This window comes from Photobacterium sp. DNB23_23_1, assembly GCF_052873815.1.
In genome coordinates this window covers 1-54,421 of sequence record NZ_JBNNXT010000035.1, presented here as the reverse complement: position 1 = coordinate 54,421, position 54,421 = coordinate 1, and the positions used below count along the sequence as shown (strand labels likewise).

Genomic DNA, 54,421 nt, shown 5'->3' with positions numbered 1-54,421 from the left:
AAAAATCGCGATCGCGGCCTACGGCCGCTCTCTAAAAAAGAACCCCACTTAAAAAGTGGGGTTCGTCAGCAATCTGACGCGCCCTTGGGCGCGTTTTTTGATGGTGCACTGGTGGCGCTGCTGTGAATTAGGCGTCTTGCTGCTCGCGCTCAATGGCACGGTAGCCGATGTCATTGCGGTGGAACATACCGTTCCAGCTAACTTGTTTCGTCAGTGCGTAAGCACGCTCCTGAGCTTCAGAAACTGTATTGCCAAGTGCTGTTGCACAAAGAACACGGCCACCGTTAGTGACCACATCGCCGGCTTCGTTATTTGCCGTCCCAGCGTGGAAGATCTTCTGACCCTCAACTTCGCTCGTTGGTAGCGAAATAACATCACCTTTTGCGTAGTCAGCAGGGTACCCGCCAGCGGCTAGAACAACACCGATAGAAGCGCGCGGATCCCACTTAGATTCTGCTTCATCTAGCTTCTCGTCGATAGCCATCAGGCAAAGCTCAACAAGATCCGATTCCATACGCATCATGATAGGTTGCGTTTCTGGATCGCCAAAACGGCAGTTGTATTCGATAACCTTCGGCGTACCGTCTGCATCGATCATTAGGCCAGCGTAAAGGAAACCTGTGTACGGTGCGCCTTCGGCATCCATACCACGTACCGTTGGGTAAATCACTTCTTCAAGGATACGGTTGTGGATCTCAGGGGTAACCACAGGGGCTGGTGAGTAAGCTCCCATACCACCGGTATTAGGGCCAGTGTCTTTGTCGCCAACACGTTTGTGGTCTTGGCTGGTGGCCATAGGCAGCACGCTAGAACCGTCAACCATCACGATGAAGCTTGCTTCTTCGCCTTCAAGGAACTCTTCAATAACCACGCGGCTGCCGGCTTCGCCAAATGCGTTACCCGCTAGCATGTCTTTGATGGCGTCTTCGGCTTCTTCAAGGGTCATCGCAACAATAACGCCTTTACCGGCAGCTAGGCCGTCAGCCTTAACGACAATTGGCGCGCCTTGTTCACGTACGTAAGCCAGTGCTGGCTCGATGTCAGTGAAGTTAGCGTAAGAGCCTGTTGGGATCTGGTGACGAGCCAAGAAGTCTTTAGTGAATGCTTTAGAGCCTTCAAGCTGTGCCGCTGCTTGAGTTGGACCAAAGATAGGAAGACCCACTTCGCGGAATGCGTCAACCACACCAATAACCAATGGTGCTTCAGGGCCAACGATGGTTAGCTCGATTTTTTTCTCTTGAGCAAACGCCACTAAGCCAGCGATGTCTTCAACGCCGATGTTTACGTTCTCAAGTTTAGGCTCAAGTGCGGTACCGGCGTTACCCGGAGCGACGAAAACGGTTTCAACGTTTGGGTTTTGTGCCGCTTTCCAGCCCAGTGCGTGTTCACGGCCGCCGGCACCAATAATCAATACATTCATCTTTAATCCCTTATTGCTGCGCCATTTTTCAGGTCTCTGTGTCAAGCATGCTCATTTATACCTATATGAGCTCCTATAAAATAGGGCGTGCTTTCCTTGACCTCTGAAAAATAGCTTTGCATTAAAATTATTAAAGCCTCTAGTCATATAGTGTGATGAATAAAGGCTAAATCTAAATATGATTAAGCCTAGAGTTGCCCCTAGGCTTATGTGATTAGTGGCGGAAGTGGCGCATGCCAGTAAAGATCATCGCCATGCCGTGCTCGTCGGCAGCGTCAATCACTTCCTGGTCGCGCATCGAGCCGCCTGGCTGGATAACACATTTAATGCCGGCTTCAGCGGCAGCATCAATGCCATCGCGGAACGGGAAGAAGGCATCCGATGCCATGACACAACCTTCAACCTGAAGGCCTTCGTCAGCGGCTTTAATGCCGGCGATTTTCGCTGAGTAAACGCGGCTCATCTGGCCGGCGCCCACGCCGATAGTCATGTCACCTTTCGAGTAAACAATCGCATTTGATTTTACGTACTTAGCGACTTTCCAGCAGAACAGTGCATCTTTCAGTTCTTCTTCTGTTGGTTGGCGCTTAGAAACGACTTTCAGGTCATCAGCAGAAACCATGCCTTGGTCGCGGTCTTGAACCAGCAGGCCGCCGTTAACACGCTTAACGTCAAAACCCGTAGTCTTGCTGCTCCACTCGCCACATTCCAGCAGGCGAAGGTTTTTCTTAGCCGCAACAATTTCTACCGCTTCAGCAGAAACAGACGGTGCAATGATAACTTCAACGAATTGACGTTCAGTAATCGCTGTTGCTGTTGCTGCGTCTAGTTCGCGGTTGAATGCGATGATGCCACCGAAGGCCGATGTTGGGTCTGTTTTGAAAGCGCGGTCGTAGGCCTCTAGGATGTCTGCACCTAGTGCAACACCACATGGGTTAGCATGTTTAACGATCACACACGCTGGCTGGTCGAACTCTTTCACACACTCAAGTGCTGCGTCTGTATCTGCGATGTTGTTGTAAGACAGGGCTTTGCCTTGGATTTGGCGAGCCGTAGAAACTGACGCTTCTTCAGGGGTAGCTTCAACGTAGAAAGCGGCGGCTTGGTGGCTGTTTTCACCGTAGCGCATGTCCTGCTTCTTCTCGAACTGCTGGTTGAAGGTGCGTGGGAATTTGCTCTTGTTTTCAGGAGAAGGCTCATCGCCTTCTTTATTGTCGCCGTAAGATGGCACCATAGTACCGAAGTAGTTGGCGATCATGCCGTCGTAGGCAGCAGTGTGTTCGAAGGCTGCGATAGCCAGATCGAAACGGGTGGCATGGCTCAGTGAACCGTCGTTGGTCGCCATTTCGGTCAGCACGCGGTCGTAGTCGTGGGCATTAACGATAATGGTCACGTCTTTGTGGTTCTTCGCTGCAGAACGGACCATTGTCGGGCCACCGATATCGATGTTCTCAACAGCATCTTCCAATGTGCAGTCTGGGTTAGCCACTGTTGCTGCGAATGGGTATAGGTTTACCACCACCATATCGATAGGGGCAATGCCATGGTCGTTCATCACAGCATCGTCAGTGCCGCGACGACCCAGTACACCACCATGAATTTTTGGGTGTAGGGTCTTAACGCGACCGTCCATCATTTCAGGGAAGCCTGTGTGATCGGATACTTCAGTGACCTTGATACCCTGCTCGGCAAGAAGGCGGGCAGTGCCACCTGTGGAGAGGATGTCGACGCCACGATCGGCAAGCGCCTGGGCGAACTCAACAATACCAGTTTTGTCTGACACGCTAATTAGCGCACGGCGGATAGGACGAGCGTTTTCCATTGCTACCATCTCTTTATAAACATGGAGGACTATTTGCCAAAAGCCAGTGGGCTGGATTTTGGTAAATACCCTCGGCTAGAATCGAAGATACAAACTGTGCTGTCGTTGTTGTGATCAACGTGGCATATTTTACATTAAATCCACCACTACGCAAACGTTTGCTTTTCGTTGTTTGTGGATCACTGAAGGTAGGGCGGTATGTACTTGATTGGCCAGCTGGCTAAACATTGTGGTGTCAGCAGCGACACGTTGCGATTTTACGAAAAAAATGGCTTGCTGCTACCTGCCGGCCGTAGCAAGAGTGGTTACCGGCTTTATAGCGAAGGTGATTTGTCACGGATCCATTTTATTCTCCGCGCCAAGGCTATCGGCCTTAGCTTGGATGAAATTAGGGAGCTGCTGGATATCCGGCTGGAAGCCAGCCAACATAGCTGTGCTGAAGTAAAAGCAATCACTCAGGCCAAGTTGGATGACGTCGATCGCAAGATGGCTGAGTTGGCAAGGATCCGTAATGCTCTTCAGAAAATCAATGATGCTTGCTGTGGTCATGCGGATGATGATGCCAGCCACTGTTCGATCCTTGAAGCGCTGAGCGATGACGGTGTTGAAAATGCGCAATCCAGTGAAGGGCGCTGCTGTAGCGGGCGTGATGCTTGCACTGGCCGCTAGTTTTAAATCAACAGTGAATCGATCAATTATATTGGGTAGGCCGTCAAGTTGTGGTAGCGTCGAAACATCGCCTTGTTATTGATAAGGAAAATCATGTTGAAAGTAAGTGAGTATTTTGATGGCCAGGTTAAGTCCCTGGGGTTTGAAACTTCTGGCGAGCGCGCCAGCGTGGGCGTGATGGCGCCAGGGGAATATACCTTCGGTACGGCAGCGCCTGAGAAGATGACCGTGGTCAAGGGAGCCCTGACGGTCAAGCTGCCTGGCCATATTGAATGGGAAACCTATTATGCCGGTGACGACTTTGAAGTCCCTGGTGATTCCTCGTTTGAGGTAAAGGTGTCTGAGCCTACCGCTTACCTGTGTGATTATCTCTAGCTGACAGCGCTTCACCAGTGGTGAAGCGCTGTGCTTTTTAGCTGGCATTGTTAGCCGTTAATTATTCTTCTGCCTTCTCTGTTGGGATCAGCACCGTGTCGATGACATGGATCACCCCATTGCTGGCTGGCACATCTGCCAAAATGACGTTTGCACCGTTGATGGTTACCTTGCCATCGTCATCGGTTTCAATGGCAACCGTGCCGCCCTGAACCGTTTCTGGCAGCTTAAGTTTCATGACTTCCTCTGAAGAAAGCGCTCCGGGCAATACATGGTAAGTCAGTATCGCTTGTAATTTTTCTTTGTTCTCCGGTTTCAGCAGTTCGGCAAGTGCGCCTTCGGGAAGCTTGGCAAACGCATCATCTGTGGGCGCCAGCACGGTAAACGGCCCTTTCCCTTCCAGTGTCTCGACCAAATCAGCGGCTTTAATTGCCATGACCAAGGTTTGAAAATCATCGTTATTGGCGGCGACCTGGACAAGATTCTTTTCCATTTCGCTTTTTTCGTGGTGGCCAGCTAAGGCAAGACCTGAAAAGAACAACGCAATTACGACCAAAGAGCGGTTAAATGTACGGAGTATGTGATTCATTGCTGCAGCCTCGTTGTGGTTATATCCAAGCGTTTAACGTACGAACAAGCAGTATGGTTCACCCTATATAGTGGTAGGTCTTATTATTGAGAAGACAAATAATGTTAAGCGCGAGTGGATGCCTTTTTCCATGTGATTGATAAAGAAAAAGCCCAAACCAGTTGCTTGGTTTGGGCTTTCAATAATCAGTATTAACTGAGAATGGCTTAGTTCATGCCGTATTTTTTCAGCTTCTTACGAAGAGTACCGCGGTTGATACCCATCATGGTTGCCGCGCGGGTTTGGTTACCACGGGTGTACTGCATGATAGTGTCTAGTAGTGGCTGCTCAACTTCAGCAAGCACTAGCTCGTACAGATCATCGACTTCCTGACCGTTTAGTTGAGCCAGGTAGTTTTTCAGCGACGCCTTAACAGAGTCACGAAGTGGCTTCTGTGTGATTTGGTCCTGTGAAGTAACAGTAGTTACTGTCAATGCTTCGGAAGTCAGATTTTGTTCGAACATATTCTGTAAGCTCTTCTCGTATTTATGCAACGTTGTCGAAGTAGCCTTGCAGCGCATCGAGTTGCTGTTGGGCATCCTCGAGTACGTTGAAGGTCCGGCGGAAATCACCTGCTGGGGCATGCTCTTTCAAATACCAGCCCACATGCTTGCGTGCGATACGCAAGCCCAGGTACTCGCCGTAAAAACGGTGAAGTTCCTGAACGTGGCCTAGCATGATGCTACCAACTTCATCAAATGATGGAGCCGGCAGGTGTTCGCCAGTTGTTAAGTAATGGTGGATTTCCTGGAAAATCCACGGTCGACCCTGTGCAGGGCGACCAATCATCAAGCCATCGGCACCGGTGTAATCCAGTACAAAGCGTGCCTTTTCCGGTGAGTCGATATCACCGTTCGCAATCACCGGAATCGAGATCGCTTCTTTCACTGTCTTGATGTAATCGTATTCTGCCTCGCCTTTGTACATACAGGTTTTGGTCCGGCCATGTAGGGCCAGGGCCTGAATGCCACATTGTTCGGCACGTTTGGCAATATCGACACAGTTTCGGTTATCAAGATCCCAACCGGTACGGGTTTTCAGCGTAACCGGGACATCAACTGCATTAACCACTGTTCGAAGGATATCTTCGATCAGCTCGGGATACTGCAGCAGGGCAGAGCCTGCCAGGCGCTTGTTGACCTTCTTGGCTGGACAGCCCATGTTGATATCGATGATTTGCGCACCGTTTTCAACGCTGAACTGAGCTGCCTCGGCCATCAGTTTAGGATCTGCCCCGGCGATTTGCACCGAGCGGATCCCTGACTCGCCTTCATGTACCATGCGGTTCTGGGATTTGGCTGTTTTCCACAGGTCTGGGTTAGACGACATCATTTCGCTCACAGCCATACCTGCCCCGTAGCGCAGGCATAATTCGCGAAATGGCCGATCGGTCACACCTGCCATTGGGGCGACTATCAGCTGGTTGTTAAGTTGATAAGGACCGATCTTCAAACGTCTATTCCTGACTATGCCAGTAAGGGCGCGCATTTTACGCATTTTTTACCCATCTGAAAAGGCCAATAATTGAGCATTTAGGTTTTGATTTTCAAAACTGTACGATTTTCAATCAATTGGCGCAGTTTAGAAGAGGAAAAAGTCGATTACGCTTTGTGCCCAGAGATGCGACACCACTCTTCTCGGGCCGCAATTGGGTCAAGTGTAAGCTCGTCGCCGTAGTAGGTCGCGACGTCTTCCGCTTGGCTTTCCAGTACACCTGAAATTGCCAGCAGGCCACCGTCTTTGACCAGGCTTTTGATCACCGGCGATAGCTCGCGCAGTGGGCCAGCCAAAATGTTGGCAACCACGACATCAGCCAAGAGACCTTCCGGTTGGTCTTGCGGCAGATATAGTTCAAGGTTTTCGGACACGCCATTACGCTCTGCATTGTCACGGGAAGCTTGGATCGCCTGTGGGTCGATATCAATACCGATCACCTTCTTGGCACCCAGTTTCAGGGCGGCAATTGCCAAGATGCCCGAACCACAACCGAAGTCGATGATGGTTTTGCCAGCCAGATCCTGACCGTCTAGCCACTCAAGACAAAGCGAGGTGGTTGGGTGGGTACCGGTACCGAATGCCAGACCTGGATCCAGCATCACGTTTACCGCGTCTGGCTCTGGTACTTCTCGCCAGCTTGGGCAAATCCACAGTCGGCGGCCAAAGCGCATCGGGTGGAAGTTATCCATCCATTCACGTTCCCAGTCCTTGTCTTCTAACTGCTCGATTTTGTGGGCAAAATCATCGGCAATCAGCGGGCTGTTTTTTAGCATTTCCAGGACAAAATTCATGTCCGTCTCTGCATCGTACAGGCCGATCACATCCGTATCACCCCACAGGCGGGTTTCACCTGGCAGGGGTTCGAATACCGGAGTGTCCTGGGCATCAAGGAAGGTAACCGAGACTGCGCCCGTCTCTTCCATCAGCATATCGCCGATAGCTTCAGCATTCTCAGCCGTCGCGTTCAGTTTGATTTGAATCCAAGGCATGGTTAATTCGCTTTTTGGTTTGCTAAATTCAAGGATGCGGAGTCTAGCATGATTTTTAGACAGTTTAAAAAAAGATAGCACCCGAAGGTGCTATCTGAAGGCGCTTTAAACCTGTTGGAGGGTCTGCTGTGGAACCGGCCGAGCAAGGCTCCCCAAGACGAAGGTGACAAGACCTATGACCAAGGTTGGTACGATGGCATGGATACCGCCTAAATCGGGCTTGAGTAGCGATAAGGCGATATAACAGGCCAGTCCGCTGACCATAGAGGCAAAGGCGCCGGTGGCTGATGCCTTTTTCCAGTACAGGCCAAGCACCAACGGCCACAGGAACACCGCCTGCATGCCGCCAAAGGCCAGCAGGTTGAGCCAGATGATCATATCCGGTGGGTTAGTCGCTGCGACGAAGACTAACAGCGAGAAAATACCCGTCACCCAAAGCGACAGTTTCGGCAGGCGGCTTTCAGCCTCCGGCCCTTGAGCGGCTTTGGGGTTGATGTAGTTGAGGTACAAGTCCTTGAGCAGTGTTGCAGAGGCCTGGATCAGCTGGGAGTCGATGGTCGACATAATGGCCGCCATCGGCCCGGCAAGGAACACGCCAGCGATCACGGGAGGCAGTACAGTCATCATCAAGGTCGGCATGATCTGATCCGGGCTGGCAATATCCGGCACGATGGCACGGCCCAGCGCGCCGGCCAAGTGCATACCGAGCATCAGGAAGGCCACCATGGCGGTGCTGATCACCATGCCTCGGTGCAATGAACCGGTTGACTTATAGGACATGCAACGTACTGCGGCATGGGGGAGGCCAATGACCCCGAAACACACCAGCACCCAGAAACTGAGCATGAAAGGTTGGTTGAGGAAGTTGTCCGGGCCGAATGGGGTGACCAGTGCAGGGTCGATGCGGTGCAGTTCCCCCATCATCTCGCCGATGCTACCGCCAGCATGGACGATACCGATCAGCAGGGCAATCGTACCGATGATCATCATGATCCCCTGGACGGTATCGGTCATGACTACAGCGCGGAAGCCACCAATCGTGGTGTAGAGGCCGACCGTCGTGGCAAACAGGATCAGTCCGTGTTGGTAAGACAGCCCTGTTACGGTTTGCAGCAGGCGTGCGCCGCCGACAAATTGCACCACCATAGTACCGAAGAAGGCCAGTAGCAGTGCCAATGAGGCAAAGATCACCACGCCGCGGTTTTTATAACGGGCGTAGAGAATATCGTTTAGCGTCAGCGCGTTGTGGCGACGAGCTTCGATGGCAAATTTTTTGCCTAGGACCCCAAGGGTCAGCCATGCTGCCGGTAGCTGGATCATGGCCAGCAATACCCAGCCGAGGCCCATTTTATAGGCGGCGCCCGGTCCGCCGATAAACGAGCTGGCGCTGGCATAGGTGGCGGCAAGGGTCATGGCCAGCACGAAACCGCCCATGCTGCGGTTGCCGACCAGATACTCATTGAGGAAGCCGTTGCCATTACCACGGTGGCGCCGGGTATAAATCGCCAGACCGAATACGGCCATCAGATACAGCACGAGCGGGATCAACAGTTGGCTATTCATCATTGGCCTCCGGTTCGATCTCGAGCGACATGTCGCGGTAGATATATTTCACCATTAGGCCACAGAGCACAGTGAACAGAATGGGGCCAATAATGCAGGCCAGTAAAAACCATAGGGGAAACCCCCAGTACAGGGTCGGCAGGGCTTCGTCTATGCCGGCCGGGGCGAAGGCATAGGCCGAGAAATACCACCAGGCGAAGTAGGCCAAGGCCAGGCCGACAGCCCATTTGGCTTCTTTGTGGGCCTGGCGATAGCGCGCAGACAGCGTTTTCATGGTGTTGTTTCCGGTTGAGGTGCGGGTAAAGGAGCGGATGACGGCGGGCGCCACGCTCATTCTTCATACAAATTTAGGGGGGGTATTGTGGCAAAACTTAGCAGGGAGCGCTAGGAAGGGAGTGAAATTGCATAATATAGAGATAAAAAAAGCTGCCGAAGCAGCTTTTTTACTTGAAGGTGTCAACCTTACTGGAGACCGAGTTTCTTCTCGAGGTAGTGGATATTGGCACCACCGTGCTGGAAGTTCTCGTCAGCCATGATTTCCTGCTGCAGTGGAACATTGGTCTTGATACCATCGATAATCATCTCGCCCAGGGCATTCTTCATGCGGGCAATGGCCACGTCGCGGTTCTCACCAAAGGTGATCAGCTTACCGATCATTGAATCGTAGTAAGGCGGCACGGTGTAGCCGCTGTAGATGTGCGATTCCCAACGAACCCCCATACCACCTGGAGCATGAAAGCGGGCGATTTTGCCAGGGCAAGGAAGGAAGCGCTCTGGATCCTCGGCGTTGATACGGCACTCAACCGCATGGCCTTTGATCTTGATATCGTCCTGAGTGAAGGACAGCGGCTGGCCTGCGGCAATGCGTAGCTGCTCTTTGATCAGGTCGATACCGGTTACCATCTCGGTCACTGGGTGCTCAACCTGGATACGGGTGTTCATTTCGATGAAATAGAACTCGCCATTCTCATACAGGAATTCGAACGTACCGGCACCGCGGTAGCCGATTTCGATACAAGCACGGGTACAGCGTTCACCGATGTACTTACGCATTTCCTCGGTGATACCCGGGGCTGGGGCTTCTTCTACTACTTTCTGGTGGCGACGCTGCATTGAACAGTCACGCTCGCCCAGATGGATTGCACCACCCTGACCATCGGCCAAAACCTGCACTTCGATATGGCGTGGGTTTTCCAGGAATTTTTCCATGTAAACCATATCGTTACTGAAGGCTGCTTTCGCTTCGGCACGGGTCATCGCGATCGCTTCGATCAGATCAGGTTCACTGCGAACGACACGCATACCTCGGCCACCACCGCCGCCCGATGCCTTGATGATCACCGGGTAGCCGATGCGCTTGGCAAAGGCTTTATTCTTGGCTGCGTCGTCATCGAGTGGACCGTCAGAACCAGGAACACAAGGAACGCCGGCTTTTTTCATCGAGGTGATTGCTGACACTTTGTCGCCCATCAGACGGATGGTGTCTGCTTTTGGGCCAACGAAAATGAAGCCTGAACGCTCTACTTGCTCGGCAAAGTCCGCATTTTCAGACAGGAAGCCATAGCCTGGGTGGATAGCCACCGAGCCGGTAATTTCCGCGGCACTGATGATGCGAGGGATGTTCAGGTAGCTCTCTGTACTCTTGGCAGGACCAATACAGATCGATTCGTCAGCCAGTAATACGTGCTTGAGATCGCGGTCTGCAGTGGAGTGCACCGCAACCGTCTTGATACCGAGCTCTTTACATGCACGCAGGATACGCAGTGCAATCTCGCCTCGGTTGGCAATAACAATTTTATCTAGCATAAGAGGCCCCGGTTACTCGATGATAACTAGCGGCTGGTCAAATTCAACGGCATCACCGTCTTCTGCCAGGATTGCTACTACAGTACCGGCTTTATCAGATTCGATCTGGTTCATCATCTTCATTGCTTCGACGATACATAGAGTATCACCGGCATTGACAGTCTGACCGATTTCAACAAATGGTTTCGCATCAGGACTCGGCGCACGGTAGAAGCTACCTACCATTGGCGATAGAACCTGGTGGCCAGCAGGCGTTGCAGGTGCTGTTGGGGCCTCGGCTACTGGTGCTGCAGCCGGAGCGACAGGGGCAGCAACTGGAGCTGCGATAGGTGCTGCAAGAACTTGTGCTGGCACGGTTGCACGACTGATGCGTACAGACTCTTCACCTTCAGAAATTTCCAGCTCAGCAATACCTGACTCTTCAACTAGCTCAATCAGTTTTTTGATTTTACGAATATCCATTTATCTTTCTCTTATTTGTTCAGTTGGCGTCTGCTTGCAGGCGGCGTACCGCAGCTTGCAGGGCGAATTCATAACCATCTGGGCCTAGCCCGCAGATCACCCCGACAGCTTTGTCTGACAGGTAGGAGTGATGGCGGAATGGTTCCCGGGCATGAACATTAGACAGGTGTATTTCAATGAACGGGATGCTGACCCCCAAGAGTGCATCACGGATAGCGACACTGGTGTGGGTAAAAGCAGCTGGATTGATCAGGATGAAATCGACCGTGCCATGGGCTTGGTGGATCGCATCGATGATCTCGTATTCCGCGTTCGATTGGATATGGTCTAGCGTCACGCCTAACTCGGTCGCTTTGGCAGTTAAGTGCGTCACTATCTGGGCCAGAGACTGCTGGCCATAATGTCCCGGCTCGCGTAAACCCAGTAGGTTCAGGTTCGGGCCATTGATCAGTAAAATTCGTTGAACGGTCGACATCTTGACGTTATATCACTTGTATTTGAGGTTTTACTCTAGCAACGTGAAAAAAGCTAAAAAGTTGCTTCCCTGTGTTCCGTTGTTGTCTGCCAAAACATGCTTGATGTGCAATTATAGAGAATTCGCAGCAAATCGCAGCAAAATACTGGTCTAATCACCACATTTTCTTAGTGCATATGTGCACTGTTTGGCGATCGGGAGCTGAGAATGGGAAATTGAGTCACTAGCACTATGCGTGACCTGCACGCTATAGACAATAGTCTGTGGCGCCGGAATTGTAACTTTTAGCACTGGATCAAAAAAGCCGCCCAAGCAGGACTTGGGCGGCTTTTTATCGACCCGTGAGGGTTTATAGTATTTTTTGTTTTTCTGCGATCAGCTTCTCAACCACACTTGGATCGGCAAGGGTTGATGTATCACCCAGTGTCGCAGTATCGCCAGTGGCAATCTTACGTAAGATGCGGCGCATGATTTTGCCTGAGCGGGTTTTCGGTAGAGCCTCTGTCCAGTGCAAGAAGTCTGGTGTGGCAATCGGGCCGATTTCTTTACGTACCCAATTTTTTACTTCTTTGTGCAGTTCGGCACTTGGGATCTCGCCATCATTGAGCGTGATATACGCATAGATAGCCTGGCCTTTAATATCGTGAGGAACACCAACGATAGCGGCTTCAGCAATTTTATCGAATGCGACGAGGGCTGATTCAATTTCGGCTGTCCCCATACGGTGGCCGGAAATATTCAGCACGTCATCGACACGACCGGTGATCCAGTAGTAGCCATCTTCATCGCGGCGGGCACCGTCACCGGTAAAGTACATGCCTTTGAAGGTGGAGAAATAGGTTTGCTCGAAGCGCTCGTGATCGCCCCATAGGGTTCGCATCTGCCCCGGCCAAGAGTCGACCATCACGAGGTTGCCTTCTGTTGCGCCGTCGAGAATATTGCCCATGTTATCAACGATGGCTGGTTGTACACCAAAGAATGGACGAGTAGCAGAGCCGGGTTTCAAGGCTGTCGCACCAGGTAGTGGGGTGATTAAAATGCCACCGGTTTCTGTTTGCCACCAAGTATCCACGATTGGACAGCGGCTGTCGCCAATGGTGCGGTGATACCATTCCCACGCTTCTGGGTTAATTGGTTCACCGACTGAACCCATGATGCGCAATGAGCTACGGCTTGTTCCTGCTACTGCCTCATCGCCTTTCGCCATTAAAGCGCGGATGGCGGTTGGAGCGGTATAAAGGATATTAACTTGGTGCTTATCAACCACCTCGCTCATGCGGCTGGTTGATGGGTAGTTGGGTACACCTTCAAATAGCAGGGTAGTGGCGCCGTTTGCGAGTGGTCCATAAACCAAGTAGCTGTGGCCAGTGATCCAGCCAACATCGGCGGTACACCAGTACACCTCACCTTCTTGGTAATCAAAAACATGTTTGAATGTCATGGTCGCGTAGACCAAATATCCCCCCGTGGTATGCAGCACACCTTTAGGTTTACCTGTTGACCCTGAGGTATAAAGAATAAAAAGAGGATCTTCTGCATTCATTGCCTCTGGTTCGCAATGGCTTGAAGCAACAGCTGTTGCATCGTGCCACCAGACGTCACGTTCGCTATCCCATTCAACATTGCCACCAGTACGCTTTAGTACCAGCACTTTTTCGACGCAGGTGACGTTAGGATTTGCAAGGGCATCATCCACGTTCTTTTTCAAAGGAACCGCGCGACCAGCACGGACACCTTCGTCAGCGGTTACAACCACTTTGGCGTTAGAGTCAATAATACGGCCTGCCAGTGCCTCCGGAGAGAAGCCACCAAAGACGATGGTGTGAACGGCCCCGATTCGAGTACAGGCCAACATGGCGACTGCAGCTTCAGCAACCATTGGCATGTACAGGCACACAACATCACCTTTACGTACTCCTTGGCTTTTTAGTGCATTGGCAAATTTACAAACTTCTTCATAAAGCTCGTTATAAGTCAGTGTGGCATCGTCCGTTGGGTCGTCGCCTTCCCAAATAATCGCAGGCTGATTGCCTCGTGTTGCAAGGTGACGGTCAAGGCAGTTTGCTGAGACATTAAGTTCACCGTCTTCAAACCAGTTAATGCTGACATGGCCAGTATCGAAAGATGTGCTCTTTACTTTGGAAAAAGGGGTGATCCAATCGACAATCTGGCCGTGCTCACGCCAGAACCCCTCTGGGTTAATGACTGATTGCTGATACATCTCGCGGTATTGCTCATCAGTAATGTGTGCGTTAGCGGCAATGTCCTGATTTACTGGATACACGTGAACTTCGCTCATCCTATTCTCCTTGATGTTCCGTTTTTGTCCTTACTGGACCGGACTATTCTGTATGCAGGTGTGTTCTGCTTGCGTCGTACTAACTTCCGACAGATCGCGGCAGGTCTCAATTAGACTTTAGGATGATAGCGGGGAAAATGCGGGGCAATGGTTTGTCTTGCAGTGCTGTTGCAGTCAAAATTTTGCGCTTTATCGTTAATAATAAAGCGTAATAAAAAAACTCTGTAAGGTATTGAATGGTCTATTTTCTTCAGTTTTCATTGGTGCCTAGCGAGCAATCGGGTGAGGCAGGTCGCCATGCTTTAGCCGAACGTAGATCATCGCTGCGGCAATGGCATCTTGCAGGGCATCGTGGCGTGGCGGCACCGGAAGGTCGAGGTGGCGGCTGATCGCCTCGAGGCTGAGGTCGAAATAGGCATTGGGCAGCTGGCGTTCAAGCTGTTCGTGGTAGAGATGGCTGACCTCGACGGTTTGGTTTGGCAGAGGAAATCCGAAGTGACGGTGGAAATAGCGATCGAGGATCGTTTTGTCATAGCGAATATGGTAGCCGACTAGAGGCCGATTGCCGATAAAGGCCAGCAATTTTTCCAGCGCCTCTACTTCTTCCAGCCCTTGGTTGAGATCTTGGTGGCGGATTCGGTGGATAGCGACCGATCCGGCATCGAGACTGGCCGGTGCGCGCAATGTCAGGTGGATTGATTGGCTGGTCAGGATCCGGTTGTCTTGGATACAGGTGGCGGCAATGGTGACCAGCTCTGCACTTTGCGGATCAAGGCTGGTGGTCTCACAGTCGAGCGATACCAGTTCCGTTCCCCGGTAGCGGGAAAACAAGTCGTGAAACTCGCTGTCCTTAAATTTATGGCGGTACCACCAGCGTTTTAGGGTATTGATCATCGGGTTGCTCCTTGGCTGGTATTAATCGCGGATCTGGTAGTGATACCCGAGCCATTCCTTGAATTTTTTCACCACGTGCAAACTGTGGCGCAGCAGATCGCGGTCAGTGCGGTTGAGCCGTTCGACATTGAGGTGCTGCTGCAAACCGCCGGCAGGGAGATCTAATTGCTGGCGCAGCCGCAATTTAATGAACAGCTTCAGCGCTTCGCTGAGGTTGGATGCGGTGTCCTTTTCTAGTACTTGGCGCTGGGCCAATTGTTCCAATCGGATGAAGGTGTTGTTGTCCTCGATACCGTGCTCCAGTGCCAGTGCCCGTACACCGTGGATGATGGGGAATATGCCTCCGCGCTTAATATCGAGTCCGTCCTTGCCGGCTTTCAATTTGCCGAACAACGAAAGGGGAACGCTAAAGCGCAGAGCTGGCCGGGTAAAGGTGGTTAGTAATAATTCCTGCTCAGCCATTTGTTTGTGGAGCTGTTGTTTGATAGGGGCGAGCAGTTCGTGGTTTCCAGCTACCGCATGGCTGTCTGCGAGGATCGCCATATCCATCATTTCATTCTCTGTTCCTTTGCGGGCGAACTCTTTGAGGGTGTGTAACCACTCACTTTGGTGCTTGACCCATTTGGAATTATTAACCATCACTTTCCCCGGGCACAGTGGATAGCCCAGTTGATGCAGGGTGTGAGTTAGGGCTTCCATGGTGTCGCTCAGTCCCGGCCAGTTGACACCGTCTTCGATGATCAGGGCGTTGTCCTGATCGGTCTTGAGAATTTGTTCGCCACGGCCCTCCGATCCCATCACCACGAAGCAGCAGTGGTTCTGCATTGCTTGGGGGACAATCAAGCGAAAGGCTTTCTCGATAATTTGTTCATTGACTGCCGCGATCAGTTCCATCACAAAGCGGGTATGGATACCGTTGTTGAACAGCGTCGCCACAAGCCGAGATTGGCTGCTGGCGGCCAGTGATAATTCTTCAACCGTGGTGGCGCGGGCAATGCGTAAGGTCAGCACATGGGAATGAGTGGAAAATAGGCTCAGTACCTGGGTCAGATCCAGCATCCCGACCAATTGCGTACCGTCGGTGACCGATACTCGTTTGACCTTGTGGCGGGTCATCGACAGCATGGCATTGAACAGATAGTCCCCCTTGCTGACACTGATCACTGGGCTAGTGGCGACCTCGCCGACTGGCGTTGAAGCTGGCCGGTTATCGAGCATCACCGCATGGAGCAGGTTGGTACGGGTAATAATGCCATAGGGCTGGTTGTCTCCGGCCTCGACCAAGGCGGCATCCATGCCTTGCTGCTGCAATTTCACAGTAGCGGCATGCAAATCACAATTGCGGGGCAGGATCAGGCAGGGTTGGATATTGCTGTCATCGACCCGGGTGAGAATGAACTCGGCTAAATTCTGTTGGCGCTGGGCCTCTTCCAGCAATTGCTGGCGGCGGGCCAAGCTGGAGTCAAAATAGGCTGCAAACTGGCTGTTGCCACGGTAGAGATCAAGAAATAGCTGCTTGGGTACCAGATAACATAAGGTGTCCTCAAGCGCGGTGTAACGGTGGCGGCTGGAGGATTCGAGCTGCGATCGAACATCGAACAGATCGTCACTGGTGTAATGAGCATAGATCTCACTGCCGTCGGCGGCACTCTCTTCTACACTGCCTTTAATGATGATGTACAGTTGCTCGCTGGGTTTTCCTGCTTCGATCAGGATATCACCGTGGCGGTAATAGGCGACATCCAGGGAGCCGACCAGACGCCGCTGTTGCTCGCCGCTCAGGCGATCAAAGGGAGGGAGGGAGGTATCAAAGCTGTCAGACATGGCGGCTCTCCGGATCGATAGGCACTGTATTCAGTGTCTGCCTGATGGCGCAAAAGCTCCAGACGACTTTAGTCTACTATCGCCAATCTGTGGCCCAGCTTTAGGGGGAGGGGGGACATGTCACACGCAAAGAGAAATGGGGAAGGAAAAAGGGCGGATAATTTCATTGGGGCTATGTTCTATTGGGGGCATAATAGCGCCTGGTTTTTTCAGTACGATAGGACAAGGCATGTTTCGTAGCAGCCCTTACGGTTGGACCTCGCAGTATCTGCTGGGGTTTTTCTTCAATTATGGTGTTTATCTTCCGTTCTGGGCGTTGTGGTTAGCGCATCTGGGGGTCAGTGCTTCCAATATCGGGTTGTTGCTGGGGTTGGGCTTTGGTGTCCGCTGTCTGGCCAATTTGGTGATCACTCCCCGTATCCACAAAGTCGAACACCTTATTCCAGCCCTGCGCGGTTTCGCTTTGGCGGCGTTGATCAGTTGTATCGCCTATATCTATTGTGGTGAAAGTTTGTGGGCACTTACTATCATGACGGTTACTTACAACATGATGGTTGGGCCGATTGTGCCGCTATCCGATGCGGTGGCTAACCACTATGCCAAGGAAGGGCTCCTCGACTATGGTCGAACTCGCCTGTGGGGCTCGATTGCTTTTATTGCCGGCTCTACCGTGGTGGGTCTGTTGGCGACCAAATATAGCCCAGAGGTGATCCCCTGGGTGGCGGCGGCAGGTTTGGTGGGGGCGCTGTTGTTGGCGATGCGCCAGCCAACCATTTTGCCGGTATCCGATCCGGGCAGCCATGATCAACCGCGGCCGGCCTTGCTGGAACTATTGCGTGCACCTGAAGTACTTCGCTTCTTAGCCATTATCGCCTTGCTGCAAGGCAGCCATGCGGCCTATTACAGCTTCAGTGCGATTTACTGGAAAGAGGTCGGTTACAGCGAGGATGTGATTAGTTACTTGTGGAGTTTCTCGGTGGTGGCGGAAGTCGCAGTGTTTGCCTTGAGTAAGCGGCTGTTTGCTGGCTGGTCGATCATGGGGATGTTCCGTTTGGCTGCGGTCGGAGTCATGATCCGCTGGGGGATCACGGCCAGCATGACCGAGCTACCTTTGCTGGTCGCCTCCCAAGCCTTGCATGGTGTGACGTTTGCGGCTTGCCATCTGGCGACTATCCGTTATATCCAAAAGGCCCAGAATAACCAGATGGTAGCCTTGCAGGCACTTTACAATGCGTTGCCGATGGGGGCCTTCATGGCGTTGATGACCGCCTTGAGCGGTTGGCTATATGGCCTGTGGGGTGCCAATATATTCTGGTTGATGGCGGCGATGGGGATCCCGGCGCTGCTGATGAAGGTTGAGCCAAATGCCCGCCGCCCGTTTGCTCAACAGGATGAGGTCACCGCGAGCAAATAATATGGCTACAGTCTTGGTTGTAGCACGCTACAGCCAAGAACTGTGATCCTGCTGATTGGTGAGTGCCAGTGGTTTGGTTACACTGGTGCTCACAATATATTCAAATCATTTGGATATAATCAGTCAGTTGGAGATAACACATGGCACAGGGATGGATTGTCGTGCCGGTCACATTGGCCTACCTAGGGCTGTTGTTCTGGATAGCTTGGTACGGAGACCGAAAAAAACAGTGGATGGCACGCTGGCGACCATGGATATATTGCCTGTCGATTGCCGTGTACTGCACCTCTTGGACCTTCTACGGAACGGTGGGTCAAGCCAGTCAAAATATCTGGTCCTTTCTACCTATCTATATCGCCCCTATCTTGGTGTTTACGTTTTGTTGGCGGGTGCTGGCCAGACTGATTTTGATCGCTAAACGCGAACACATCACTTCTATTGCTGACTTTATTGCTGCCCGTTATGGCAAATCACAGGGACTAGCGGTATTGGTTACCTTGATTGCTGTGGTCGGGATCTTGCCGTATATCGCCCTTCAACTACGTGGGATCACCATGGGGCTGGAGTTGGTCGCGCCGGGGTTGGGCCAAGATATGGCGAGTCTCGGCGGGAAGAGTTCCACCGATACCGCCTGGGTAGTGACGATGGCGCTGGCGATATTTACCGTGTTGTTCGGTACCCGCCATATTGACAGTACTGAGCATCACCGCGGAATGATGATGGCGGTGGCATTTGAGTCGATCATCAAGCTGGTGGCCTTTTTGGTGGTTGGCATATTTGCGGTGGTATTGTTGTTCGATACGCCTGACTTGCAAGCAGTCAGTCGCGAACTGCTCCAACCGGCCACCCCTCATATTGGCAGCCTGCTGATCCATACTTTGTTTACTATGGCGGCGATCATTTGTCTGCCGCGCCAGTTCCATACCACAGTGGTTGAGAATGAACGGGCGCAAGATCTACACCGGGCCCGTTGGGTATTCCCGATTTACCTGCTGTTGATGGGGATTTTTGTCATTCCGCTGGCGCTGGCTGGCCAAGCGTGGCTCCCCCATATTGCGGCTGATACCTACGTGATTAATTTGCCTTTGACGCATGGGGCGGAAGGAATAGCTTTGTTGGCTTTCCTCGGTGGCACCTCTGCTGCCAGTGGGATGGTGATTGTGTCAACTATTGCGTTGGCCATTATGGTCTCCAATGATCTGGTGCTGCCGATGTTACTGCGGCGTTTACGCATTTCTGGCCGCAACTACCATGCCTTTTCAGGGCTGCTGCTCAATATCCGCCGTGGCTTGATTCTGCTTCTGTTGCTGGCGTCGTGGGGGTTCTACCAAGTTCTTGGTGACATTCCATCACTCTCGGCGATCGGTTTGCTGTCGTTCGCGGCCATTGCCCAGTTTGCACCCGCCTTACTTGGTGGGATCTACTGGCGGGAAGGTAACCGTAACGGGGTCTATGCCGGTTTGCTAGGTGGGATCGCGGTGTGGGGCGTTACCATGATGGGGCAGACCAATATGCTGGCTGGTACGGCGCAAACCAACGTGCTGCTGTGGTTGCTTTCCCCGCCTAATTGGCCATTGCTCGGCAAATTGTCCAGTGTCGATTGGGGGATGTTGCTGAGCTTGTTGGTCAATATCGGCTTCTATGTCAGTGTGTCCTTACTTACGCGCTCTACCCTGACAGAGCGTCTGCAGGCTGCGTCCTTTGTTGGTGCCCCGCTACCGGAAAGCGGTGACAGCAGTGTGTATCAGACCCGGGTAACAGTGGCAGAGCTAGAGATGTTGGCGGCCCGGTTTGTTGGCCGCAAGCGGATCCGTTATGCCTTCCGTCAGTTTGGTGAGCAGCGGCATGAAGCCCTGTTGCCGCAGCAGCAGGCTCCCTCGACATTGATCCGCCATACCGAGCGGGTGCTGGCTGGGGTCTTCGGCGCGTCTTCAGCCCGCTTGGTGCTGACTTCGGCCTTGCAGGGACGCAAGATGCAACTGGAAGAAGTCGCTACGATTGTTGATGAGGCGTCGGAGCTGTTTGATTTCAGCCGTGGTCTGCTGCAAGGCGCGATTGAACACATCAGTCAGGGAATTGCGGTGGTCGACAAACAGCTGAGGTTGGTGGCTTGGAATCAGCGCTACACCGAACTCTTTACCTTCCCGCCTGGATTGATCCAGGTGGGCAGGCCGATTGCCGATGTGATCCGCCATAATGCCGAGCAGGGATTATGCGGCCCGGGCGATCCTGAAGGTCATGTTGCCAAGCGGGTCGAGCATCTCCAGCGTGGTACCGCGCACACCTCTTCGCGGATCCGCCCTGACGGTCTGGTGATTGAAGTGCAGGGCAACCCGATGCCCGGCGGTGGGTTTGTGATGAGTTTTACCGACATCACCGAATTCCGGAATGCTGAGCAGGCCTTGAAAGAGGCTAATGAAACCCTGGAAGAGCGGGTACGGCAACGGACCAGCGAACTGGAACGTCTCAACCGCCAGCTGGTCAGTGCTACCCAGCAAGCTGAATTGCAGGCTCATTCCAAAGGCCGGTTCTTGGCGGCGGTCAGTCACGACTTGATGCAGCCACTCAATGCCGCACGGTTGTTCTCGTCCTCGTTGGCGGAAGTGGCCAAGGAGGCGGAAGCGGCCAAGCTGGCTCGCCATATTGAAAGTGCGTTGGGTGCCGCGGAGGATTTGATTGGTGACTTGCTGGATGTGTCGCGACTTGAGTCGGGCAAATTACAGGTTAATGTTCATGCGTTCCGGATCAGTGAGGTGCTAGATACCCTCGCTGCCGAATTTGGTGCCTTGGCCCAACAGCAGGGTATTATCTTTAAAGTGGTTCCTTGCCATGCAGTGATAACGTCTGATCCCAAACTGTTGCGCCGGGCGTTACAAAACTTTTTGACCAATGCCTTTCGCTATAATCCGCAAGGTAAAGTGGTGCTGGGCGTGCGTCGCCGTGGTAGCCAACTTCAGATTGAGGTGTGGGATAACGGCCCCGGGATCCCCGAGGAAAAGCAGGCCCATATTTTCGATGAGTTCACCCGCATTGAACGCAGCGGTGTCGATCATGGCCTCGGTTTGGGACTGGCGATTGCCCGCGGGATCAGCCGGGTACTGGATCACTCCCTGTCATTGCGATCTTGGCCGGGCAAGGGAACGGTCTTTTCCCTGGGGGTGCGGCGAGGCATTTTGGTGGCGTCGGTTGATAAACCCATATTTGCCGGCAAGCCGCCTGCCCCACTGGCTGATCTGAAAGTACTGTGTGTCGATAATGAGCCGGATATATTACTGGGCATGGAGACCTTGCTGACCCGCTGGGGGTGTGAAATTCGCTTGGCTGAAACGGTCACCGCGGCGATGAAGCAGCTCGATGATGGCTGGCAGCCTGATTTTATCTTGAGTGATTATCACCTGACCAATGGGGAAACTGGGCTGCAGGTATTGCAACAATGCACCCTGAAACTCGGCAAGTGCTTTCGTGGTGCGGTGATCAGTGCCGACAGAACCGAGCAGACCAAGGCGATGATCGAAGGGCATGGCTTCAGCTTTATCAGCAAGCCGGTCAAGCCACTGAAGCTCAGGGCGTTGCTTAACCAGCACCAAAAGGTGAGCGGGAGCCGTTAAGCCACAGGGAGTATTGGGCAAAGGCCGAAAAAGAAACGGAGCCAATCAAGGCTCCGTTTTGGTTTGCGTCGCGTATTCGCGTTGTTTTATTCGCGTTAGGGCGAGCTTCTGTTAGTGGTCGTGCGCTTCACCCGCACCTTTCGGGTAACGGATTGACTCAACCATGTCCTGTACATCTTTTGGTACTTCAGCCGTGAACTTGTTGACCACAATGGAAACAACAAAATTAAGGCACATACCCAGTGTACCGATGCCCTCAGGGCTGATACCGAACAACCAGTTTTCTGGTGTGCTTGCGGCTGGGTTAATGAACTTGAAGTAGATGATGTAGCTTGCTGTGAAGGCGATACCTGTCAACATACCGGCAATTGCGCCTTCCTTGTTCATCTTCTTGTAGAAGATACCCAGAATAATAGCTGGGAAGAAGGACGCTGCAGCTAAGCCGAAGGCAAATGCGACAACCTGCGCCACGAAGCCTGGTGGGTTGATACCCAAGTAGCCGGCGCCAACAATCGCGACCATCGCGGCTAAACGAGCGGCTAATAACTCTTGCTTGTCGGTCATGTTTGGCCTGAAGCCTTTCTTCAGTAGGTCATGCGAAATAGACGTAGAGATTACCAAGAGTAGACCCGCAGCTGTTGATAGTGCTGCTGCTAGGCCACCAGCGGCAAGAAGTGCTACCACCCAGTTTGGCAGTTTTGCTAGCTCAGGAGACGCCAGTACGATGATGTCACGGTTAATCTTCATCTCGTTGCGCTCATCGCCCGAGTAGAACATTTTGCCATCGCCGTTCTTATCTTCCCAGCCGACTAGGCCGGTGCTTTCCCAGTTTCTGTACCAGCTTGGTGCATCTGCCGCAGCGACACCCTGCATGTCAGGACCGTTGATAGTCTCAATCATGTTGACTCGCGCAAACGCGGCAACACCGGGTGCTGTGGTGTAAAGCAATGAGATGAACAGTAGTGCCCAACCTGCCGAGATACGCGCATCACGTACTTTGGGTACGGTGAAGAAGCGAATGATGACGTGTGGCAGACCGGCTGTACCGACCATTAGAGCCGCACAGATGAAGAACACATCGACCATGCTCTTGTTACCCTCGGTATAGGCGGTAAACCCGAGCTCTTCGGTTAACCCGTCCAATTTATCCAACAGGTAAACGTCCGTGCCTGAGATGGTCGACCCCATACCAATTTGTGGAAGTGGGTTACCTGTCATCATGATTGATGTGAAGATAGCTGGTACAAGAAAAGCGAAAATGAGCACACAGAATTGAGCAACCTGCGTATAAGTGATGCCTTTCATGCCACCCAGTACGGCGTAGAAGAACACAATACCCATACCAATGATGATACCGAGATTGATATCGACTTCAAGGAAGCGTGAGAAGACTACGCCGACCCCACGCATCTGACCGGCAACATAGGTAAATGAGACGAAGATGGCACAGAATACCGCGACCATACGGGCCGTTTTGGAGTAGTAGCGCTCACCGATAAAATCAGGCACGGTAAACTGACCGAACTTACGTAGGTAAGGTGCTAAACACAGTGCCAGAAGGACATAGCCCCCAGTCCAACCCATCAGGTAAACCGCACCGTCATAACCCACGAATGAGATGATACCCGCCATAGAGATAAATGATGCTGCTGACATCCAGTCAGCGGCTGTCGCCATACCATTCGCGACTGGGTGAACACCGCCCCCGGCGACATAGAATTCACTGGTTGATCCGGCACGAGCCCAGATAGCAATACCGATATACAGGGCGAATGTGATACCGACGAGAATAAACGTCCACGTTTGAATTTCCATGCTCTAAACCTCTAGTCTTCCTGTACGTTATATTTTTTGTCGAGCGCGTTCATACGCACAACGTAAATAAAGATTAAGGCGACAAAGGTGTATATAGACCCTTGTTGGGCGAACCAAAACCCGAGCTTGAAGCCTCCGAATTGAACCGCATTAAGGGCTTCGACAAATAGAATGCCTGCGCCATAAGACACCGCAAACCAGATGGCCAATAAGGAGCCCATCGTTGCGAGGTTCTCTTTCCAGTAGGCTTGCGCCATTTCCTTGGATTCAAACGCCATTGTTATCTCCTTTCACGTCGTCATAAATCACGTTAATAAAATGTTACGCAATGACAATAGCAATGAATGGTTAAGGAAGCAGTGCAACTTTAGTCGAGGGAAAAACGGCAAAATCGCTGGCTCAGCAGCGATTTTGTGAAGTCAGGCGGAAATTGAGGATGTTGTGGAAATGTTACGTTAGCCAAAAGTCTAACAGGAAAATAAAATATTACGGATTGATATCCATTTGCTGGAGCAGGATGACTGCCTGGGTACGGTTCTTCACTCCTAACTTGCGGAAAATAGCGGTCATATGTGCCTTGATGGTGGCCTCTGACACATTGAGTTCGTAGGCAATTTGCTTGTTGAGTAGGCCATCGGACAGCATCCCCAAGACCTTATATTGCTGGGGGGTGAGGGCGGCGATCCTATCGGTCAGCTCTGTGAGTTGATCATTGCCTTCCCCCAGTCCTTCCGGGTACACCGGCTCACCGTCAAGGACTTGGTTGAGCGAGCTGATCAGCGCTCGCATATCGCTGGACTTGGGAATAAAACCAAACGCCCCGTGGCTGCGTACCTGGCGGATCACGCTGGTTTCTTCGCTGGCGGAAATAACGACTATCGGTAAATCGGGGTATTGTCTGCGGAGCTGGATCAATCCAGACATTCCGTTGGCGCCGGGCATTTTGAGATCGAGTAGCAGTAAGTCGACATCGTCCTCTTTGTCGAGCAAGGTAAGCAAGCTATCTAGCGAATCGGCTTCAAGCAGGTTGGCCCCACTGATTGCCATATGCACGGACTGAAACAGTGCATTACGGAACAGCGGGTGGTCATCGGCAATCACTATTGTGTACTGAGCGTCCATGGCAATCACATTATTGTTGTTTTTAATAACGCTATCACTGCCTTGGGAGTAGATCAATTTGTTAACACTCAAGATCTGAACTGGATCAGACCAGCGTGTTCCTATTGTGTAATCTGTTGGGTAACCGCGTGAGCATGAAAGCGGTGGGGGGCGAGCAATGACAGTGACCAGAAAAGAGCGGGGCAATGGCGCGCCTTCCGGGTTGGAAATCGACGCGCCGAGTTGCCGCGATAGAGGCTTAACGGATCAGTTGATGATTGGCCAAATGGGCTAGAAACGGTTCCGATTTCATAAAGCCGGTCAGCCGTGCGCCTTCCATCCGGTTACCACTGCTGTCCCAGAAGTCTAACGTCGGCAGGCCGAGTACGTCCATTGCTTGCAGCAGTTCGATATCAGTTGGTGAGCTCTGGGTGACATCAGCCTGAAGCAGAACGAAATTGCCGAGTTGCTTGGCGACGGCTGGATCGTGGAAAGTGTATTTCTCGAACTCCTTGCAGGCCACGCACCAGTCGGCGTAGAAATCCAGCATTACTGGTAATTGCAGTGCCTTGGCCTCTTCCAGTGCCAGAGTCAGGTCATCGATACTGCTGACGCGCTTGAACTCGACACGGGTTGCTTGTTCGGTAGTGTGTTGGGCGGTGGAGCCGGTCAACAACGGATAGAGCGGTTGAACCGAGATAAACAGTCCGACAATTGCCACCACCGCCAAGGCACTGCTGCGCCATGACACCGCAAGGGTATTTTTGACATGGTAAAGCCAACCAAAGGCGGCAATACCGAGCAGTGACCACAGGTAAGGCATCAGGTGTGCAGGCAAGATACGCTCAAGCAAGAACAGCGGCACGGCCAGTAGGACAAAGCCGAACAAGGCTTTGACGTGGTTCATCCAGCTGCCTGCTTTGGGCAGCAGCTTATTGCCGAACATAGCCGCTAAAATCAGCGGGATCCCCATGCCGATCGCCAAGGCATAGAGTGCCACGGCACCGGTCAGCAAGTCACCGCTCTGGGCGACATAGATCAGTGCTCCGGATAAGGGAGCCGTGGTGCATGGCGAGCACACCAGTCCGGAGATCGCCCCCATAGCAAACACACCACCACTACTGCCACCCTGTTGCTTGTTACTCAGGCCGTTGAGCCAGGTCTGGAAACCACTTGGCAATTGCAAGGTGTAGACACCGAACATCGATAGTGCCAACGCGACAAACAGGATACTCAGGCCAATGAGAATATAAGGGTGCTGCAAGGCGGCCTGGAATTGCATCCCGGCGGAAGCGACGACCAACCCGAGCAGGGTATAGGTCAGGGCCATTCCCTGCACATAGATAAAGGCAAGGCGGAAAGCCCGACCATGGCTGAGCTGGCCGTTACCCAGCACAATGCCGCTTAAAATGGGGTACATCGGCAGCACGCAGGGGGTGAAGGCCAATCCGATCCCCAGTGCGAGGAAAACAAGCGGGGTCCACCATTGCTCGGCCAGATCGCTCGCCAGTTTGTCTTGCTCAGAGGCTGGAATGCTGCTTTCGAGTGTCTTTTGTGAGTATGTACTCACATTGCTTTGAGTATCCGTTGGTTGTACTGGTTGACTGCCTGTCGTTGGTAGTGCGGCATTGGTAGCTACCATGACTGCACTGAGAGGGATCTGGCGGATTTCCGGTGGGTAGCAAAAACCCGCCTCGGCACAGCCTTGGTAGCGTACGATCAGCATATCGCTGTTGGCGGCTTCAACAATAGGCACTGTCAGGGTCAGCGGCTCGGTATAGATATTGACCTCACCGAAAAATTCATCTTGGTAGGATTTGCCGGCAGGTATGTTGACATTACCCAGAGTGGCTGACTCGGAGCTCACCGAAAGCTGGTGCTGGTAGAGGTAATAACCGGGCTTGATCTGCCAGTCGAGAAAGACCTGTTCGCCCTGCTGGGTAAAGTTGAAACTGAAGGCTTCATCAACTGCCACGAACGTATTGGAAGGGCTGTTGAAGCCCGGTAGCTTCAAGGCGGAAGCGGGCAGGCTGATAACCAGCAGGCTGAGTATGGCAAGCAGGGACAGGGTTCGCCGTAATGCGAATTGGCCTGTTGCACACTGAAGTATTTGTAATAGTGTCATTAAATCTGGCTCGTCTATGAGTTGCCCTGCCAAAAGTGGCGGCAGGGAAAGAACAGCTAGTTTGGCGCAGCGAAATCGTGCGCCATGGACTAATACCAATTACATAAAATTTTTAGTGCAATTGGTATAACTATACTCTGTCAGACCGAGTTAATCAGTGTTTGGTTTCACTTGGCTTTTATTGTTTGGTTGCCATTATCGAGCGCATCACGCATGAAATCAGTGAAGATCTGGATATGAGCAGGGACATACCCCAGGCGCTGGTAGAGCATATAAATCGGCCGTGGCGGCGAGTACCAGTTGTCCATCATCGATGAGAGCTGGCCAGTAGCAAGGGCATCGGCAACCACATAGTTTGGCAGGCAGGCGATCCCCAGCCCTTCGATGGTTGCTTGCTTGATGCTGTTGAGATCAGCGATAGCCATTTTGACCGGTGAATTGATCCAGATAGTCTCTTGGCTATCCATTTTGTTAGTTAGTGCCCACTCAAACTCAGGAACACTGGCCAAGCGGGCATGTTCGTTGATTTCGTCGGGGTGAATGGGCGAGCCATGACCTGTGAGGTAGTCAGGACTAGCAACCAATACCCGCTGAGATGCACCGATATTGGCGGCGGCAAAACTGGAGTCAGGCTGCTGGCCAACACGAAAGACTACATCATACTGCTCGGGGCTGTAGTCATGGTGCTGGTTGGACAGGTGAGTCAACGACAGGCTGATCTCTGGGTATAGCGCGAGAAACTGATTAAACAACGGCATCAAGCGGTAAGTCAGTAGGCCAACCGGGGCAGAAATCCGCAATGCCCCCCGTGGTTCGCTGTGGCTACTGTCGTGTAGCTCAGCGGTTGCCGTTTCCAGTTGGGTCAGCAATGGCTGGCAACGTTCGAAATAGTTTCTACCTAGCGGGGTCAGGGAAACATTACGGCTATCCCGGATCACCAGCTGGCTACCGAGGGTATCTTCCAACCGCTGCAGCCTCCGACTAAGGGTGGTGGGTGGAATATCTAACGCACTGGCGGCTGCTCTGAAACTTCCATGTTGGGCAATCGCAATCAGGGTGCGCAGGTCATCTAACTTCATACCATTTTTGCATCTCTGCATAACGCTTTTACCTCTATTACCAAGTCGCCTCAATGACTATTATTAGGGGGCAGACTTTCCTGTCTTGGTCTGCTCTGTAGCAAAAAGAGACATGAATCCGGTCGGGATGTTGGGATTGACGTTACCGCCGGAATGAGCTAATACGTCGGGAATCCGTATTTGTTCTCTGTCTTCGCCCTAGGATGGGGCGGAGACATTAAATTTCTATTGTAACCTTTCTTCTCGGTTCGAATCCTGAACCATACTTTTCATATCCTATATTTTCGCTTCTCTTGGTTGTCAAAACCGAGTTATTTTCGTGCGCCTAAACCATATACTTCCTGACTAAATTCATTTGTTTTTTTGATTGTTGTGGGTGGGTGCTCACAATGCCTCTAGCCTCTAGCAATAAAAAAGGCCGCCCGAAGGCGACCTTAATAGGAAGCAAATGTCCTGAATTACAGGATGATGCCACCGAATACGAAGCCAAGGGCGACAGAAGTACTGATAGTTACCACTCCTGGAATGAAGAATGGGTGGTTGAAGACTAGGTTACCGATACGGGTTGAACCTGTGTCATCCATCTCAACCGCTGCAAGTAGCGTTGGGTAAGTTGGTAGTACGAACAGCGCACTTACTGCTGCGAAAGAAGCAATTGCTGTTAGCGGTGCAACACCGATAGCCAATGCCGCAGGCATCAGAGCGGTAGTGGTTGCGCCCTGTGAGTACAGCAGCATAGAAGCAAAGAACAACACCAGTGCCAGCATCCATGGGTAGTCGCTCAGTAGTGAGCCAGCCACTTCTTTGATGCCGTCAACGTGACCGTTAACGAACGTAGAACCAAGCCATGCGACACCGAGTACACACACACACGCAGTCATACCAGAGCGGAATGTTGGAGCGGCTGGGATTTTCGCAGCATCGATACCGGTAGTGAATACGATAGCCGCCGCAGCTGCCAGCATGAAGGTCATGATAGCTTCGTTACGGCCTAGTGCAGGGTTTTCAATCAGGCCAACAGAGCCAGAAATAGCCGCTGCATAAGCAACAACGATCAAGATAGCGGCTAGGAAGATAAAGGTCGCTTTCTTCGCTGTTGCAGGGATCTCACGCTTAGTTGAACCTTGAAGTTTGATTAGGCCTTTTTCTAGGCGATCCTGGTAAACAGGATCGTCTTTTAGCTCACAGCCTAGGAAGTTAGCAACGAATGCACCAACCATACATGCAATGAAGGTGGTTGGAATACAGACTGCCAACAGGGTTAGGTAGCCCACTCCGAGCGGTTCAAGAATGCCAGAGAAGAAGACAACCGCTGCGGAGATAGGCGATGCGGTGATCGCGATTTGAGAAGCAACAACAGCGATAGATAGCGGACGTGAAGGTCGGATACCCTGCTCTTTGGCTACTTCTGCGATAACTGGAAGCGTTGAGAACGCCGTGTGGCCAGTACCTGCCATTAGGGTCATCAGGTATGTCACGATAGGTGCGTAGAACGTAATACGTTTCGGGTTCTTTCGCAGGAAGTTTTCGGCGAGTTCAACCAGCCAATCCATACCACCGGCAACCTGCATAGCAGCAATCGCAGTGATAACAGACATGATAATAAGGATTACGTCAATTGGGATATAGCTTTGGCTTGTTGGCATGCCCAATATCAAAGAAAGTACGATAACACCGGCACCACCTGCCAGACCAATACCAATACCACCAATTCGAGCGCCCAAGAAAATGAACGCGAGAACGACTAATAGTTCTACACCAACCATATGATTGTCCTGTCTTAAAGTTAAAAAATATAAAAGGGGGAAATCTGTAGCAAAAAAAGGCGGACCCTCATCCTGAAAATCCGCCGGGCTGTTTAGTGTTCACAACTTAGTTGTAACGCTTAGCCTTGTATTCTGGGTGCATTAGGTTCTGTACCGAGAAGATGTCGTCTAGTTGCTCTTCAGTTAGAAGACCACGCTCTAGAACAACTTCACGGACACTCTTACCTGTTTCAGCACAAATCTTACCAACAATGTCACCTTCGTGGTGGCCAATGAATGGGTTTAGGTAAGTAACGATACCGATAGAGTTGAACACGAAGTACTCACATACTTCTTTGTTGACAGTGATACCGTCGATGCACTTGTCACGTAGGTTGATACATGCATTCTTCAGGATGTCGATAGACTCGAACAGTGCCTGACCGATCACTGGCTCCATCACGTTCAGCTGAAGCTGACCGGCTTCTGCCGCGAAAGTGATTGTTGTATCGTTACCGATAACTTTGAAGCAAACCTGGTTAACCACTTCTGGGATAACTGGGTTTACTTTAGCTGGCATGATAGAAGAACCAGCTTGCATTTCTGGAAGGTTTAGCTCGTTAAGACCAGCACGAGGACCTGAAGATAGAAGGCGCAGGTCGTTACAGATCTTAGATAGCTTAACGGCGGTACGCTTAAGTGCACCGTGAATCATTACGTAAGCACCGCAGTCAGAGGTTGCTTCGATTAGGTCTTCCGCTGGTACACAAGGTAGGCCAGTTACTTCAGCTAGGCGCTGTACCGCAAGTTCCTGGTAACCAGTGGCTGCGTTCAGGCCAGTACCGATTGCCGTTGCGCCTAGGTTTACTTCTAGAAGCAGCTGAGCGGTGTAGTGAAGATTCTTGATTTCTTCTTTGATAAGTACGCCGAACGCGTGGAATTCTTGGCCAACAGTCATTGGTACTGCGTCCTGAAGCTGGGTACGGCCCATTTTCAGTACAGAGGCGAATTCTTTGTCTTTCGCATCGAAAGCACCTTTGAGGTACTCAAGTGCTTCCAGCATGCTCATGATGCTGTTGTATACCGCTACGCGGAAACCGGTAGGGTACGCACAGTTAGTCGACTGCGACTTGTTGACGTGGTCATTCGGGTTAACGATGTCGTACTCGCCTTTTTCTTTGCCCATAAGCTCAAGAGCAAGGTTTGCAATAACTTCGTTGGTGTTCATGTTTACCGACGTGCCGGCACCGCCTTGGTATACATCTGACGGGAACTGATCCATGCACTTACCTGTATCAAGGATCGCATCACATGCTTGAATGATGTATTCACCAACCTCTGATGGGATAACGCCCAGTTCTTTGTTCGCCATTGCAGCAGCTTTCTTGGTGAAAACCATACCGCGAACGAACTCTGGAACGTCAGAGATTGTAGTTTTAGAGATATTGAAATTTTCTACTGCACGTAGGGTGTGGATACCCCAGTAAGCGTCGGCTGGAACTTGGCGTTCGCCTAGTAGATCTTCTTCGATACGAGTTGCAACGTTGTTTACCATTGCTTCATTTTTTTCTAGATCAATCATCTGAGACATGACGTAGCCTTAGTGGAATCTGCTAATTAAATTCAAATATTGAGCCAATTCTGAAACCTTAGAGTCCATTCCGCAGAGAGTTTGGCTAGATGATCGTACCTGACACCTATTGTCTGCTGCCGATAATACTCCCCTTTAGGGGTAAAAACATAACCCAGATCACTTTTTTAAATGTAGTGAAAACATTTGCACTGGAATGAGATATTGATCACAAGCACTGTTAACAACTACTCAGGGGGGCATGTGCAAAAATGACCACTTATGACAAAATGTGAACGCGGTGTTTCTATGTTACGGCAATCTTATTGTAACCAATCGTTACATAGAAACCCGATAGAAAAGAGTTGAAAAATGTCTATCTGCTCCCAATATTTGTATTATGTAAGAGAAATTTCTGTAGTGTGACACCCGCGTGTTACAGCCTGGCTCCAATTAACGCCTACCAGCAAGGGGAAAGCCGTGTTTCCGATATTACTGTTTATGTTTATTGTCGTGCCGATTGTCGAAATCGCCCTGTTTATTCAGGTGGGTGGTTTCCTTGGCCTGTGGCCGACAATGGGACTTGTGCTGGTCACGGCGGTAGTCGGTGCGTCGTTGGTACGTAGTCAGGGCATTGCCACCTTGATGTCGGTGCAAGGCCGCTTGCAGAAAGGGGAAATGCCCGCCCAGCAAATACTTGAAGGTGTCATGCTTGCCGTTTGTGGCGTATTGCTGCTCACACCGGGCTTTATGACCGATGCGATGGGGATGGCGGTGTTGCTGCCGGGGCCGCGTGCGTGGTTAGCCAAGCAGTTGATGAGCCGGGTGACGGTTCAGGGTATGTCATCAGGGGCGGGGTTCAGTGCCGGATTTGGTCCGCAGGGCTTTGAACAACATGATCCTTTCGAGCAACAACGTGGTCCATATCGTGATAGCTCTCAGGGCCGCCAGCAGGATGGTGATGTATTTGATGGTGAATTTGAGCGTAAAGACGACAAAAATAAAGACAATGATTCACCGCGACTACCTTAAGCATATTGGCTTATAGAAATGACGGACATAAAAAAGGCAGCCGAGGCTGCCTTTTTTGTTAATGCTGTTCATATTATACCAATCTGGATAAGTCGTTGATCAAGTATTTATGTAGGCTGGTATTAGTTACGGCGTGTGAATGCATTAGTTCATGGGCACTGCTTGCCAGCGGCGACGTAGCTTGACCGCATACAGATAGGCGGCGAACCCGCTGAGGGCATTGGCTATCGCGATCCCAACAAATAACCCTTCGGTGCCGTACAGCTGGCTACCCAGCCAAGCGATGGGTAGCAGCAAGGCAAATAGCCGAAATAGGTTCCAGACCAAGGCATCCATTGGGCGATGCATGGCATTGAGGGCACTGATCAGTAACATACAAACCGCCTGTAGGCCGTAACTGACCGGGACGACCACCAGGTAATGCCATAGCTGTGACTGTACCGCTGGGTCTTGGCTGAACAGGGAAGACAGTGGCCAGCTCAGTGGCACCATCATAATGAAGATCAACAGCTGGAACAGGATGGCAAAGCGCATTGCCGTGAACAGTGCGGCAAACGCGCGCTGCGGTTTATCGGCGCCCAGGTTCTGCGCCATGAATGGCATCAATGCTGAACCCATAGCCATCATGACCGTGATCAGAATGGACTCGATGCGCATCGCGGCCCCATAGGCGGCGACTGACGCAGTTCCCTGAACTGCCAACAGTGACATCAGCAATGCGCCTGATAATGGGTTAAGCGCATTGGATAAGCCAGCTGGCGTGCCGATTTGCATAATTTGTTGCCAATCGTTGGCAAGGCGAGCCAGTTGTGGCGGCGCTACCAGCTTTTCTCGCTTGATAAGTACATGCAGCGAGCCAGCCAGAGCAAAAGCCCAGCTTATTCCGCTGGCAATGGCCGCCCCTTTCACCCCAAGTTCCGGAAACGGACCGATACCGAAGATCAATACAGGATCCAAAACGCCATTGATTGCGCCAGCGAGGATCATGATCTTGGCTGGGGTTTTGGCATCTCCTGTTGCCCGGATAGCACTGTTGCCTGCCATTGGGATCACCAGCAGCGGGATCGCCAGATACCAGATGGACATATAGTCGCTGATAATTGGCAGTAAATCGGCCCGTGCGCCAATCAAGCTAAATAGTGGCTCGATGGTCAGCACACCCAATGTCGAGGCGAGCACCATGAGTAGCAGCGCCAGTATCAGGCCGTGGGTGGTTAACCTGGCAGCACTGCGGGTATTGCCGCTGCCGAGCAGGCGGCCGATGCTGGTCGAAATTCCGACGCTGATCCCCATGGTGATACAGTTGATGGCAAAGGTGATCGGGAAGGTAAAGCTGACCGCCGCCAGTGCCTCGGTACCTAGTAGAGAAATAAAAAAAGTATCGACCAGATTGAACATCAAAATCGCCACCATGCCGAAGATCATCGGTACGGTTAGGCGTTTGAGGACATCAGGAATAGGCTCGGACAGTAGCCCGTGTTTATCCGGCCGACTGGTGTCAGCCCTATTTATATCTGGCTTGTTGTTATCTGCCATGTTCGTCTCGGGAAAAGTATGCCCGCTTACCCTAATGCAAAGAGTGTGATCGGGCAAAAATTCTCTGAGATATTTTGTAAAAAAAACGTCTCTGGGGCTTGGGTTCTAGAAAAACGACCCAACATGTTTATGTATCAGAAAAAGTAAGGGTCACAGGCCTTTTATCTTTTTATTAGTATGGATATTACCAATCAGGAGAGACGACCGATGAACATTCGTCCTTTACATGACCGAGTTATCGTTGAGCGCCAAGAAGTTGAATCAAAATCTGCTGGCGGCATCGTTCTAACTGGCTCTGCAGCTGAAAAATCTACTCGCGGTGTTGTGCTGGCAGTAGGCAAAGGTCGCATTCTAGAAAACGGTACGGTACAACCACTGGACGTTAAAGTTGGTGATACTGTGATCTTTGCAGAAGGCTACGGCACCAAGACTGAAAAGATTGACGGTAAAGAAGTCCTGATCATGTCTGAAAACGACATCATGGCAATCGTTGAATAATCCGATCACCTCGAATCTAGAATTAAGAAAGGAATACTGAAATGGCTGCTAAAGACGTTAAATTTGGTAACGACGCACGAATTAAAATGCTAGAAGGTGTCAACGTTCTGGCTGACGCAGTAAAAGTAACGCTGGGTCCTAAAGGCCGTAACGTGGTACTCGACAAATCATTTGGTGCACCAACTATTACTAAAGATGGTGTATCTGTTGCGCGTGAAATTGAGCTGGAAGATAAATTCCAGAACATGGGCGCACAGATGGTTAAAGAAGTGGCATCTCAAGCAAACGATGCGGCGGGTGACGGCACCACAACAGCAACAGTATTGGCTCAGTCAATTATTACTGAAGGCCTGAAAGCTGTTGCTGCGGGGATGAACCCAATGGATCTTAAGCGCGGTATCGACAAAGCGGTTGTTGCCGCGGTTGAAGAGCTAAAAGCGCTTTCTGTGCCATGTGCAGACACCAAAGCGATTGCTCAGGTTGGTACTATCTCAGCTAACTCTGACGCAACGGTTGGTAACATCATTGCTGAAGCAATGGAAAAAGTAGGCCGTGATGGTGTTATTACGGTTGAAGAAGGCCAAGCTCTGCATGATGAGCTAGATGTTGTTGAAGGTATGCAGTTTGACCGCGGTTACCTGTCTCCTTACTTCATCAACAACCAGGAAGCGGGTTCCGTTGATCTGGAAAGTCCATTTATCCTGCTTATCGACAAGAAAGTCTCGAACATTCGTGAACTTCTTCCTGCGCTAGAAGGTGTTGCTAAGGCATCTCGTCCACTGCTTATTATCGCAGAAGACGTTGAAGGTGAAGCACTGGCAACGTTAGTTGTGAACAACATGCGTGGTATCGTGAAAGTGGCTGCGGTTAAAGCGCCTGGTTTCGGTGACCGCCGTAAAGCTATGCTTCAGGACATCGCGGTGCTAACTGCGGGTACGGTTATTTCTGAAGAGATTGGCCTAGAGCTAGAAAAAGTTCAGCTAGAAGACCTAGGTCAAGCGAAGCGTATTACGATCACTAAAGAAAACACCACTATCATCGATGGTATGGGTGAGGAAGAGATGATCCAGGGTCGTGTAGCCCAGATTCGCCAGCAAATCGAAGACGCAACATCAGACTACGACAAAGAGAAACTACAAGAGCGTGTTGCTAAGCTAGCAGGCGGTGTTGCAGTGATCAAAGTGGGTGCTGCGACTGAAGTTGAAATGAAAGAGAAGAAAGACCGCGTTGAAGATGCCCTACACGCAACACGTGCAGCGGTAGAAGAAGGCGTGGTTGCGGGTGGTGGTGTTGCCCTGATCCGCGCTGCGTCTAAAGTTGTTGGCCTTGAAGGCGATAACGAAGAGCAGAATGTCGGTATCCGTGTTGCACTACGAGCAATGGAATCACCAATTCGTCAAATCACCAAGAATGCGGGTGATGAAGAGTCTGTTGTTGCTAACAACGTACGTGCAGGTGAAGGTAACTACGGTTACAACGCGGCAACGGGTGAGTACGGCGATATGATCGAGATGGGTATCCTAGACCCAACGAAAGTAACGCGTTCTGCACTTCAGTTTGCTGCCTCTGTTGCTGGTCTTATGATCACAACCGAAGCGATGGTCACTGATAAGCCACAAGCTGATGCTCCTGCAATGCCTGATATGGGCGGTATGGGTGGCATGGGTGGCATGGGTGGTATGATGTGATACCCCTATCTCACTGAGGTAGCTGACAAAACATATAAACGGAGGCTTACGCCTCCGTTTTTTTGTGCCTGAGAAATAGCAATAAGGGAGCGGCTTGGAGGCTACTTGTCCTATGGTAGGCTTGTCAGGAAAAAAGCTTAAAAACCTGCACGCTTGATATTTACTTTAGTATCAGTAACTTACACTTGTAAGAACGGCCCTGACACCAAGTTTTTATTTTGGTCTTCTTTTTCCTGTATATCGACTGATAAGCTGTACTGTCTGGCGGTTAGCGAGCGGGTGAGCCAGTTATAGGGAAAAAATGACAGTAAATAGATTGTGGCAGCTCACTTGGTAAAAAGCATGAAAAGCTGTACGCTACTCAATGTGTTTAAAATCATAGGTTTAGGTGTAAATATTGATGGTTTGACGCAATGCTTGGGTTTGGTTTGCTTTTAGTTGTAATTCCAGGGTAAAGCTGTACAAAGGGTGGCTCTTTCCCTGAACGTCTGCCGGAAAATGGCTAAAGGAGCAGAACTGAGTTTGTCAGGAAAAAAGCCGAAAAAACTGAACAATACTTTAGTTGTTTTTAATCAATCACTTACACTTGTCATTGACGCTTTTGAATGTAGGTGGTCAGAATGGTCACCAAAAAGCCACCTTTATCCCTTGTCGCTGTACGCCTGTTTTTTTTCGGTGTTTGACTCTTCCGTGATTGCTCGCTTCTCGCTGCTGTGTCGTCTTACCTTTTTTAACTGGCGGCGATCACTCAAGTGGGCATGAACCCCCTTGCGCAGAATACGCAGGCTGTTTTCTAACTTGTCGACGCCGAGCAGAATAGACACCACGACACCTGTCATGATCACTGCGGTTTGGCCATAGCCCAAACCGATAGTGATTCCGAGAGCGGCCAGCATCCAGACCACTGCGGCGGAGGTGACACCATGGATTTGTCCGTCTCTGGTCATCACCACCCCGGCTCCCAGGAAGCCTATCCCGGTGATCACCTGTGCCATGACCCGGGAAATATCGGCATTGTTACTCGACAGGGTTTCGCCGAGGGTAATGAAAAAGTAGGTCCCCATAATAATTAACGTCGAAGTGCGGATCCCGACCGGTTTACCTCTAACTTGGCGCTCCACCCCGATAACCGCGCCACAAATGGCGCATTGGAGTAGGGCGGGCCAGGTGAACGGGGTGATATCAAGCCATAACATGGCTGTTGCTCCTATTATTAAGACGGCTTTGGTGGATGAAAAAAGCAGCCCTTGGCTGCTTATGGTTTTTCGTTTGCTTCACGTCTTCATAGCGGTGTGGCTATTGGTGAGAGTTGCGACGGCTGTTGCGCTTGCCTGCATGCTTTTCGATGTACTCGACAATCATTCCGGCAATATCTTTGCCTGTTGCACCTTCAATGCCTTCCAGACCGGGGGAAGAGTTTACTTCCATAACCAGTGGTCCGCGCTTGGATCGCAGTAAATCAACCCCAGCAACGCTCAGTCCCATCGCTTTTGCCGCGGCAACCGCAGTCTTACGCTCTTCAGGGGTAATGCGGATCAATGAGGCACTGCCGCCACGATGCAAGTTGGAACGAAATTCGCCTTCTGCCCCTTGGCGCTTCATTGCAGCGATCACTTTGTCGCCGATGACAAAACAGCGGATATCGGCACCACCGGCTTCCTCGATAAATTCCTGCACCATGATGTTGGCTTTCAACCCCATGAAGGCTTCGATCACGCTCTCGGCCGCTGTTTGGGTTTCGGCTAATACCACGCCAATACCTTGGGTGCCTTCGAGCAGTTTGATCACCAGTGGGGCGCCGCCGACCATCTTGATTAAATCCGGCACATCATCGGGCTTGCTGGCAAAACCTGTGATCGGCATGCCCACCCCTTTGCGGCTGAGTAACTGGAGTGAACGCAGCTTGTCCCGAGAACGCGAAATCGCGATGGACGGGTTCACGGAGAACACATCCATCATTTCGAACTGACGCAATACCGAGCAGCCGTAAAATGTAATATCCGCACCTATACGCGGAATAATGGCATCAAAGCCCGTCAGATCTTGGCCTTCGAAATGAATCGATGGCTTGACCGAGTTGATATTCATATAACAACGCAAAGCGTTGATGATTACAGCTTCATGGCCGCGCTGTTCGATGGCCTCACGCAGGCGGTGGGTTGAGTACAGGTTTTCGTTCTGGGAGAGAATGCCAATTTTCATTGCGTTACTCATTAATAAGGTGATGGATAGTGTGCAGGCGTGAAGTTTGGCTGCCTTCTTAGCCTGCAGATCGGAGCGCGACTATGCGCTTACTTGGTTCTAAATGCGAGCGATTTGGCGATGATATTTTTTGATTGAGTCCAACAAATATTTTGCTGGTGTTTTAACTTTATGGCCTGTCGTGTTTTTTTTGGTTTTTTAGGCTTACTCGGTAAAAAGCCTGAAAAGCTGAACGTGAGTTTAAGTTGCTTTATATCAATGACTTACTTGTTGGTTTTTGGGTTGCCCATGATGGGCTAAATGGTTGTGCAGGTTTTATCTGAACAAGAGGGTATTTGCTGTTCGTGTTGTGTGTCCTGATCGTAAATGATACCTTTTTGCTTGCTGTGAGCTAACAGGGGAAAAAGCTCAAAAAGCTGAACGCAATTAACCCCCTTAAAAACAATGGCTTAGGTTGGCCTGGCTGATGTTTACCCTTGAGTGTCGTGTTGAGCACCTAAAGGGTGTTTATTTTGTTGTTTGCTGTACATTGAGGCTGGGGGATATGACCCCCGTAAAGTAGACTCGGGGGGAACTATTCGAGGCGCAAATCCAGCGGGGTTTTGCTGCGGCGGCCACCGATTTCTCGGGTCAGTTTCGGCACCATATAGCCCGACACATTCTCCATCAGGCCGGCCATTAGCTGGCGGGCAGTGTGGTCGTCGACCATAAAGTGCGCTGCGCCTTGGACCCGATCCAGCACGTGGAGGTAATAGGGAAGGATACCAACATCGAACAGGGATTCGCTGAGGTGGGTCAGGGCCTCGACGGAGTCATTGACGCCTTTGAGCAATACCCCTTGGTTCAGCAGTGTCACATCAGCCTGCTTGAGCGCCAGCATCGCCTGAGCCAGCTCCTCGTTGATTTCATTGGCATGGTTGATATGGGTGACCAGCACCGTTTGCAAACGGCTGCGAGCCAGCAGTTGGCATAGCTCGGGGGTAATGCGAGATGGCATGACCACCGGTAAGCGGGAATGGATACGCAGCCGCTTGATATGCGGAATAGCACTGATGGCATCGATCAGCCAGGCCACTTCATTGTCCTTGGCCATCAATGGATCGCCACCGGATAGGATAACTTCATTGATGTCCGGTTGGCTGGCGATATAGTCCAGTGCAAGCTGCCAGTTACGTTTGCCACCTTGGTTTTCCTGATAGGGAAAATGGCGACGGAAGCAATAGCGACAGTTAACGGCACAGCCGCCTTTGACGATCAGCAGGGCCCGGTTCTTGTATTTGTGCAGTAGACCAGGAATGGCATTGTCTTGCTCTTCTAAGGGGTCTTGGGAATAGCCCGGGTGCACCTCGAATTCCTCTGCCAGAGGCAAAACCTGTCGCAATAACGGGTCGTAAGGGTTGCCAACTTCCATTCTATCGACAAAGCTCTTAGGGACACGCAGCGCAAATAATTTCCGGGCCGCTAAGCCTTCTGCCCAAGGGGCGGGATCAATTTTAAGGCTATTTAGCAGCTGAATCGGATCAGAAATCGCATTAGCAAGATCATTCAGCCAGTTTTGCTCAACAGATGAGGCGTTTCGGGTTATTATATGCGGCATTAAATACAACTCGAAGATGTTAAGAGGATAGAAATGGCGTCTTTCAGCACCAATGAATTCCGCGGCGGAATGAAAATTATGCTAGATAATGAACCATGTGTCATTATCGAAAATGAATTTGTTAAGCCGGGCAAAGGCCAGGCGTTCAACCGCGTTAAAATCCGTAAACTGCTTTCAGGCAAGGTACTGGAGAAGACTTTCAAGTCTGGTGAAAGCGTTGAAGCTGCAGACGTAATCGATACTGAGCTTGATTACCTCTACAACGACGGTGAATTCTACCACTTCATGAACAATGAAACGTTTGAGCAAATTGCGGCAGACGTTAAAGCGGTAGGCGAAAACGCGAAGTGGTTAGTAGAAAACAACACTTGTACGCTAACACTGTGGAACGGTAACCCAATTGCCGTAACACCACCAAACTTCGTTGAACTAGAAGTAACCGAAACGGATCCTGGCCTAAAAGGTGATACTCAGGGTACCGGTGGTAAGCCTGCAACACTAACAACTGGTGCAGTCGTACGTGTACCATTGTTCATCGCTATCGGTGAAGTGATTAAAGTTGATACGCGCTCAGCTGAATACGTAGGCCGTGTGAAGTAATTCACTTCCGGTTGTAAAAAAGGTCGCTTAGGCCTGGCTTTATACACAAATCCCTCGATTTACTCGAGGGATTTTTTTTGCTCGTTTATCTGCTTGATTAAGTCTCTTGGGTCTGGGCCTTAATCGACCGAGCAGGCATAAAAAAAGCACCGCGATGCGGTGCTTTTTTTGTTTCGTATTACGATTAGATCATGAATACGAAAATTACAGCCAGTGCAGACACAAGGAATGCTGCTGCGTAGCATGCGATTTTACCTACCACACCAGTGTGGAATTTCAGGTCGTGCATACCGTGGTGCAGACGGTGCATCGCGTGCCACATTGGCAGAGCCAGAGTCGCGATAGTAAATAGTGCACCGATGATGCTGGTGACGAAGCCGGCAACGCGCTCGTAGCTCATTGAATCAGCGTCTAGGATACCCAGTGGTACCATGATACCCAGTACCAGCACAGTCACAGGTGTTAGCATTGCAAACCAAGTACCGCCAGCACCAAACAGACCCCACCATACTGGTTCGTCAGAACGTTTAGGATTTAGATTAACCACGTGGTTCTCCTTAAACTAGAACTAGTACGAACAGTGAGATTGCAGCAACTGCAGCCCACTGAGCCAGAACAACAACTTTCTTGTCCAGTGTCTTGCCTTTCAATTTGATAGGCATTACCTGAGGCATCATGCTGAAGAAAGTCTGTGCGTGGAACAGGCTACCCGCCAATGCCAGCACGTTCAGAATTACAACTACTGGGTTAGCCATAAACTCTAGCCAGCCCGCCCATGCTTCAGGGCCCTTCACTAGGCTACCTAGACCGAAAGTCAGACAGATAGTGAAGAAGATTAACGGTAAAATAGTTGCTTCACGAACCATGTAGAAGCGGTAGAAAGGGTGATCCTTCCACCAGGTGCGCTTCATTTCGCGAACGTAAGGTTTACGATTGCTCATCCTTATGCCTCCTGAGGCTTCATCATGGCGATAACGAAATCTTTAGATGATTCCACTTTGCCTTGGTTAACCGCTGCTGCTGGATCGACGCTCTTCGGACAAACTTCAGAACAGTAGCCAACAAAAGTACAGCCCCATGCACCGTTTTCACCATTGATCAGCTTCATTCGCTCATCAGAACCGTTGTCACGGCTGTCTAGGTTGTAGCGGTGCGCTAGGGTTAGCGCTGCAGGGCCGATGAACTCAGGGTTCAGGCCGAACTGAGGACATGCTGAGTAGCACAGACCACAGTTGATACAACCAGCAAACTGCTTGTACTTCGCCATTTGCTCTGGCGTCTGGTTGTTTGGACCGTCTTCAGGCTTGCGATCGTTACCGATGATGTACGGCTTGATAGCTTCTAGGCGCTCGATGAATGGCGTCATGTCGACGACCAAGTCTTTCTCGATAGCAAAGTTAGCCAGCGCTTCGATTTTCAGACCGTTCGGGTAATCACGCAAGAAAGTCTTACAGGCCAGTTTTGGCACCTTGTTGACCATCATGCCGCAAGAACCACAGATTGCCATGCGGCAAGACCAGCGGTAAGCCAGGTCTTTGTCTAGGTTATCTTTGATGTAACCTAGCGCATCAAGCACAGACATGGTTTCGTTAAACGGTACTTCAAACATTTCGAAGTATGGTTCTGCATCTTTTGCTGGGTCATAACGCAGAATTTCTACTTTTTGGATGCGGTTGTCTGACATTATGCCTGCTCCTCTTTCTTCGCTGCCGCTTCAGCTGCTTCTTTCGCTGCAGCTTCTTCTGCCGCTGCACCGTATAGACGTGCTTTTGGCTGAGACTTGGTGATTGTTACGTCGCTGTACTCGATACGAGGTGCGTCATCACCGTTGTAGAAGGCTAGCGTGTGCTTCAGGAAGTTCACGTCGTCACGCTCTGTGCAACCATCGTCAAGACGTTGGTGGGCGCCACGAGATTCTTTACGCTGAATCGCAGAGTGAGCCATTGCTTCAGCAACTTCTAGGCCGTAACCAATTTCGATTGCATAAAGTAGGTCAGTGTTGAATACCTTGCCCTTGTCTTTGATGCTGATGTTCTTAAAGCGAGCGCGAAGTTCTGCTAGCTTATCAACCGTTGCTTGCATCAAATCTTCTTGGCGGTAGATACCACAACCGGCTTCCATGGAGTGACCCATTTCAGTACGGATATCAGCCCAGTTTTCGTCGCCTTCTTGAGACAGTAGGGTGTCAATACGGTCTTGAATCGCCTGAACCTGCTCAGTAATAGCGGCTTCGTTCCAGCCTTTGAATTCTTCAGCGCGTTTAGCCGCACCTTCACCAGCTAGGCGACCGAATACAACAAGCTCTGCAAGAGAGTTAGAACCTAGACGGTTTGCACCGTGCAGGCCAACAGATGAACACTCACCAACCGCGAATAGGCCTTTGATGCGTGTTTCGTTATGCTTGTCAGTTTCGATACCACCCATGGTGTAGTGAACCGTTGGGCGAATTGGCACTGGCTCTTCTGCCGGATCAACGTTCACGTAGGCTTTTGCAAGCTCACAGATGAACGGTAGACGCTCGTGTAGGTATTCTTTACCTAGGTGGCGCAGGTCAAGGTGTACAACATCACCCAGTGGGTGCTTGATGGTGTTGCCTTTCTGCTGCTCGTGCCAGAATGCCTGAGAAACTTTGTCACGAGGACCCAGTTCCATGTATTTGTTCTTTGGTTGGCCGATTGGTGTCTCTGGGCCCATGCCGTAGTCTTGCAGGTAACGGTAACCATTTTTGTTCAGCATGATACCGCCTTCACCACGACAACCTTCGGTCATCAGGATGCCTGTGCCAGGTAGGCCAGTTGGGTGGTACTGAACGAACTCCATGTCACGCAGAGGGACACCGTGGCGGAAGGCCATAGCCATACCGTCACCGGTTACGATACCGCCGTTGGTGTTACAGTTGTAAACGCGGCCAGCACCACCTGTTGCAAGTACAACAGACTTCGCTTTAATGCAGATCAACTCACCTTCGGCCATGTGGATAGCCACAAGACCCTGTACTTCACCTTCTTCAACCAGTAGGTCGACAACGAAGTATTCGTCGAAACGCTTGATCTGATCGTATTTGATAGACGTTTGGAACAGTGTGTGCAGCATGTGGAAGCCGGTTTTATCTGCGGCAAACCATGTGCGCTCAACCTTCATACCACCGAAGCGGCGTACGTTCACGTCACCATTTTCTTTACGGCTCCACGGACAACCCCATTGCTCTAGCTGGGTCATCTCGCGTGTCGCGTTTTCTACGAAATATTCAACAACGTCCTGTTCACATAGCCAGTCACCACCGCCAACGGTGTCGTTGAAGTGGTTGTCCAAGCTATCCTCATCCTTGATGACGGCAGCGGAGCCACCCTCTGCAGCTACGGTATGAGAGCGCATTGGGTAAACTTTAGAAATAAGAGCAATTTCTAAGTCTGGGTTTGCTTCTGCAGCAGCGATGGCAGTACGAAGACCTGCACCACCTGCGCCGATTACAGCGATATCTGTGGTAATTGTTTTCACAGCTATCCTCCGGAGGTAAGACGATAAAATTTAAAAAAGTACGCCTGAGCGTACTTAACCTTGAAATCCTAGAGGCATTCTATGAAACAATATCGATAGAAAAGTTGATTTAGACGCGACTTTTTAAACGAAATAGCCCAAAAGTATAAGGCGATTATAGGAAGTGTGATTATTGTCACAAATTGTAATGTTTTACGGTTGTTAATTAATCGAAATGAAATGTGTTGTTTGCTTCTGGCTCGTTAATGGTGTGTTTCGGTGTATGTAACCAAGTCACTAATAAAAAACAGTTTATGTAGGGTGTAAATGAGTGCTTTCATTCGGACTGTTGTGTAAATGCCGGCTCTGTGATTGTTTTGTTAATCTTTTATTTGTTTTTCGTGTTGAAAATGAGTCCAAGCTGAATGCTTGCTGATCACGATTTTTTCATAATCTTTCATAAGTATTTTTATTGTTGAAATCTGCTGGTATTAGGGCTTGGCTGATATGGGGTTAGATCCGGATGGTGGGTCTTCACATATTCGGGGGGCTACTCAAGGGTATGTTCCTTGGGGCGTTTTTCGGTAATGGGCATTTGGACAAAATGGGGTAAAATATTGACTTCACTTTCCCTCAATGTTTGATGATTACTGGCTATGACTATCCACTGGCAACCGACCGCTCCCCTGACCCAACTTAAGCAGCGTGCTGCGATACTGGCGATGATCCGACACTTTTTTGCGCAACGAGAGGTACTGGAAGTCGATACTCCGGCGATGAGCCAGGCAACAGTGACAGACATTCATCTTCATACCTTTCAAACGACCTTTGTCGGCCCGGGCTTTGCCGATGGCCAGCAGCTTTACCTGATGACCAGCCCTGAGTTCCACATGAAGCGTTTGCTCGCTGCTGGTAGTGGTCCAATCTATCAGGTTTGTAAGTCTTTTCGTAACGAAGAATCTGGCCGTTTTCACAACCCTGAATTTACTATGCTGGAATGGTACCGCCCTGACTTTGATCACCATGCCTTGATGGATGAGATGGATGACTTACTGCAATTGGTACTGGGTAGTGGGCCTGCTGAGCGAATGACTTACCAGCAGGCATTTATTGATGTACTGGGTGTCTGCCCGCTGGAAGGTAGTATGGCGGCGCTCAAGTCTGTGGCGGCACATTTGGGGTTGGCCGATATCGCCGAACCTGAGCAGGATCGCGATACCTTGTTACAGCTGCTGTTTAGTGTCGGTGTCGAGACGAAAATAGGCCAACAGGTACCTGCTTTTGTCTACGACTTCCCAGCTTCTCAGGCGGCCTTGGCCCAGATCAACCCGCAAGATAGCCGTGTCGCAGAACGTTTTGAGGTGTATTTCAGGGGGGTTGAGCTAGCCAATGGCTTCCACGAGCTGTCCGATGGGGATGAGCAGCTCTCCCGCTTCGAAGCTGATAACTGCAAGCGTGAGGAAATGGGGCTAGCCCCGCAGCCTATCGACATGCGCTTGATCGAGGCACTGCGTGCTGGCTTCCCGGATTGCGCTGGTGTGGCCTTGGGGGTGGATCGTTTGATCATGTTATCGCTGGGTGTGGATCATATAGATCAAGTCAGCGCATTTCCGATCACGATCGCCTGATTGTCGATCCTAACCTATGCGTTAAAGCACACTTGACCAATGAACCGCGCGGCTAGGTTGCCGCGCTGTTTGTTTCTGCCTGCAGAAACGGTTTATACACCTGGTGGCAGGAGGGTATCACTGCCGCGGCCAAAAAGCTGAGGGGGAACAGCCAGTCGTTTTAGTACAGGGTGTGGTTTTGTCGCAGGGTAGGATTCCAAGGCGCCTTAACCAACAGGCAAAGGATAATCAAATTACAGCTTAAATGCAAATAATTATCATTTGCTTTGTTAGTTGGCTAATATCAGCATTGTACCAAATACCGCGACCACGGCACCGACCCAGGCCGTCACGGGAGGGCGTTGGCGGGTATGCAGCCAGAGCAATGGCAGGATCATGATCGGCGAGGTTGAAGAAAGTAGGGCAACCATGCCGACATCGCCATCACGCAGGGCATAGAGGATCAAGGTCATGCCAATCGCCATGGCAAGCAGTCCATTGAGGGCGACCTGTAGGAATATTCGAAGGTTGATTGATTGTATGGGCAGGGCGAGTCGGGCTCCGCTTAGACGCAATAGCGAATGGGCGGCAAAGGCACTGGCCATTCTGACCGCTGATGCCGCAATAGGGTCGACTGCAGTCTGCATGACGGGTTTGGCGATAATGGCACCGAGGGACTGGCATAGGGCCGCTGTCAGCCCGAGTAGGACGGCGAATGCGAGCGAACCATGGGTGCCTTCCCAGTGCTGCTGCCGGTCATCGCTTGGACGTTGGCCGAAAACGATCGCGATAGCCACGCCGGAAAAAACGGCGACACTGCCGACAAGCTTCCAGCCTTGTAACACTTCACCGAATAGCCACATGCCAAGCAATGCCGAAAATACCGCATGGCAGGCAAAAAGCAAGCCTCCGCGACGCGGGCCGATGCGATTGAAACAGGCAAACAAGGCGGTATCACCGATAAATATCCCGATCACACCAGATAGCAACATCACGGTAGCATAATCCCACTGCATGCTCGACCAGCCACCGTTGAGCCATGCCATGCTAGAGAGCATCACCGTGACACAGGCCATCCGCCAGCGGCTATAGGCAAAGGCGCCCAAATGACGAGAAGGGGTGATGGAAATCAGGCTGCTGACAGCCCACAGCAATGCAGCAGCCAGTGCCAGCCATTCGTAGTTCATGCTTATCCTTTATGGCCGCTACCTTCTACCCTGAAGGTTGCTTTGCGGTAGGCGGCGATCGTGCAATATTCTTATATCGGGGAAATATCTTGCGGTATATCAGTGAGAAGAGGCAAGGGATTTGTTGCTGGAACGCGGGGATGGAAAAAGGTGGCGCCTCAGCAGAAGCGCCAGGTATCAGGTTTATCAATTAGGGCCATTCAACCGTCTTTATTCCAAGACGACCCGGGCATTGAGGGGTTGTAGCGGACGGGCATTGTTACCCATCACTTTATGCAAGCTGTCGATTTGCTGCTCGGTACCGGCTTGGGCTTCGCGCATGACAAACCAGCGTACCCCCTCGCTGCATGGAGGAGTCGTCAGCGAGCCGCTGAAACGGTAATACTCCCGCTCCCTCGGTAGCAGATCCGCTGGGTTCAAGGCCTTATTGAGTGGCAGGATCTGATCTTTTTCCGGTACGGTGGTCAGTAAGGTATTGAAGGCCTCATTACCACGCGGCCCAGTCTTGAACATTGCTGCCACGACGGCCAGTTGTCCCTTGGCATTGGCATGGACAAAATGTACTTCGAGCGGAAACTGCTTGCCGGCGATATAGTTTTCTGACGGGGTATGGAAATGGAACTGCTTGAGGTTGAAGGTTTGATCATCGACAACCAGCTGGTTCTTGCCCTCGACATTGGCTTGCACAGTATGGCCGTTGTTAATTACCTCGTGGACCTTTCCTTGGTAATCGAGCTGCAGTGGGGTCAGCTCGGCTTTGACGGTGTGCTTGATGTCGATCGGAGTTTGGTTGACTCCTTCGCCACAGGTGACAAAGCTCTTGCCCCAGTTATCGGCGCCATGCTCGCCTTCATAGCTCCATTCGGCCGCTTGAGCGGTAGACATGGATGCCGCCGCCATGGTGAGTAGTAACACGTTGAAAGATTGTGATTTCACTTTCGTTCCTCTTTCTATTCTTATTAAATTAGCCAACCTTTTTAGTGTAGTGGGTGGGACGTCGCTGTGGAGAAGAAGGGAGTGGAATTGGCAGCCATATCCAGTTATAGATAAAAGAACAGGTCGTTATTGAAAACCTAGTTATTGATTTTGCGAGGGCTTTTCCCACCCCCCCCAAAAAAAAGCCGCCCTTAGTTGGGCGGCTTTGCACAGGAGGTGCTGTCAGGTTATGGGCCTCAGACCTTAAAGCGTGAAACGTCGCGGCACATGCTGGTTGCGGTACTGTGCATTTCCTTGGCGTTCTCCGTTACCGCATCGGTTTGCACCGACAGGTGATCTGACACATCCTTGATTGCTTGGGTATTGCGGCTGATATCTTCGCTGACCGCCCGCTGCTCTTCGGCGGCACTGGCAATTTGAGTCGCCATGTCCGAGATCTCGCTGATCGCCTGGGTGATTTGGCTTAGGCTGTCACTGGCGGCCTCGGCAAAGCCGACACTCTCACCGGCTAGGTTGGTGCTCGCCTGCATGCTGTCGACCGCTTGGCGGGTATTCTGCTGCAGGGTTTCGATCATCGCGCGGATTTCTTCGGTCGAGTCATGGGTACGTTTGCTCAGTACTCGTACCTCGTCGGCGACAACCGCAAACCCGCGGCCTTGCTCGCCTGCCCGTGCAGCTTCGATGGCGGCATTGAGGGCAAGCAAGTTAGTTTGCTCGGCAATACCTTGGATGGTCGACAGGATTTGATTGATGTTCTGGGCATTGCTTTCCAGTTTATTGATCACGCTGGCAGCATCGCTTACCTGTGTTGCCAGTGAGGTAATGGCATTGCGGTTTTGGCTGATAACGCCTTGGCCTTGCTCACAGGAACTGGTTGAGGCCTGTGCCGCGGCGGCGGTCATTTCGGCGTGGCTGGCCACTTCGGCAGAGGTGGCGGACATTTCATGGATGGCGGTAGCAATCTGGTTGATGTCGTTTTGTTGCTCGTTGACCTTCTGGTTGGCTTGCAGCGTTTGCTGGGCGGACAGCTCGGCTTGCTCGCCAAGGCGGTCAGATTGGGTGACCACGCCTTTGATCATGGTCTGCAGCTGGCCGAGGAAACGGTTCATGTTATCGGCCAGCATGCCGATTTCATCCATGCGTTCAATATCAATGCGTTGGGTAAGGTCACCTTGACCTTGGGCCAGCTGGGCTACAGATTCGCTGAGTCGTGATAGCGGGCGCAGCAAATTATTGATGGTCAGTGTGGCGATCGCCGAAATCACAATGTACAGGCCGACAGAGGCTAGCAGGATAAATTTGATTTGCTCGCCGATAGAGACAAAGGCCAGATCTTTGTCTTCCACTAAAGCCAGTGTCCAGTTTGTTCCCGCGATAGGCGCGGCATAAATAAGCTTATCCTGACCGTCGCTATCGAGATGGAAAGTGTGGATTGCTGGGTTGGCAACCAACCGCTGGAGCAGCTGCGGTGATAAATCGCTATCCAGTTGGGTCAGTGGTTGCTGGCTCAGAGACTCATCGCTGTAGGCCACGATGTTGTTATTACCATCGACCAAAAAGGCAAAGCCGTTGTTGTCCAGTTGTAGGTTAAGTACTTGATCGATGATATCGGTAATGGTTAAGTCGGCCGCCAGTACCCCACGGTGTTGGCCCTGAAAGGCTTTGGCAAAACTAACCACCATACTGCCATCGAAATCCTCGTAGGGTGCGGTCAGGATCAGGCCGTTTTGGCGCATCGCATCCTGATACCAAGGGCGGGTGCGGGGATCATAGCCCTCAGGCCAATCTTCGGTCTTATCACCGTAAGCAATGGTACCGTTATTGAACCCGGCATAGACCGACAGGAACTGCCCGGCACGCTTGGTGAGCAGCAGTTCGCGGTCGACATTGTTCTGGTTGGCAATCAGGCTCTCGTTGGCCAGCATCATATCACTGCGTATGGCGAGCCAATCACTGATATTGCTGCTGGTACCTTGGGCAATATCGCGCATTTGGTTGTTGATGGCGCTGGTGGTCTCCTGCTGAAGCTGGGAGATGGATATCCAGGCTTGGACGGCGCTGACGGTAGCGATAATCACTGCAATCGCCAGTTGTATTTTGTGTTTGATCGTTAGGTTCATTGTTATCTCTCTCGGCAGCCAGATGTTGGTTTTATATAAGTGGCATTTCCGGTGTGTTTTAGCGGAGCGGTGTGTACCTTGGGCAAAGCGAAAAGACCCATGGCAGAAGGTGAATGATCATTATCGATAATTCATATAATTAAAGTGATCTAGTTAACAGAGTTATGCTTCTAGAGTGTCGGAATAGTAAGGTTGTGTGAAGGCGGCATTAGCTGCCTTCACACTTTTGGGATGGGTAGCCCGTTAGGTGATTATCAGCGCGGCGGTGTAGACCACAGCGAGGCCGACCAAACCGATAATAAGGCCGGTTTTGGCCATGTCTTTACTTTCTATTAACCCGGTTGAATAAGCCAGTGAGTTCGGTGGTGTCGAAACCGGCAGGATCATACCGAGCGAGGCCGAGAACGCGACAACGACCAGTACGCCTTGCAGGCCGCCGATTGATGCTAGGCTTTCCATGGATGCGGCGACAGCTGCGGCGATTGGGATCAACAGGTTGGCAGTAGCTGTGTTGGACATGAAGTTCGCCATCAGCCAACAGATAATCGACAAGGTCAGTACCACAGCAATGGGTGATAGGGCATCGTAATCCACAGCATGGGCCAGCGCTCTAGCAAGGCCTGTTTTATCCAGCGCGAGGCCAATGGCAATACCACCGGCAACCAGCCATAACACTTCCCAGTTAATCAGCTTGATTTCTTCTTTACCCATGATCCCGGTCAGGGTGAATACGGCGAGCGGAATAATGGACACCACATAGACATTCATACCGTGCAGTGAGCTGGTCATCCACAGCAGGATGGTCAGGCCGAAGGTAATGTACACCACAATAGCCTGCCAGCTTTTCTGGAACTGGCCATTGAGATCGAGCTGCATGTGGGTCTGGGTTGATGGGAACATCTTCTGCAGCAGCCACCAGGCAAAGGCCAGCTGCAGGATCACAAACGGCAGACCAATCACCATCCAGCCAAGGAAGCTGATGGCATTCTCGCCAGTTAGATACTGTAAGGCAATGGCGTTGGGCGGGGTACCGATTGGCGTGGCAATACCACCGGTGTTGGCTGCGATAGGGATACACAGTACCAATGCCTTGATGCCGATATCGCCTTTGGGTACCGAAGCGACGATGGGCGCCAGCAGGGCCAGCATCATTACGGTGGTCGCGGTGTTGGACATGAACATCGAGAACACTGCAGTGATCAACATCAGGCCGAGCATGATGAATTTGGGCTGGGTGCCAAACGGCTTTAGCAGTACCCGTGCCAAGTTGTTGTCCAGCTCATATTTTGATGCAGCTATTGCGAGGGCAAAGCCCCCCATGAACAGGATGATGATAGGTGATGAGAATGAACCGAGGATGTCGGTGTATTTGAGCACTTCCCCCATCTCATGGCCCGCTGGAGGTGTTCGGAAAGTATGTAGCCCACTATCGGAGATCATTATCAACTGCGAGGTAATGATCAAGATCGAGGTGGCGAAGACCGGGACGGGCTCCAGTACCCAAAGCAGGGCCGCAAGCGCAAAGATAGCAAGGAGGCGATGTTGGGAAACGGTTAATTCAGCGATAGGGATAGCATCAATCGGCAGCATCAGGATCCCGAGTGGGATCCCGAACGCGACCAGTAATTTAACTAGTTGGGATATAGGGAGTTTTTTCATAGTATGTTGGTTTGCTTATATTATTGACTGACACCAGCATACTATTTGGGTATTGATTTTTTCCTCGACATGGTCAATTTTTTGCATAAAAAAAGGGCCGTAAAAGGCCCTTTTTGTTCAAAAATGTTAACCGTTTAGACTTCTGGCTGCTCCGCTGCAACACGCTTTGCGTAGGCACTGCCCATCTTGGTTGGCATACCGGCTTCCAAACCATCAACAAACTCAGTGGCATTTTTGGGGAACAGGTTGATCACGGTGGACCCTAGTTTGAAGCGGCCCATCTCATCCCCTTTTTTCAGGGTAATCGCTTGCTCGCCGTCGGCTGGGTAATTCCAGCGATGAATTTGCGGGCTGCGCGGTGGCGTAATGGTACCTGCCCATACGGTTTCAATACTGCCAACAATTGTGGCGCCAACCAGTACCTGTGCCATTGGGCCGAACTCGGTATCGAAGATACATACCACGCGCTCATTGCGGGCAAACAAATTCGGTACATTCTTCGCGGTCAGTGGGTTAACCGAAAATAGCTCGCCTGGCACATAGACCATATGGCGCAAGGTGCCGTCACATGGCATATGAACACGGTGGTAATCTTTTGGTGACAGGTAAAGTGTCGCAAAGTGGCCGTCTTGAAACTGATCAGCCAGAGCTTGATCGCCACCTAGCAGTTCAACCGCTTCATAGGTGTGGCCCTTGGCCTGAATCAGCTCGCCGCCAGTGATGGGGCCTAGTTGGCTGACACAAGCATCGGCAGGGTGGCTGATGATCGCTGCCTCGTCATTGATTGGGCGGGCACCGTCTTTCAGCTCGCGAACAAAGAAGTTATTGAAGGTGTCGTAAGCTGCTGGATCTGGGTTACGAGCTTCATTCATATCAATGCCGTACTGGCGGATGAACCAGCGGATAACTGCGGTCGTTAACTTGCCAGCTTTCATTGAGGCAAGTTTGCCTGCTAGCTGGGTCAGGGTTTGCTTTGGCGCGCAGTACTGCAAGCCGATTTTGAAATTGTCGTGCACGGTGCCTTCCAGAAACAATAGATTTTTCAACAAGATAGTTACTTATCTGTAACCTTGGCCTGTAATAATACCTAACTTGCTGAGTAAAGTCAGTTACTTGCTGTCGAGACTGCAGCTCCCCGTCGATACGGGGAGCGGTAAAGCAATCAATCAGGTTTGTTGCGTGAGAATTGGCGGTTGGCGACATTCTCAGACATGCTATCGATGATCTTATGATAGCTGTCATAGCGCGCTTGGTGGATTTTACCTTCCTCTACGGCCTCGCGAATGATACAGCCCGGATCATTGCCGTGCTTGCAGTCGCGGAACTTACAGCCGCCCAAGTAATCGCGGAATTCAACGAACGCCTCGGTGACTTGCTCGGTTTCAAGGTGCCAGAGGCCGAACTCTCGTACCCCTGGCGAGTCGATAAGATCACCGCCATCAGGGAAGTGGTACAACCGGGCTGCTGTCGTTGTATGCTGACCCAGGCCGGAATTTTCTGATACATCACCAATTTCGGCCTCCACCTCTGGCATCAGGGCGTTCACCAAGCTTGATTTCCCCACGCCTGATTGGCCGGCAAAAATACTGATGTGGCCTTTGAGATCATCACGCAATCCATCAAGTCCCTCGCCGGTTTCCGAGCTGACCAAACGAACTTGATAGCCAATCTCTTGGTACAAGGCGAGGGTCTCTTCAACATGGGTGCGCTCTTCTGGTTCAAGCAGATCGACTTTATTGAGAACAATTAGTGGTGGAACACCAACGGTTTCGGCTGCGATTAGGTAGCGGTCAATAATGTTGAGCGATAGCTCGGGCAGTACGGACGATACAATGATGATTTGGTTGACATTGGCCGCCACGGCTTTGACGCCATCATAGTAGTCTGGGCGAGTAAGCATTGACTCGCGTTCATGGACGGCTTCGACGACACCGTTAATACCTTGGAGTGCTTCAACACCCGGTCGCCAGACAACGCGATCGCCAGACACCAGGCTCTGAATACTACGGCGTAGATTGCAGCGGTGGATAATACCTGTTTCAGGGTCTTCAACATCAGCATGCTGACCGAAGCGGGTGATTACGAGGCCTTCACGAGCAGACTCCAGTAGGGCTTCATCCCACTGGACGTCATCTTTTTCGCGTTTCAGGCGTTTATTTTGGTTTGAGCGCACACGGCGACTCTGACCTTTAGTAAGCTTTTTCTTTTTTGCCACAAGAATATCATTCAGTTAAGTTGGCTTACGGTAATATACCGATGCATAGTCCGCCGAAAAACCTGCAGTTGCAATCTCGGCATTGGCGCTAGTTTGGTATTATCATACATGGTTTACTCATAGAATAGGCAATATCCGATGATGATCAGCGATCAGAACCTAATTTGGATCGACTTAGAAATGACCGGGTTGGATCCTGAAACCCATAAAATCATTGAAATTGCGACAGTTGTTACTGATGCGCAGCTCAATGTGTTGGCTGAGGGGCCAGTACTTGCGATACACCAGCCTGAAGCTGAACTGGCCAAGATGGATGATTGGTGCACCACGACTCATACCAACAGCGGCTTAGTTGAGCGGATCCGCCAGAGCAATGTGAGCGAAGAAGAGGCAATTCGTCAAACTATCGCATTCTTGGAGTTGTGGGTACCGAAAGGGGCATCGCCAATTTGTGGCAATAGTATTGGCCAGGATCGACGTTTCCTTTATAAGCATATGCCGGAACTAGAGCAGTACTTCCACTATCGTTATTTGGATGTCAGTACGCTCAAAGAGCTGACTCGTCGCTGGAAACCGGAAGTGCTTGATGGCTTTAGCAAGAAAGGTAGCCACTTGGCACTTGATGATATTCACGATTCGATTGCTGAATTACGGTACTATCGTGAGCAAATAATGAAAATTTGATGAGTAAATAGACGGTTGGAAAGGAAAGGACAAATTTTTTTTGAGAACTATTGCATCCGTCTCATTTCCTCGTATAATGCGCAGCCTCGAAAGGCAATTCTTACTTTAGTTTGCCTTTCAATAAAATACGGACGCGGGGTGGAGCAGCTTGGTAGCTCGTCGGGCTCATAACCCGAAGGTCGTCGGTTCAAATCCGGCCCCCG

At 51.2% G+C, this 54,421-nt stretch carries 45 protein-coding genes; 10 read left to right on the top strand and 35 right to left on the bottom strand.

Going from position 1 to position 54,421, the window contains the following annotated elements; translation table 11 throughout:
• Positions 1–127: 127 nt before the first annotated feature.
• Together purD and purH are read right to left on the bottom strand one after the other, a co-directional pair.
• On the bottom strand, positions 128–1,420 hold the full coding sequence (gene purD / locus ACVA53_RS18860) for a phosphoribosylamine--glycine ligase (protein WP_255044502.1): 1,293 nt from the start codon (positions 1,418–1,420) through the stop codon (positions 128–130).
• 214 nt (positions 1,421–1,634) lie between these two features.
• Positions 1,635–3,242: a bifunctional phosphoribosylaminoimidazolecarboxamide formyltransferase/IMP cyclohydrolase gene (purH, locus tag ACVA53_RS18855; protein WP_255044501.1), complete on the bottom strand. Its 1,608-nt coding sequence runs from the start codon at positions 3,240–3,242 to the stop codon at positions 1,635–1,637.
• Between the two features lie 198 nt (positions 3,243–3,440).
• Here purH and zntR point away from each other — a divergent pair, with 198 nt between their 5' ends.
• Positions 3,441–3,911, top strand: a complete 471-nt coding sequence (gene zntR, locus ACVA53_RS18850) for a Zn(2+)-responsive transcriptional regulator (protein WP_446505923.1) — start codon at positions 3,441–3,443, stop codon at positions 3,909–3,911.
• A 93-nt stretch (positions 3,912–4,004) separates the two neighbouring features.
• Positions 4,005–4,286, top strand: a complete 282-nt coding sequence (gene ppnP, locus ACVA53_RS18845; protein ID WP_446505922.1) for a pyrimidine/purine nucleoside phosphorylase — start codon at positions 4,005–4,007, stop codon at positions 4,284–4,286.
• Positions 4,287–4,347: 61 nt separating this feature from the next.
• Here ppnP and ACVA53_RS18840 read toward each other — a convergent pair whose 3' ends face one another.
• The 12 genes from ACVA53_RS18840 to ACVA53_RS18785 all read right to left on the bottom strand — a co-directional run bounded on the left by ACVA53_RS18840 (position 4,348) and on the right by ACVA53_RS18785 (position 16,723).
• Positions 4,348–4,875, bottom strand: coding sequence for a fasciclin domain-containing protein (locus ACVA53_RS18840; RefSeq protein WP_255044497.1), 528 nt, complete (start codon positions 4,873–4,875; stop codon positions 4,348–4,350).
• Between the two features lie 206 nt (positions 4,876–5,081).
• Entirely contained in the window at positions 5,082–5,378 is a 297-nt protein-coding gene (fis, locus tag ACVA53_RS18835) for a DNA-binding transcriptional regulator Fis (RefSeq protein WP_005372656.1), read from the bottom strand.
• 22 nt (positions 5,379–5,400) lie between these two features.
• Positions 5,401–6,366, bottom strand: a complete 966-nt coding sequence (gene dusB / locus ACVA53_RS18830; RefSeq protein WP_255043420.1) for a tRNA dihydrouridine synthase DusB — start codon at positions 6,364–6,366, stop codon at positions 5,401–5,403.
• 149 nt (positions 6,367–6,515) lie between these two features.
• Positions 6,516–7,400 (bottom strand): 50S ribosomal protein L11 methyltransferase, encoded by an 885-nt coding sequence (gene prmA / locus ACVA53_RS18825; RefSeq protein ID WP_255043391.1) that lies wholly within the window; start codon positions 7,398–7,400, stop codon positions 6,516–6,518.
• Between the two features lie 105 nt (positions 7,401–7,505).
• Positions 7,506–8,963 carry a sodium/pantothenate symporter gene (gene panF, locus ACVA53_RS18820; protein WP_446505927.1) on the bottom strand — a complete coding sequence of 486 codons (1,458 nt, stop codon included), beginning with the start codon at positions 8,961–8,963 and terminating at the stop codon, positions 7,506–7,508.
• Positions 8,956–9,237, bottom strand: a complete 282-nt coding sequence (locus ACVA53_RS18815) for a YhdT family protein (RefSeq protein ID WP_255043422.1) — start codon at positions 9,235–9,237, stop codon at positions 8,956–8,958. Before ACVA53_RS18815 ends, panF begins: the two co-directional genes overlap by 8 nt.
• A 188-nt stretch (positions 9,238–9,425) precedes the next feature.
• Positions 9,426–10,769: an acetyl-CoA carboxylase biotin carboxylase subunit gene (gene accC / locus ACVA53_RS18810; protein WP_255043392.1), complete on the bottom strand. Its 1,344-nt coding sequence runs from the start codon at positions 10,767–10,769 to the stop codon at positions 9,426–9,428.
• Positions 10,770–10,781: 12 nt separating this feature from the next.
• Positions 10,782–11,231 carry an acetyl-CoA carboxylase biotin carboxyl carrier protein gene (gene accB / locus ACVA53_RS18805; RefSeq protein WP_255043393.1) on the bottom strand — a complete coding sequence of 150 codons (450 nt, stop codon included), beginning with the start codon at positions 11,229–11,231 and terminating at the stop codon, positions 10,782–10,784.
• A 19-nt stretch (positions 11,232–11,250) separates the two neighbouring features.
• Positions 11,251–11,706 (bottom strand): type II 3-dehydroquinate dehydratase, encoded by a 456-nt coding sequence (aroQ, locus tag ACVA53_RS18800; RefSeq protein WP_107350990.1) that lies wholly within the window; start codon positions 11,704–11,706, stop codon positions 11,251–11,253.
• Positions 11,707–12,055: 349 nt separating this feature from the next.
• Positions 12,056–14,005, bottom strand: coding sequence for an acetate--CoA ligase (gene acs, locus ACVA53_RS18795; RefSeq protein ID WP_255043394.1), 1,950 nt, complete (start codon positions 14,003–14,005; stop codon positions 12,056–12,058).
• 267 nt (positions 14,006–14,272) lie between these two features.
• Positions 14,273–14,896 (bottom strand): 3'-5' exonuclease, encoded by a 624-nt coding sequence (locus ACVA53_RS18790; RefSeq protein WP_446505926.1) that lies wholly within the window; start codon positions 14,894–14,896, stop codon positions 14,273–14,275.
• Positions 14,897–14,920: 24 nt separating this feature from the next.
• Positions 14,921–16,723, bottom strand: coding sequence for a putative nucleotidyltransferase substrate binding domain-containing protein (locus ACVA53_RS18785; RefSeq protein WP_255043395.1), 1,803 nt, complete (start codon positions 16,721–16,723; stop codon positions 14,921–14,923).
• 229 nt (positions 16,724–16,952) lie between these two features.
• On the opposite strand from ACVA53_RS18785, the gene ACVA53_RS18780 reads away from it, so the two are divergent.
• Together ACVA53_RS18780 and ACVA53_RS18775 are read left to right on the top strand one after the other, a co-directional pair.
• Positions 16,953–18,137, top strand: coding sequence for a 3-phenylpropionate MFS transporter (locus ACVA53_RS18780; protein WP_446505921.1), 1,185 nt, complete (start codon positions 16,953–16,955; stop codon positions 18,135–18,137).
• A gap of 140 nt (positions 18,138–18,277) precedes the next feature.
• Positions 18,278–21,745, top strand: coding sequence for a hybrid sensor histidine kinase/response regulator (locus ACVA53_RS18775; RefSeq protein ID WP_446505920.1), 3,468 nt, complete (start codon positions 18,278–18,280; stop codon positions 21,743–21,745).
• Between the two features lie 111 nt (positions 21,746–21,856).
• Here ACVA53_RS18775 and ACVA53_RS18770 read toward each other — a convergent pair whose 3' ends face one another.
• From ACVA53_RS18770 to aspA, 7 genes are all read right to left on the bottom strand, one after another.
• Positions 21,857–23,560, bottom strand: coding sequence for a sodium:solute symporter family protein (locus tag ACVA53_RS18770; protein WP_255043398.1), 1,704 nt, complete (start codon positions 23,558–23,560; stop codon positions 21,857–21,859).
• A gap of 11 nt (positions 23,561–23,571) precedes the next feature.
• Complete coding sequence (locus ACVA53_RS18765) at positions 23,572–23,838, bottom strand: DUF4212 domain-containing protein (protein ID WP_446505919.1); 267 nt, start codon at positions 23,836–23,838, stop codon at positions 23,572–23,574.
• A gap of 208 nt (positions 23,839–24,046) precedes the next feature.
• Positions 24,047–24,682 carry a response regulator transcription factor gene (locus tag ACVA53_RS18760; RefSeq protein ID WP_446505925.1) on the bottom strand — a complete coding sequence of 212 codons (636 nt, stop codon included), beginning with the start codon at positions 24,680–24,682 and terminating at the stop codon, positions 24,047–24,049.
• Positions 24,683–24,920: 238 nt separating this feature from the next.
• Entirely contained in the window at positions 24,921–26,786 is a 1,866-nt protein-coding gene (locus tag ACVA53_RS18755; RefSeq protein ID WP_446505918.1) for a protein-disulfide reductase DsbD, read from the bottom strand.
• Positions 26,787–26,953: 167 nt separating this feature from the next.
• Positions 26,954–27,886 carry a LysR family transcriptional regulator gene (locus ACVA53_RS18750; protein ID WP_446505917.1) on the bottom strand — a complete coding sequence of 311 codons (933 nt, stop codon included), beginning with the start codon at positions 27,884–27,886 and terminating at the stop codon, positions 26,954–26,956.
• A gap of 437 nt (positions 27,887–28,323) precedes the next feature.
• On the bottom strand, positions 28,324–29,631 hold the full coding sequence (locus ACVA53_RS18745) for an anaerobic C4-dicarboxylate transporter (RefSeq protein ID WP_255043402.1): 1,308 nt from the start codon (positions 29,629–29,631) through the stop codon (positions 28,324–28,326).
• Between the two features lie 106 nt (positions 29,632–29,737).
• Positions 29,738–31,201 carry an aspartate ammonia-lyase gene (aspA, locus tag ACVA53_RS18740; RefSeq protein ID WP_255043403.1) on the bottom strand — a complete coding sequence of 488 codons (1,464 nt, stop codon included), beginning with the start codon at positions 31,199–31,201 and terminating at the stop codon, positions 29,738–29,740.
• A gap of 459 nt (positions 31,202–31,660) precedes the next feature.
• Between aspA and ACVA53_RS18735 the strand changes: the two genes are divergently transcribed.
• The gene (locus ACVA53_RS18735) at positions 31,661–32,212 is read left to right on the top strand and encodes an FxsA family protein (RefSeq protein ID WP_255043404.1); all 552 of its coding nucleotides are present in this window, start codon (positions 31,661–31,663) and stop codon (positions 32,210–32,212) included.
• Between the two features lie 144 nt (positions 32,213–32,356).
• Here the strand turns inward: ACVA53_RS18735 and ACVA53_RS18730 are convergent, their stop codons facing one another.
• A complete protein-coding gene (locus tag ACVA53_RS18730) occupies positions 32,357–33,748 on the bottom strand; it encodes an MATE family efflux transporter (protein ID WP_446505916.1) in 1,392 nt (463 codons plus the stop codon).
• A gap of 207 nt (positions 33,749–33,955) precedes the next feature.
• Here ACVA53_RS18730 and ACVA53_RS18725 point away from each other — a divergent pair, with 207 nt between their 5' ends.
• Both ACVA53_RS18725 and groL read left to right on the top strand, forming a co-directional pair.
• Positions 33,956–34,246: a co-chaperone GroES gene (locus ACVA53_RS18725; RefSeq protein ID WP_107351003.1), complete on the top strand. Its 291-nt coding sequence runs from the start codon at positions 33,956–33,958 to the stop codon at positions 34,244–34,246.
• Between the two features lie 41 nt (positions 34,247–34,287).
• Positions 34,288–35,934: a chaperonin GroEL gene (gene groL / locus ACVA53_RS18720; protein ID WP_446505915.1), complete on the top strand. Its 1,647-nt coding sequence runs from the start codon at positions 34,288–34,290 to the stop codon at positions 35,932–35,934.
• A gap of 641 nt (positions 35,935–36,575) precedes the next feature.
• Here groL and ACVA53_RS18715 read toward each other — a convergent pair.
• The 3 genes from ACVA53_RS18715 to epmB form a co-directional block, all read right to left on the bottom strand.
• Complete coding sequence (locus tag ACVA53_RS18715; protein ID WP_446505914.1) at positions 36,576–37,130, bottom strand: MgtC/SapB family protein; 555 nt, start codon at positions 37,128–37,130, stop codon at positions 36,576–36,578.
• A 100-nt stretch (positions 37,131–37,230) separates the two neighbouring features.
• Positions 37,231–38,136 (bottom strand): 30S ribosomal protein S6--L-glutamate ligase, encoded by a 906-nt coding sequence (gene rimK, locus ACVA53_RS18710; protein ID WP_255043409.1) that lies wholly within the window; start codon positions 38,134–38,136, stop codon positions 37,231–37,233.
• A gap of 574 nt (positions 38,137–38,710) precedes the next feature.
• Positions 38,711–39,733 carry an EF-P beta-lysylation protein EpmB gene (gene epmB / locus ACVA53_RS18705; RefSeq protein ID WP_255043410.1) on the bottom strand — a complete coding sequence of 341 codons (1,023 nt, stop codon included), beginning with the start codon at positions 39,731–39,733 and terminating at the stop codon, positions 38,711–38,713.
• A 33-nt stretch (positions 39,734–39,766) separates the two neighbouring features.
• Here epmB and efp point away from each other — a divergent pair, with 33 nt between their 5' ends.
• Positions 39,767–40,333: an elongation factor P gene (gene efp / locus ACVA53_RS18700; RefSeq protein ID WP_255043411.1), complete on the top strand. Its 567-nt coding sequence runs from the start codon at positions 39,767–39,769 to the stop codon at positions 40,331–40,333.
• Positions 40,334–40,517: 184 nt separating this feature from the next.
• On the opposite strand, the gene frdD is transcribed toward efp, so the two are convergent.
• Genes frdD through frdA form a run of 4 tightly spaced genes read right to left on the bottom strand, consistent with a single transcriptional unit; the run spans position 40,518 to position 43,831 of the window.
• Positions 40,518–40,880 carry a fumarate reductase subunit FrdD gene (frdD, locus tag ACVA53_RS18695; protein WP_107351010.1) on the bottom strand — a complete coding sequence of 121 codons (363 nt, stop codon included), beginning with the start codon at positions 40,878–40,880 and terminating at the stop codon, positions 40,518–40,520.
• Positions 40,881–40,890: 10 nt separating this feature from the next.
• Entirely contained in the window at positions 40,891–41,274 is a 384-nt protein-coding gene (gene frdC / locus ACVA53_RS18690) for a fumarate reductase subunit FrdC (protein WP_107351011.1), read from the bottom strand.
• A gap of 2 nt (positions 41,275–41,276) precedes the next feature.
• Positions 41,277–42,017, bottom strand: a complete 741-nt coding sequence (locus tag ACVA53_RS18685; protein ID WP_107351012.1) for a succinate dehydrogenase/fumarate reductase iron-sulfur subunit — start codon at positions 42,015–42,017, stop codon at positions 41,277–41,279.
• A complete protein-coding gene (frdA, locus tag ACVA53_RS18680) occupies positions 42,017–43,831 on the bottom strand; it encodes a fumarate reductase (quinol) flavoprotein subunit (protein ID WP_446505913.1) in 1,815 nt (604 codons plus the stop codon). Before frdA ends, ACVA53_RS18685 begins: the two co-directional genes overlap by 1 nt.
• Before the next feature lie 635 nt (positions 43,832–44,466).
• Between frdA and epmA the strand changes: the two genes are divergently transcribed.
• On the top strand, positions 44,467–45,438 hold the full coding sequence (gene epmA / locus ACVA53_RS18675; RefSeq protein WP_446505912.1) for an elongation factor P--(R)-beta-lysine ligase: 972 nt from the start codon (positions 44,467–44,469) through the stop codon (positions 45,436–45,438).
• A 269-nt stretch (positions 45,439–45,707) separates the two neighbouring features.
• Here the strand turns inward: epmA and ACVA53_RS18670 are convergent, their stop codons facing one another.
• From ACVA53_RS18670 to rsgA, 6 genes are all read right to left on the bottom strand, one after another.
• Positions 45,708–46,604, bottom strand: coding sequence for a DMT family transporter (locus ACVA53_RS18670; RefSeq protein ID WP_255043414.1), 897 nt, complete (start codon positions 46,602–46,604; stop codon positions 45,708–45,710).
• 210 nt (positions 46,605–46,814) lie between these two features.
• Positions 46,815–47,504: a carbonic anhydrase gene (locus ACVA53_RS18665; RefSeq protein ID WP_446505924.1), complete on the bottom strand. Its 690-nt coding sequence runs from the start codon at positions 47,502–47,504 to the stop codon at positions 46,815–46,817.
• 272 nt (positions 47,505–47,776) lie between these two features.
• Complete coding sequence (locus ACVA53_RS18660; RefSeq protein WP_446505911.1) at positions 47,777–49,660, bottom strand: methyl-accepting chemotaxis protein; 1,884 nt, start codon at positions 49,658–49,660, stop codon at positions 47,777–47,779.
• A gap of 243 nt (positions 49,661–49,903) precedes the next feature.
• Complete coding sequence (locus tag ACVA53_RS18655) at positions 49,904–51,319, bottom strand: SLC13 family permease (RefSeq protein WP_255043416.1); 1,416 nt, start codon at positions 51,317–51,319, stop codon at positions 49,904–49,906.
• A 134-nt stretch (positions 51,320–51,453) separates the two neighbouring features.
• Complete coding sequence (gene asd / locus ACVA53_RS18650) at positions 51,454–52,335, bottom strand: archaetidylserine decarboxylase (RefSeq protein ID WP_446505910.1); 882 nt, start codon at positions 52,333–52,335, stop codon at positions 51,454–51,456.
• A gap of 146 nt (positions 52,336–52,481) precedes the next feature.
• The gene (gene rsgA / locus ACVA53_RS18645) at positions 52,482–53,534 is read right to left on the bottom strand and encodes a small ribosomal subunit biogenesis GTPase RsgA (protein WP_446505909.1); all 1,053 of its coding nucleotides are present in this window, start codon (positions 53,532–53,534) and stop codon (positions 52,482–52,484) included.
• 138 nt (positions 53,535–53,672) lie between these two features.
• Here rsgA and orn point away from each other — a divergent pair, with 138 nt between their 5' ends.
• Positions 53,673–54,218, top strand: coding sequence for an oligoribonuclease (gene orn / locus ACVA53_RS18640; protein ID WP_255043419.1), 546 nt, complete (start codon positions 53,673–53,675; stop codon positions 54,216–54,218).
• Positions 54,219–54,421 lie beyond the last annotated feature (203 nt).

What these genes read in the sequence shown, in the direction of transcription:
- fis (WP_005372656.1), bottom strand. Translation starts at nt 5,378, where the DNA reads ATGTTCGAACAAAATCTGACTTCCGAAGCATTGACAGTAACTACTGTT.
- ACVA53_RS18815 (WP_255043422.1), bottom strand. Translation starts at nt 9,237, where the DNA reads ATGAAAACGCTGTCTGCGCGCTATCGCCAGGCCCACAAAGAAGCCAAA.
- prmA (WP_255043391.1), bottom strand. Translation starts at nt 7,400, where the DNA reads ATGCCTTGGATTCAAATCAAACTGAACGCGACGGCTGAGAATGCTGAA.
- purH (WP_255044501.1), bottom strand. Translation starts at nt 3,242, where the DNA reads ATGGAAAACGCTCGTCCTATCCGCCGTGCGCTAATTAGCGTGTCAGAC.
- ACVA53_RS18730 (WP_446505916.1), bottom strand. Translation starts at nt 33,748, where the DNA reads ATGGCAGATAACAACAAGCCAGATATAAATAGGGCTGACACCAGTCGG.
- ACVA53_RS18765 (WP_446505919.1), bottom strand. Translation starts at nt 23,838, where the DNA reads ATGGCGTTTGAATCCAAGGAAATGGCGCAAGCCTACTGGAAAGAGAAC.
- ACVA53_RS18685 (WP_107351012.1), bottom strand. Translation starts at nt 42,017, where the DNA reads ATGTCAGACAACCGCATCCAAAAAGTAGAAATTCTGCGTTATGACCCA.
- aspA (WP_255043403.1), bottom strand. Translation starts at nt 31,201, where the DNA reads ATGTCTCAGATGATTGATCTAGAAAAAAATGAAGCAATGGTAAACAAC.
- aroQ (WP_107350990.1), bottom strand. Translation starts at nt 11,706, where the DNA reads ATGTCGACCGTTCAACGAATTTTACTGATCAATGGCCCGAACCTGAAC.
- ACVA53_RS18840 (WP_255044497.1), bottom strand. Translation starts at nt 4,875, where the DNA reads ATGAATCACATACTCCGTACATTTAACCGCTCTTTGGTCGTAATTGCG.
- purD (WP_255044502.1), bottom strand. Translation starts at nt 1,420, where the DNA reads ATGAATGTATTGATTATTGGTGCCGGCGGCCGTGAACACGCACTGGGC.
- ACVA53_RS18670 (WP_255043414.1), bottom strand. Translation starts at nt 46,604, where the DNA reads ATGAACTACGAATGGCTGGCACTGGCTGCTGCATTGCTGTGGGCTGTC.
- ACVA53_RS18775 (WP_446505920.1), top strand. Translation starts at nt 18,278, where the DNA reads ATGGCACAGGGATGGATTGTCGTGCCGGTCACATTGGCCTACCTAGGG.
- epmB (WP_255043410.1), bottom strand. Translation starts at nt 39,733, where the DNA reads ATGCCGCATATAATAACCCGAAACGCCTCATCTGTTGAGCAAAACTGG.
- ACVA53_RS18715 (WP_446505914.1), bottom strand. Translation starts at nt 37,130, where the DNA reads ATGTTATGGCTTGATATCACCCCGTTCACCTGGCCCGCCCTACTCCAA.
- ACVA53_RS18655 (WP_255043416.1), bottom strand. Translation starts at nt 51,319, where the DNA reads ATGAAAAAACTCCCTATATCCCAACTAGTTAAATTACTGGTCGCGTTC.
- ACVA53_RS18745 (WP_255043402.1), bottom strand. Translation starts at nt 29,631, where the DNA reads ATGGTTGGTGTAGAACTATTAGTCGTTCTCGCGTTCATTTTCTTGGGC.
- epmA (WP_446505912.1), top strand. Translation starts at nt 44,467, where the DNA reads ATGACTATCCACTGGCAACCGACCGCTCCCCTGACCCAACTTAAGCAG.
- frdC (WP_107351011.1), bottom strand. Translation starts at nt 41,274, where the DNA reads ATGAGCAATCGTAAACCTTACGTTCGCGAAATGAAGCGCACCTGGTGG.
- panF (WP_446505927.1), bottom strand. Translation starts at nt 8,963, where the DNA reads ATGAATAGCCAACTGTTGATCCCGCTCGTGCTGTATCTGATGGCCGTA.
- ACVA53_RS18725 (WP_107351003.1), top strand. Translation starts at nt 33,956, where the DNA reads ATGAACATTCGTCCTTTACATGACCGAGTTATCGTTGAGCGCCAAGAA.
- ACVA53_RS18755 (WP_446505918.1), bottom strand. Translation starts at nt 26,786, where the DNA reads ATGACACTATTACAAATACTTCAGTGTGCAACAGGCCAATTCGCATTA.
- ACVA53_RS18770 (WP_255043398.1), bottom strand. Translation starts at nt 23,560, where the DNA reads ATGGAAATTCAAACGTGGACGTTTATTCTCGTCGGTATCACATTCGCC.
- acs (WP_255043394.1), bottom strand. Translation starts at nt 14,005, where the DNA reads ATGAGCGAAGTTCACGTGTATCCAGTAAATCAGGACATTGCCGCTAAC.
- ACVA53_RS18665 (WP_446505924.1), bottom strand. Translation starts at nt 47,504, where the DNA reads ATGGCGGCGGCATCCATGTCTACCGCTCAAGCGGCCGAATGGAGCTAT.
- efp (WP_255043411.1), top strand. Translation starts at nt 39,767, where the DNA reads ATGGCGTCTTTCAGCACCAATGAATTCCGCGGCGGAATGAAAATTATG.
- zntR (WP_446505923.1), top strand. Translation starts at nt 3,441, where the DNA reads ATGTACTTGATTGGCCAGCTGGCTAAACATTGTGGTGTCAGCAGCGAC.
- accC (WP_255043392.1), bottom strand. Translation starts at nt 10,769, where the DNA reads ATGCTAGATAAAATTGTTATTGCCAACCGAGGCGAGATTGCACTGCGT.
- rimK (WP_255043409.1), bottom strand. Translation starts at nt 38,136, where the DNA reads ATGAAAATTGGCATTCTCTCCCAGAACGAAAACCTGTACTCAACCCAC.
- ACVA53_RS18780 (WP_446505921.1), top strand. Translation starts at nt 16,953, where the DNA reads ATGTTTCGTAGCAGCCCTTACGGTTGGACCTCGCAGTATCTGCTGGGG.
- accB (WP_255043393.1), bottom strand. Translation starts at nt 11,231, where the DNA reads ATGGATATTCGTAAAATCAAAAAACTGATTGAGCTAGTTGAAGAGTCA.
- groL (WP_446505915.1), top strand. Translation starts at nt 34,288, where the DNA reads ATGGCTGCTAAAGACGTTAAATTTGGTAACGACGCACGAATTAAAATG.
- orn (WP_255043419.1), top strand. Translation starts at nt 53,673, where the DNA reads ATGATGATCAGCGATCAGAACCTAATTTGGATCGACTTAGAAATGACC.
- ACVA53_RS18760 (WP_446505925.1), bottom strand. Translation starts at nt 24,682, where the DNA reads ATGGACGCTCAGTACACAATAGTGATTGCCGATGACCACCCGCTGTTC.
- ACVA53_RS18785 (WP_255043395.1), bottom strand. Translation starts at nt 16,723, where the DNA reads ATGTCTGACAGCTTTGATACCTCCCTCCCTCCCTTTGATCGCCTGAGC.
- ACVA53_RS18660 (WP_446505911.1), bottom strand. Translation starts at nt 49,660, where the DNA reads ATGAACCTAACGATCAAACACAAAATACAACTGGCGATTGCAGTGATT.
- ppnP (WP_446505922.1), top strand. Translation starts at nt 4,005, where the DNA reads ATGTTGAAAGTAAGTGAGTATTTTGATGGCCAGGTTAAGTCCCTGGGG.
- ACVA53_RS18750 (WP_446505917.1), bottom strand. Translation starts at nt 27,886, where the DNA reads ATGCAGAGATGCAAAAATGGTATGAAGTTAGATGACCTGCGCACCCTG.